Origin of the sequence: Actinotignum inguinis, from assembly GCF_051265835.1 — a bacterium.
GTDB classification, from domain to species: domain Bacteria; phylum Actinomycetota; class Actinomycetes; order Actinomycetales; family Actinomycetaceae; genus Actinotignum; species Actinotignum timonense.
The window spans coordinates 1-57,671 of record NZ_JBOZDP010000011.1 but is presented as its reverse complement, the minus strand read 5'-3'; the positions used below and the strand labels follow the sequence as shown (position 1 = coordinate 57,671).

Annotated in this window: 45 protein-coding genes and 2 tRNA genes (1 of these 47 running past the window's edge); 32 read left to right on the top strand and 15 right to left on the bottom strand. The window is 62.5% G+C overall.

What is annotated here, in order from left to right:
• Positions 1–737, bottom strand: the 5' portion of a protein-coding gene (locus ACRQFC_RS06560) for an amino acid permease (RefSeq protein ID WP_284896869.1). It extends 718 nt beyond the left edge of the window; 737 of the gene's 1,455 nt are visible here — the first part of the coding sequence; its start codon is at positions 735–737; its stop codon lies beyond the left edge, outside the window.
• A gap of 669 nt (positions 738–1,406) precedes the next feature.
• On the opposite strand from ACRQFC_RS06560, the gene ACRQFC_RS06555 reads away from it, so the two are divergent.
• The 3 genes from ACRQFC_RS06555 to ACRQFC_RS06545 all read left to right on the top strand — a co-directional run bounded on the left by ACRQFC_RS06555 (position 1,407) and on the right by ACRQFC_RS06545 (position 5,106).
• On the top strand, positions 1,407–2,189 hold the full coding sequence (locus ACRQFC_RS06555; protein ID WP_284896868.1) for a hypothetical protein: 783 nt from the start codon (positions 1,407–1,409) through the stop codon (positions 2,187–2,189).
• Positions 2,190–2,573: 384 nt separating this feature from the next.
• Entirely contained in the window at positions 2,574–3,365 is a 792-nt protein-coding gene (locus tag ACRQFC_RS06550) for a hypothetical protein (RefSeq protein WP_435734655.1), read from the top strand.
• 550 nt (positions 3,366–3,915) lie between these two features.
• Positions 3,916–5,106, top strand: a complete 1,191-nt coding sequence (locus ACRQFC_RS06545; protein WP_284896866.1) for a cobalamin-independent methionine synthase II family protein — start codon at positions 3,916–3,918, stop codon at positions 5,104–5,106.
• Between the two features lie 142 nt (positions 5,107–5,248).
• On the opposite strand, the gene ACRQFC_RS06540 is transcribed toward ACRQFC_RS06545, so the two are convergent.
• On the bottom strand, positions 5,249–6,892 hold the full coding sequence (locus tag ACRQFC_RS06540; RefSeq protein ID WP_284896865.1) for a S1C family serine protease: 1,644 nt from the start codon (positions 6,890–6,892) through the stop codon (positions 5,249–5,251).
• A 135-nt stretch (positions 6,893–7,027) separates the two neighbouring features.
• The gene (locus ACRQFC_RS06535; RefSeq protein WP_284896864.1) at positions 7,028–8,797 is read right to left on the bottom strand and encodes a dolichyl-phosphate-mannose--protein mannosyltransferase; all 1,770 of its coding nucleotides are present in this window, start codon (positions 8,795–8,797) and stop codon (positions 7,028–7,030) included.
• 136 nt (positions 8,798–8,933) lie between these two features.
• On the opposite strand from ACRQFC_RS06535, the gene rsmI reads away from it, so the two are divergent.
• The 5 genes from rsmI (at position 8,934) to ACRQFC_RS06510 (ending at position 14,988) form a co-directional block, all read left to right on the top strand.
• Positions 8,934–9,866, top strand: coding sequence for a 16S rRNA (cytidine(1402)-2'-O)-methyltransferase (gene rsmI, locus ACRQFC_RS06530; RefSeq protein WP_284896863.1), 933 nt, complete (start codon positions 8,934–8,936; stop codon positions 9,864–9,866).
• Between the two features lie 245 nt (positions 9,867–10,111).
• Entirely contained in the window at positions 10,112–11,107 is a 996-nt protein-coding gene (argF, locus tag ACRQFC_RS06525; protein WP_284896862.1) for an ornithine carbamoyltransferase, read from the top strand.
• A gap of 122 nt (positions 11,108–11,229) precedes the next feature.
• A complete protein-coding gene (gene arcC / locus ACRQFC_RS06520; RefSeq protein ID WP_284896861.1) occupies positions 11,230–12,186 on the top strand; it encodes a carbamate kinase in 957 nt (318 codons plus the stop codon).
• 17 nt (positions 12,187–12,203) lie between these two features.
• Complete coding sequence (locus ACRQFC_RS06515) at positions 12,204–13,808, top strand: YfcC family protein (RefSeq protein ID WP_284889423.1); 1,605 nt, start codon at positions 12,204–12,206, stop codon at positions 13,806–13,808.
• A gap of 214 nt (positions 13,809–14,022) precedes the next feature.
• Complete coding sequence (locus ACRQFC_RS06510; protein ID WP_284896860.1) at positions 14,023–14,988, top strand: helix-turn-helix transcriptional regulator; 966 nt, start codon at positions 14,023–14,025, stop codon at positions 14,986–14,988.
• 42 nt (positions 14,989–15,030) lie between these two features.
• On the opposite strand, the gene ACRQFC_RS06505 is transcribed toward ACRQFC_RS06510, so the two are convergent.
• Positions 15,031–15,843 carry an isochorismatase family protein gene (locus ACRQFC_RS06505; RefSeq protein WP_284896859.1) on the bottom strand — a complete coding sequence of 271 codons (813 nt, stop codon included), beginning with the start codon at positions 15,841–15,843 and terminating at the stop codon, positions 15,031–15,033.
• A 195-nt stretch (positions 15,844–16,038) separates the two neighbouring features.
• Between ACRQFC_RS06505 and metG the strand changes: the two genes are divergently transcribed.
• Together metG and ACRQFC_RS06495 are read left to right on the top strand one after the other, a co-directional pair.
• Positions 16,039–17,865: a methionine--tRNA ligase gene (metG, locus tag ACRQFC_RS06500; RefSeq protein WP_284896858.1), complete on the top strand. Its 1,827-nt coding sequence runs from the start codon at positions 16,039–16,041 to the stop codon at positions 17,863–17,865.
• 76 nt (positions 17,866–17,941) lie between these two features.
• The gene (locus tag ACRQFC_RS06495) at positions 17,942–18,988 is read left to right on the top strand and encodes a TatD family hydrolase (protein WP_284896857.1); all 1,047 of its coding nucleotides are present in this window, start codon (positions 17,942–17,944) and stop codon (positions 18,986–18,988) included.
• Positions 18,989–19,005: 17 nt separating this feature from the next.
• Here ACRQFC_RS06495 and ACRQFC_RS06490 read toward each other — a convergent pair whose 3' ends face one another.
• The gene (locus tag ACRQFC_RS06490) at positions 19,006–19,860 is read right to left on the bottom strand and encodes a polyadenylate binding domain-containing protein (protein ID WP_087070430.1); all 855 of its coding nucleotides are present in this window, start codon (positions 19,858–19,860) and stop codon (positions 19,006–19,008) included.
• A 329-nt stretch (positions 19,861–20,189) separates the two neighbouring features.
• Between ACRQFC_RS06490 and ACRQFC_RS06485 the strand changes: the two genes are divergently transcribed.
• The 7 genes from ACRQFC_RS06485 to ACRQFC_RS06455 all read left to right on the top strand — a co-directional run bounded on the left by ACRQFC_RS06485 (position 20,190) and on the right by ACRQFC_RS06455 (position 28,782).
• On the top strand, positions 20,190–21,332 hold the full coding sequence (locus tag ACRQFC_RS06485) for a resuscitation-promoting factor (RefSeq protein ID WP_284896856.1): 1,143 nt from the start codon (positions 20,190–20,192) through the stop codon (positions 21,330–21,332).
• 109 nt (positions 21,333–21,441) lie between these two features.
• A complete protein-coding gene (locus ACRQFC_RS06480) occupies positions 21,442–21,633 on the top strand; it encodes a hypothetical protein (RefSeq protein ID WP_284896855.1) in 192 nt (63 codons plus the stop codon).
• Positions 21,630–22,034: a Fic family protein gene (locus ACRQFC_RS06475; protein ID WP_284896854.1), complete on the top strand. Its 405-nt coding sequence runs from the start codon at positions 21,630–21,632 to the stop codon at positions 22,032–22,034. The genes ACRQFC_RS06480 and ACRQFC_RS06475 overlap by 4 nt, the downstream gene beginning before the upstream one ends.
• A gap of 223 nt (positions 22,035–22,257) precedes the next feature.
• Positions 22,258–22,893 (top strand): ABC transporter ATP-binding protein, encoded by a 636-nt coding sequence (locus ACRQFC_RS06470; protein ID WP_087070434.1) that lies wholly within the window; start codon positions 22,258–22,260, stop codon positions 22,891–22,893.
• An 81-nt stretch (positions 22,894–22,974) separates the two neighbouring features.
• Positions 22,975–25,674: a hypothetical protein gene (locus ACRQFC_RS06465; RefSeq protein ID WP_143231854.1), complete on the top strand. Its 2,700-nt coding sequence runs from the start codon at positions 22,975–22,977 to the stop codon at positions 25,672–25,674.
• A 90-nt stretch (positions 25,675–25,764) separates the two neighbouring features.
• On the top strand, positions 25,765–26,820 hold the full coding sequence (locus ACRQFC_RS06460; RefSeq protein WP_087070436.1) for a ribosomal RNA small subunit methyltransferase A: 1,056 nt from the start codon (positions 25,765–25,767) through the stop codon (positions 26,818–26,820).
• Positions 26,821–26,844: 24 nt separating this feature from the next.
• The gene (locus tag ACRQFC_RS06455) at positions 26,845–28,782 is read left to right on the top strand and encodes an ABC-F family ATP-binding cassette domain-containing protein (protein WP_087070437.1); all 1,938 of its coding nucleotides are present in this window, start codon (positions 26,845–26,847) and stop codon (positions 28,780–28,782) included.
• 106 nt (positions 28,783–28,888) lie between these two features.
• Here ACRQFC_RS06455 and ACRQFC_RS06450 read toward each other — a convergent pair whose 3' ends face one another.
• From ACRQFC_RS06450 to ACRQFC_RS06440, 3 genes are all read right to left on the bottom strand, one after another.
• Positions 28,889–30,079, bottom strand: coding sequence for an ABC transporter permease (locus ACRQFC_RS06450; protein WP_087070438.1), 1,191 nt, complete (start codon positions 30,077–30,079; stop codon positions 28,889–28,891).
• Entirely contained in the window at positions 30,079–31,110 is a 1,032-nt protein-coding gene (locus ACRQFC_RS06445; protein ID WP_435732438.1) for an ABC transporter ATP-binding protein, read from the bottom strand. Before ACRQFC_RS06445 ends, ACRQFC_RS06450 begins: the two co-directional genes overlap by 1 nt.
• Positions 31,111–31,394: 284 nt before the next feature.
• Positions 31,395–32,183: a TetR/AcrR family transcriptional regulator gene (locus ACRQFC_RS06440; RefSeq protein ID WP_284896519.1), complete on the bottom strand. Its 789-nt coding sequence runs from the start codon at positions 32,181–32,183 to the stop codon at positions 31,395–31,397.
• A gap of 70 nt (positions 32,184–32,253) precedes the next feature.
• Between ACRQFC_RS06440 and ACRQFC_RS06435 the strand changes: the two genes are divergently transcribed.
• The 4 genes from ACRQFC_RS06435 to ACRQFC_RS06420 all read left to right on the top strand — a co-directional run bounded on the left by ACRQFC_RS06435 (position 32,254) and on the right by ACRQFC_RS06420 (position 35,371).
• Positions 32,254–32,324 (top strand) — tRNA-Gln (locus ACRQFC_RS06435).
• Between the two features lie 68 nt (positions 32,325–32,392).
• Complete coding sequence (locus ACRQFC_RS06430) at positions 32,393–33,505, top strand: NTP transferase domain-containing protein (RefSeq protein WP_284896516.1); 1,113 nt, start codon at positions 32,393–32,395, stop codon at positions 33,503–33,505.
• A gap of 109 nt (positions 33,506–33,614) precedes the next feature.
• Entirely contained in the window at positions 33,615–34,598 is a 984-nt protein-coding gene (locus tag ACRQFC_RS06425; RefSeq protein WP_016443229.1) for a ribose-phosphate diphosphokinase, read from the top strand.
• An 11-nt stretch (positions 34,599–34,609) separates the two neighbouring features.
• Entirely contained in the window at positions 34,610–35,371 is a 762-nt protein-coding gene (locus tag ACRQFC_RS06420) for a sulfite exporter TauE/SafE family protein (protein ID WP_284896514.1), read from the top strand.
• A gap of 63 nt (positions 35,372–35,434) precedes the next feature.
• On the opposite strand, the gene ACRQFC_RS06415 is transcribed toward ACRQFC_RS06420, so the two are convergent.
• Complete coding sequence (locus ACRQFC_RS06415; RefSeq protein WP_284896513.1) at positions 35,435–36,106, bottom strand: putative endonuclease domain-containing protein; 672 nt, start codon at positions 36,104–36,106, stop codon at positions 35,435–35,437.
• Positions 36,107–37,107: 1,001 nt separating this feature from the next.
• Here ACRQFC_RS06415 and ACRQFC_RS06410 point away from each other — a divergent pair.
• From ACRQFC_RS06410 to eno, 6 genes are all read left to right on the top strand, one after another.
• The gene (locus ACRQFC_RS06410; protein WP_087070445.1) at positions 37,108–37,749 is read left to right on the top strand and encodes a 50S ribosomal protein L25/general stress protein Ctc; all 642 of its coding nucleotides are present in this window, start codon (positions 37,108–37,110) and stop codon (positions 37,747–37,749) included.
• A gap of 162 nt (positions 37,750–37,911) precedes the next feature.
• Positions 37,912–38,499, top strand: a complete 588-nt coding sequence (pth, locus tag ACRQFC_RS06405; protein WP_284896512.1) for an aminoacyl-tRNA hydrolase — start codon at positions 37,912–37,914, stop codon at positions 38,497–38,499.
• Positions 38,500–38,701: 202 nt separating this feature from the next.
• Positions 38,702–42,460 carry a transcription-repair coupling factor gene (mfd, locus tag ACRQFC_RS06400; protein WP_284896510.1) on the top strand — a complete coding sequence of 1,253 codons (3,759 nt, stop codon included), beginning with the start codon at positions 38,702–38,704 and terminating at the stop codon, positions 42,458–42,460.
• Positions 42,461–42,684: 224 nt separating this feature from the next.
• The gene (locus ACRQFC_RS06395) at positions 42,685–44,343 is read left to right on the top strand and encodes an LPXTG cell wall anchor domain-containing protein (RefSeq protein WP_284896507.1); all 1,659 of its coding nucleotides are present in this window, start codon (positions 42,685–42,687) and stop codon (positions 44,341–44,343) included.
• A gap of 142 nt (positions 44,344–44,485) precedes the next feature.
• Entirely contained in the window at positions 44,486–44,830 is a 345-nt protein-coding gene (locus ACRQFC_RS06390; protein WP_284896506.1) for a hypothetical protein, read from the top strand.
• 219 nt (positions 44,831–45,049) lie between these two features.
• Positions 45,050–46,330 carry a phosphopyruvate hydratase gene (eno, locus tag ACRQFC_RS06385; RefSeq protein WP_016443220.1) on the top strand — a complete coding sequence of 427 codons (1,281 nt, stop codon included), beginning with the start codon at positions 45,050–45,052 and terminating at the stop codon, positions 46,328–46,330.
• A 1,110-nt stretch (positions 46,331–47,440) separates the two neighbouring features.
• Here eno and ACRQFC_RS06380 read toward each other — a convergent pair.
• Positions 47,441–47,629: a hypothetical protein gene (locus tag ACRQFC_RS06380; RefSeq protein WP_284896504.1), complete on the bottom strand. Its 189-nt coding sequence runs from the start codon at positions 47,627–47,629 to the stop codon at positions 47,441–47,443.
• Positions 47,630–47,844: 215 nt separating this feature from the next.
• On the opposite strand from ACRQFC_RS06380, the gene ACRQFC_RS06375 reads away from it, so the two are divergent.
• Positions 47,845–48,405 carry an FtsB family cell division protein gene (locus ACRQFC_RS06375; protein ID WP_284896503.1) on the top strand — a complete coding sequence of 187 codons (561 nt, stop codon included), beginning with the start codon at positions 47,845–47,847 and terminating at the stop codon, positions 48,403–48,405.
• A 2-nt stretch (positions 48,406–48,407) separates the two neighbouring features.
• Positions 48,408–49,976, top strand: coding sequence for a DUF501 domain-containing protein (locus ACRQFC_RS06370; protein WP_434736392.1), 1,569 nt, complete (start codon positions 48,408–48,410; stop codon positions 49,974–49,976).
• On the opposite strand, the gene nhaA is transcribed toward ACRQFC_RS06370, so the two are convergent.
• Positions 49,973–51,337 (bottom strand): Na+/H+ antiporter NhaA, encoded by a 1,365-nt coding sequence (gene nhaA, locus ACRQFC_RS06365; RefSeq protein ID WP_284896501.1) that lies wholly within the window; start codon positions 51,335–51,337, stop codon positions 49,973–49,975. The two genes, ACRQFC_RS06370 and nhaA, sit on opposite strands and share 4 nt — an antisense overlap.
• Positions 51,338–51,518: 181 nt before the next feature.
• Here nhaA and ACRQFC_RS06360 point away from each other — a divergent pair.
• Positions 51,519–51,592 (top strand) — tRNA-Leu (locus tag ACRQFC_RS06360).
• 202 nt (positions 51,593–51,794) lie between these two features.
• Positions 51,795–52,742: a Bax inhibitor-1/YccA family protein gene (locus tag ACRQFC_RS06355; protein ID WP_284896500.1), complete on the top strand. Its 948-nt coding sequence runs from the start codon at positions 51,795–51,797 to the stop codon at positions 52,740–52,742.
• Positions 52,743–52,888: 146 nt separating this feature from the next.
• Here the strand turns inward: ACRQFC_RS06355 and msrA are convergent, their stop codons facing one another.
• Positions 52,889–53,530 (bottom strand): peptide-methionine (S)-S-oxide reductase MsrA, encoded by a 642-nt coding sequence (gene msrA / locus ACRQFC_RS06350; RefSeq protein ID WP_284896498.1) that lies wholly within the window; start codon positions 53,528–53,530, stop codon positions 52,889–52,891.
• Positions 53,531–53,583: 53 nt separating this feature from the next.
• The gene (locus ACRQFC_RS06345) at positions 53,584–54,069 is read right to left on the bottom strand and encodes a GreA/GreB family elongation factor (RefSeq protein WP_016443212.1); all 486 of its coding nucleotides are present in this window, start codon (positions 54,067–54,069) and stop codon (positions 53,584–53,586) included.
• Between the two features lie 354 nt (positions 54,070–54,423).
• Here ACRQFC_RS06345 and mca point away from each other — a divergent pair, with 354 nt between their 5' ends.
• Positions 54,424–55,329: a mycothiol conjugate amidase Mca gene (mca, locus tag ACRQFC_RS06340; RefSeq protein WP_284896497.1), complete on the top strand. Its 906-nt coding sequence runs from the start codon at positions 54,424–54,426 to the stop codon at positions 55,327–55,329.
• A gap of 38 nt (positions 55,330–55,367) precedes the next feature.
• Here the strand turns inward: mca and ACRQFC_RS06335 are convergent, their stop codons facing one another.
• Together ACRQFC_RS06335 and trhA are read right to left on the bottom strand one after the other, a co-directional pair.
• Positions 55,368–56,399, bottom strand: coding sequence for a PPK2 family polyphosphate kinase (locus ACRQFC_RS06335; RefSeq protein ID WP_101595768.1), 1,032 nt, complete (start codon positions 56,397–56,399; stop codon positions 55,368–55,370).
• Positions 56,400–56,575: 176 nt separating this feature from the next.
• Positions 56,576–57,385, bottom strand: a complete 810-nt coding sequence (gene trhA, locus ACRQFC_RS06330; protein ID WP_087071166.1) for a PAQR family membrane homeostasis protein TrhA — start codon at positions 57,383–57,385, stop codon at positions 56,576–56,578.
• Positions 57,386–57,671: the final 286 nt, after the last annotated feature.

Below are 57,671 nucleotides of genomic sequence, written 5' to 3'. Positions count from 1 at the left end.
ATAAGTTCGATGCCGCCAAAACTAAACATAACGACGACGAAAGCGAAGGTCGCCCCTTTGAGGCCATTGGGGAAAACCAGCTCGGCGAAGGAGGTTCCGGGCGGAACCTGGTGGGGTTCTTGGAGTCCGACGACGAGCACCAGGATTCCCAGCACGATCATGCCGATAATCGCCACCACTTTGACCAGCGCGAACCAGAATTCGAATTCGCCGAAGGCGCGTACCCCGAGTAGGTTCACCGCCGTGATAAACACCAGGCAGAAGGCCGCGGTGAGCCAGGTGGGGACCGCCGGGAACCAGTAGTTGATATAGAGGCCGACGACGGATAGCTCCGACATTGCCACGAAAATGTAGTTAAACCAGTAATTCCAGCCCGAGATGAAGCCGGCGCGCGGGCTCCAATACTTGTAGGCGTAGTGGGAGAAGGCGCCGGGGACCGGCTCGTGCACGCTCATCTCACCCAGGGCGCGCATAACAAGGTAGATCGTGCAGCCGCCAATGAGGTACACGAAGAGGATTGCCGGGCCGGCCAGGCTAATGGAGGAGGCCGAGCCGTAAAAGAGGCCGGTTCCGATGGCCCCGCCCAGCGCGATCATCTGGATATGGCGATTGTGGAGGTCGCGGTGCAGGTGGGCGGCGTGGGACTTGGTGTGGGTGCCCGGTGCTGGTGTGCCGGCGGTCGCGGGTGTGCCGGGTGTTGGAGTTTCGGCGGGTGCCGGCGTGGAATTCGTGGACATAGAGGTCTTTCCCGATATGTGAGGAATGTGCTTATAGCGCCTTGAGCTTATCGCCTTGAGTGCGCGGGTGGGGAATTATGGGCGCGTGATGGAAAGGGGCGCGGGTGAGAGCCGCTGCCCGCGAGTAGTTCGCCTGCCGCTGTGGCGCCTTTCTGGCGAGTAGCTGGCGGCCATCGGCGTGCATAGTGAAACATCTTGCGCTTGTGGAGTGACACAGGCCTCAATTTTCACTATAGCCACAGTATTAACACCCATGGTCACTCGGTTGGATTTTGGGGAACCGGGTATATTAATGCATGCTCATGCACTTCTACCTGGTAAATTACATCTCTTCAACAAACAGTACGTGTTAATTTGGCGCGGAATTGCAGCTTAAACTACCTACAGTGACGATGGTCACAGAGTTTCGAAAATCTCATCGTTCCCGTATATTAATAGAGCGCAATAAAGTATTGTGACTGTTGTGGCAGGTGCTCAGTGGAGTGCACGGCTGGCGAATGGGATCGGTCGGTAAAAGGCCTCTTCTGGGGTAGGCATGCCATGGACATACGTTTATAGGAGTAGACATGCAGTTGAAGAAGATTGTGGCTGGCGCTACCTTTGGTGTGATGCTCGCCGCGGGGGGGGGGTGTAGCTTACGCTGCTCCTGCCGCGCCTGATGCACCCCAGGTGACCGCTGCCGATACCACGGCGGCTCAGAAGGCCCTGGATGAGGCCAAGGCTAAGCTCGCTGAGTTCCCCTCCGCTGAGGAACTTCAGACCCAGCTCGATGATCAGAAGAAGTACGTCGAGATTCAGAAGGGCACCCTCAGCTACGCTGAAGAAAAGCTCGACGCTTCCCCGGGTGTTGTTCCCGCCGAAGAAGCCCACGCCAAGGCTGTTGCCGAGCTGAAGGAAGCTCAGAAGGCTTTCGATGCCAATCCGACCGATGAGGCCGCTACCAAGGCTTACGAAGCTGCCAAGGCTAAGGTTGATGCCGCGGCGGCTGCTATTAAGGCTGCCTCCGACGAATTCGAAAAGCTCGAGATCGCCGTCTCCAATGCCAAGGCTAAGCTGACCGAGCTTGAGGTTGGCGTTGTTACCCTCAACGACAAGATCGCTGCGCGCGCGGCAGCCGAAAAGGCTGTTGCGGATGCTCAGAAGGCTCTTGACGCTCTGAAGGGCCAGACCCCGAAGCCCGAGCAGCCCAAGGTTGATCCGAAGAAGGACGGCGACAAGGTCGATCCTAAGGCAGACCCGAAGGCTGAGCCCAAGAAGGACGGCGACAAGAAGGACGCCGACAAGAAGGCCGACCCCAAGGCTGAGAAGAAGGCTGACCCCAAGAAGGAAGCCAAGAAGGCCGAAGGTAAGAAGCTGGCCAACTCCGGTGTTGACGCCGGTGCGGCTGCCGGTGGGGCTGCTCTGCTCCTCCTGGCCGGTGGCGCCTTCGTTGCCTACCGCAAGTTTGCCTAAGCAAACCTGCCTCTGGCGCTAACAACAGTTTCGAGGTTGGTTGCCACTAGGTAATTCATCCTCAACTGTTTCATCGTTTCACGCTGAATGGGTCCGGGTTTTTACCCGGGCCCATTCTGTATTTGAGGCGAGGCTCGGGGAAATTCCGATAAATCGAAGTAATGACTCGTTAATGTGACGCGTAAATAAGCCGGGTATACATCCGGTGTGGTGATCGGCACAGAGTTTCAATAATCTCATCCTTCCCGTATATTGATAGAGCGCAATAAAGTATTGTGACTGTTGTGGCAGGTGCTCAGTGGAGTGCACAGCTGGCAAATGGGATCAGCTTGCACGGTATAACACTGGGAACGGTGCCATGACCATACGTATTTAGGAGTAGACATGCAGTTGAAGAAGATTGCGGCCGGTGTCACTTTCGGTGTCATGCTTGCCGCGGGGGGGGGTGTAGCTTACGCTGCCCCTGCTGATGATCCTGTAAAGGACGCTCAGCTCAACGTTGATTATTTCTGCACGCCGGGAACGGAATACTTCGATATGGCGAAGTGTGCCGATGCCGAAGCTGCTCTCGCGAAGGCGAAGGCAGATGCAGTGCAGCCGGCTCCGGCTGGCGATGAAGCAAAGCCGGAAGCTCCGAAGGGTGACAGTGTCAAGGTCGCCCTCGAAGATAAGCAGCTTGATGCGCAGTACAAGTGCGCAGAAGGCACCGAATACTACGACTTCGTCGCATGCAAGACCCTTGAAGCGGAAATTGCCGATCTTAAGAAGTCTGACGCGGAACTTGATGTCACTTGGTTCTGTGCTGAAGGTACCGAGTACTACGACATGTACAAGTGTGCTGCCGCGAAGGATCGCCTGAAGGAACTGACGCCGGGGGTGAAGGTCGAGGATCCCAAGACCGACAAGCCGCAGGTGGAACAGCCGAAGCCTGAGCAGCCCAAGGTTGATCCCAAGAAGGACGGCGACAAGGTCGATCCTAAGACCGACCCGAAGGCTGAGCCCAAGAAGGATGCCGATAAGAAGGCTGATCCTAAGGCTGAGAAGAAGGCCGAAGCCAAGAAGGCTGAAGGTAAGAAGCTGGCCAACTCCGGTGTTGAGGCCGGTGTTGCTGCGGGTGGGGCTGCTCTGCTCCTCCTGGCCGGCGGTGCCTTCGTTGCGTATCGCAAGTTTGCCTAAGCGAACCTGCCTCTGGCACTGACAACAGTTTCGAGGTTGGTTGCCACTAGGTAATTCATCCTCAACTGTTTCATCGTTTCACGGGGAGTGGGTCCGGGATATTCCGGGTCCACTCCCCGTATTTAGCGGGATAATGCGCGTCTGGTCGATACGGCGCCAAGACCCTCGATTTATAACCCTCATCTCATATAGTGGTCAATAGTTTGACGTGGCTTAATAATTCCCTCTAGGCTACTGGAGGTGGGTGCCCGCACGGGGCATCACCTGATAACACTGCCGGCGGCACGGCCCCGGCGCCCCGATTCGGACGGAAAGGATGCACCATGGTTCTCACTGATCCTCGCTCTGCCATGACGATGCCCGCCGCCCGAATGCGAATGCTGGGCTAGCGCGGATTCCACTTGGCCTTCGGGCGATTCCGCGCGCGAGGACATCTCGCCCCGGTCCGTTACGTCTCACTGAGCACCCGCCGCTGCGGCGTCGTATCGTTGATGGGATACGCTGAGTCGGACCGATCTCCATCACCACACCCAGCACAAAGGATATTAATATGACGAAGATCAAGACCACCCACGTTGGCTCCCTCCCGCGTACCGATTCGCTGCGCGCCACCAACGAAGCGCACCAGAACGGCCAGATCAGCGAGGGTGAATTCAAAGAAAAGCTCGACGCCGAAGTTGCCGGCGTTGTTGCGCGCCAGAAGGAGATCGGCCTCGATATTATTAACGACGGCGAATACGGTCACGTCATGACCGAAGTGACCAATTACGGTTCCTGGTGGTGGTACTCCTTCTCGCGCCTGGGCGGGCTGGAATTCACGGATAACGAATTCCACGCGGCTGCCACCGCGGGCGGGGGAGCGGTCGAGCTCGTCCCCTTCGACCAGCGCCGGGACTGGCAGCGGTTCAAGGATGCCTACACGGATCCGGAATCGGGAATCCACCAGGCCAAGCGCCAGGAAGTGGCCATGCCCACCATCACCGGCCCCGTGACCTACATCGGTGCCGAACAAACCCAGCGCGACGTCGACCTTACGCTCAAGGCACTCAAGGCCAACGGGCTTGATGCTTCTTCCGGGTTCATCGCGGCGCTGTCTCCCGGGTCCGCGGCGCGTATTTCCAATACGTATTACAAGTCGGAAGATGAAGTCCTCACCGCGATGGCCGATGCCCTCCACGAGGAATACAAGATCATCACCGATGCCGGCCTGACCGTCCAGATTGACGATCCCTCGCTGGCTGAAGGCTGGGACCAGGTCAACCCGGAACCGGCGGTTGCCGATTACCGCACCTGGGTGGCTCGCCGTATTGAAGCGATCAACTACGCGCTGGAAGGCATCGATCCGGAACTCGTGCGCCTGCACGTGTGCTGGGGTTCCTGGCACGGCCCGCACACCACCGATATTCCCTTCCGCGACATCGTGGATCTGTGTTTGAAGGTGAAGGCGCACGGCCTGACTTTCGAAGCGGGCAATGCGCGCCACGCCCACGAATGGAAGATTTGGGAAGATATTGCCCTGCCGGAGGATAAGGTCCTCATCCCGGGCGTTGTTTCCCACTCCACGAACGTGGTGGAACACCCCGAGCTGGTGGCCCAGCGCATTGAGCATTTCACCTCGCTGGTGGGCCCCGAGCGCGTGATCGCCTCGACCGATTGCGGGCTGGGTGGGCGTATCTACCCGTCCATCGCCTGGGCGAAGCTTGAGACGCTCGTGGAAGGCGCCCGCCTCGCCTCGAAGTAAAGTCTCCAGGGCAGCGGGCCTAATGATCCCCGCGCCTTGAAGTACCGGAGCGGCACGCCGCTCCCTGTGGAACACCGAAGGGGACCTGTGCAGCTGAAGCTGTTCAGGTCCCCTTCTGGTATTCCGGCCGCGCCACCTCCCGCTAGTTCACCGGTGATTCGCCCAGCGTCACCTCGATGGTTTGCGGGGCGCCTCCGCCGCGCGAAATCTCCAGGGTAATAGTGTCCCCAACCTTGTGGGTGCGCACCTGCTTAGCCACCTGCGCCGGGCTGGAAACCGATTGGCCATCCAGGCTGAGAATCGTATCTCCTTCCTTAACTCCGGCCTTGGCCGCCCCGGAATTCGGGCCGACGGCCAGCACAGTCACCCCGCCCTGCTCGCTGAGCCCCACGGTAATCCCGAGGGCGGCATTCTTACCCACGGTCACATTATCGTCACTCTTCCCGGCGCGGATCTGCTCCACAATGGACAGCGCCCGCTCGATGGGAATCGCGAAACCGTACACCTGCGCGGAGGTGGTGCCCTGCGACGCGGCACTATTCATCCCCACCACTTCACCCTGGGCATTCATCATGGGCCCGCCCGAGTATCCGGGCACTACATCGGCATCGGTGACGATCATATTCTTGAGGGTGTCAAAGCTCAGGCCGTCTTCGGTGGCCACCCGCACGTCCATACCCAGCCCGGTTACCTCACCTTTAATCTCGGTGAGATAGCCCTGCCCGCGCCCGTTACCCACCGCGCTGACCTTATCGCCCTGCTTGGCCGGGGTACTAGCAATTTTTGCCGGGGTGAGCCCGGAAGCATCCTTGAGTTGCAATAGGGCGACGTCGCGCTTCTCATCATGCCCAATAACACTGGCCGCGTAGGTTTTCCCGGCCGCCGGAATCTCCACCTGGATGGCATCCGATCCCATAACCACGTGGTAATTCGTGAGCACCTGGCCGTCGGCGGTCAGCACAATCCCACTGCCGGCACCCATGCCCGAGCCCATCCGCGCATTAATAATGGCCACGCCGGCCGGGCTTACCTTTTCGCCGCGGTCAATAGGCCCGTCCGCGCCGTGGTTACCGCCCGGCAGCTGGGTGGGGAAATCGCGCGGAATCGGCATATACGGTTCCGCCCCGCCCTGCTGGCGTCCATCATTCGGCGAGGTCAGGCCGTCGTTATATTGGAAACTAAAAGGATCCTTGACGGAAGGGGAGCTGGCCTGCGGTTCCGGAGCCAGGCCGAAATACCCCACCCCGGTGCCCACGAGCAGCGCGACCACCATTCCGATAATGACCAGAATGGCGGTGGTGCCCTTCGAACGCCGCTTGACCGGTGCCGGCGCGGTCCCGAATTGGGGGCCATAGCCGTACCCGTAGCCAGGTTGCTGGTAGGAGCCCTGGTACGAGCCCTGGTACCCACCCTGATACGCCCCGGGAAATGCGCTCTGATAGGAGCCTTGCGAAGCGCTCTGATAGGAACCTTGCGAGGCGCTCTGGTACGAGCCCGGATAGCTTCCGGAATAACCTCCCGAGTACCCGCCTGAGCCGTTCCCTGCTGAGCTGCCCGGATAGGGCGGCTGCGTGGAAGCGTACCCGTAGTGCGCGGCGCCGCTGCTCGCGCCTGGGGCGCCACTTGTGTTCGAGCCGCTAGCCCCGGCCGAGGCGCTGCCCGCGGTGGAAGCGTACCCGGCGGAGGGAGCGCTGGGGTAGTGGTACGCATTCGTGTAGCTATTCGATTGCGTGCCGCCTGCTTGCGCGCCCGGTTCGCCCGAGTCATTACGCCACTCATCTGTCATGTGAAACGTCCTTTCCTCACTCCGCACCTAGCCCCGCCACGGCTGCCGCGGTGGTCCGGTCACACCGGGTAGCATGCCCGCCGATTCTGGAAAGTTTCTGAACGTTGTCCGAAAATGCGAGCATTGCCCGCCGCGCTAAATCCACGACGGCAGCCACATATGCAGGCGCCAAAACTCATAGGAAACCGTTTGTCCGGTCCAGATCGGGTACCAGAACAGCGCCGCCAGAATAATAAGAACGACGACGGCGCCGCACGCCGCAAGCGTGCGGCGGCTAATCAGGCATCGCCACCAGCGCACGGGATAGGCACATATTCCAGGTGGCTCATCGCGGATAAAGTCCGCGTGGCCCCAAGCTGCGTCGTCGTACCTATCAGCACGCACGCTTCCGTTCCCGCGCGCGTGCGGGGCGCCCAGCGCGCCGGTGATATAGCCGAGGCCGTAGGTGAGGGCGAGGGTCACGAAGGGGAGGAAAGCAACGGCGTAGAACTGGAAAATAGTGCGGTCCATGTACAGCGACCACGGCGCGGCCATGGCGAGGTAGCCGCTGAGGATTGCCCAGGCGCGCCAGTCGAAACGGGTGAAAGCCACCCAGAGCACCACCACCAGGGCGAGGAGCGCCAGCCACCACACCACCGGGTTGCCCACCGAGGTGACCGCTTGGACGCAGCGCTCGCCGCTCGGGCATTGCCCGGCGATTTCTTCGGAGGTGGGCCACCAGAAGGAGACCGGGCGCCATTGCACGAACCACTGCCAGACCGAGGATTGGTAGGTGTGCGGGGTGGAGAGTCCGTTGTGGAAATCCCACATTTGGCTGTGGTAGTGCGCCAGGTCGTTGAAGGAATTGGGGAGCCAGGGGAAGGAGAGGGCCTCCGGGGTGCTCTCGCGTACGCTCGCCGCCCAGCCGTGCCCCCAGGAACGGCTATCGCGGAACCAGGAGAACCAGGAGGCCACATAGGTGGCGGCCGCGGTGGGAACTAGATGCACGAAAGCCGGGATGCCTTCCTGGAAAACCGCGGCTCCTACCCATAGGCGCAGGCCCACCGCGTGGCGGGCTGCCATACCCCAGGCGAAAGCCACCAGGCCGAAAACCGCCACGGCGTAAATACCGGACCATTTCACCCCGCAGGCCAGCCCCAGGAATACTCCGGTGGCCAGCATCCAGGGGCGCCACCACACCCGCGGGCCCCAGGCGGCCGGGCGGCCGTCCGCGTGCACCGGCCCGAAAGCTACCCGGTGGGCCAGGCGCTCCCGGGTCCAATCGCGGTCGCGCAGCAGGGCCCAGAATCCGGCCAATACAAAGAAAGCGAGGAGATTATCGAGGATTCCGATGCGGGAAAGAGTGATGCCCATGCCGTCCAGGGCCATCGCGATGCCGGCCACTCCGGCCAGCCACGGGTTGAGGAAGAGGCGCAGGGCGATGCGAACGAGGAGCGCCACCGCGAGGGTGCCGGCCAGCGCCACCATAAAACGCCAGCCGAAGGGGGAGGTTTCCCCGAAAATTGCCTGGCCTACCGCCATAATCCATTTCCCGAGCGGGGGATGAACCACGTAGTCCCCGGCCGGTGAAGTGTGGGAGAAGTCGCCGGCGGCGAAAGCGGCATCGAATTCCGTGCCGCCCTGCCAATCCACCTCGTAGCCCAGGCGCAGCAGTGAATTCGCGCCCTTGACGTAGTAGGTTTCGTCAAACATGAGGCGGTCGGGGAACCCCAGGCGGAAGAAACGCGTGAGGGCGGCGATAAGCGTGACCGCTCCCGTGATCCACCACCCCAGGCGTTTTTCCCCGCGGGTGAGCCACTCTAATCCGCGCGGGGCCAGCCCGAGCCGGCCGCGCAGCTCGTCTTCGTAGCGCTCCGCGCACTCGCGGGGGAGGCGCCCGATGGGTTCGCTTAGTTTTTCGCTCACGTGCGGATTCTATCGATAACTGCGCGCCCGCGTGGTGGCGAGGCCGCGGCGGCCCGTGCCGCGCGTGTGCGTGACGTTCCGGCCCGGCGCCGCGGGCGGGCGGCCGCGGCACCGGAGCGCGTGGCAGAATAGCAGAATGAGCACAGGTCAGGATGCCGGACAGCACGAGGGGCACCGCCCCGGTCAGAACGAAAGCCAGCACGCGGGAATTGTTCTTGCCGCCACCCCCATTGGAAACGACGCCGATGCCTCGCCGCGCCTGCGCGCTGAAATTGCGCGGGCTGATACCGTGGCCGCGGAAGATACCCGGCGTTTTTACCAGCTCGCCGCCCGGCTCGGTATTGAGGTGAGCGCCCAGGTACTCTCCTATTACGAACATAATGAAGCCGAACGCGGAGCCCACCTCATCGACCTGGCCCGGTCCGGCGCGCGCGTGCTCATGGTCAGCGATGCGGGTATGCCCTCCGTTTCCGATCCCGGTTTCCGCCTGGTGGTGCGCGCCCGCGCAGCCGGTATCCCCGTGACCGTGGTCCCCGGCCCTTCCGCCCCGCTCACCGCGCTGGTCGCCTCCGGCCTACCCACCGACCGTTTCACCTTCGAAGGATTCCTCCCGCGCAAATCCGGGGAACAGGCCGCCGCGCTCGCGGCCCTGCGAAGCGAAGAACGCACCATGATTTTCTTCGAATCCCCGCGCCGCCTGGGGGCTACCCTCGCCAATTTCGTCACCGCCTTCGGTCCCGGGCGCGAAGCGGCGGTCTGCCGGGAGCTTACTAAGACGCACGAGGAAATCGTGCGCGGGCCCCTGGCCGAACTCGCGCAGCGGTTCAGCGAGGGGGCCCTGGGGGAGATCGTCGTCGTCGTAACAGGAAGTAGTGCGGCCGAAAGGGAAGAACAGGTGCGCGCGCGGGCCGTGGGCGACGTCGCCGAACTGTGCCAGCTCGGCCTGCGCCGCAAAGATGCCGCCGCTTTCGTGGCCGCGCGCACCGGTTTACGCACGAATGAGCTCTACCGCGCCGCCCTCGAGCAGGGCGAAGAAAGCGCGGAAATACGCGGGTTTAGTGGGGTTTAGGGCCCGAAAATCGCGGCTAAACCACGTTCCACCCGCGCTCCACCCGGATTTTCCTAGCGCGCGTGACCTGGATCATGCACAGTAAAAACAACCCCCGGGGAACCGGGGCCGGGACATGATCCTCTCGCCGCGAGGCGGGTACGGGTTGGACAGCCAACAGTGATCCCAGGGGCCAAAGAAGACCCCGTTACCGCTGGCCGGTCTGCCCGAACGGGACCACGGACCGCGCTAGGAAAGGAACGACAATGGCTGTCAATATCCGCGGACGCAACTTCCTCAAGCTGCTCGATTTTACGCCCGATGAAATCCGCTACCTGCTGCGTCTGTCCGCGCAGTTCAAGGAACTCAAGCTCAGCGGCACCCCGCACCGTTACCTCGAAGGCAAGAATATTGTGCTGCTCTTCGAAAAGACCTCCACCCGCACCCGCTGCTCCTTCGAAGTGGCCGGCATGGACCTGGGCATGGGCGTGACCTACCTGGATCCGGGCAGCTCACAGATGGGCAAGAAGGAATCCATCGAGGATACCGCCCGGGTGCTGGGCCGCATGTACGACGGCATCGAATACCGCGGCTTCTCCCAGGAACTCGTGGAAGAAATGGGTGCCAAGGCCGGGGTGCCGGTATGGAACGGCCTGACCGACCTCTTCCACCCCACCCAGATGCTCGCCGATATTCTCACCGTCCAGGAGAACTTCGAGGACGGCATCAAGGGCAAGAAGTTTGTGTTCTTCGGCGATGCGCGCAATAACGTGGCGAACTCGCTTATGGTGGTCTGCTCCAAGCTGGGCCTCAACTTTGTGGCCTGCGGCCCGAAGGATCGCATGCCCGAAGAGTGGCTGGTCGATACCTGCAAGGAACTCGCCGCGGAATCCGGCGGCAGCGTGACCCTCACCGAAGATGCCGCGGAGGCAGCCACCGGCGCCCACGTGCTCTACACCGATATTTGGGTTTCCATGGGCGAACCGGATGAAGTGTGGGCCTCGCGTATCGCGGAGCTGGAAGCCTACCGCGTCACCCAGGAACTCATGGACAAGGCCGATCCGGAAGCGATCTTCATGCACTGCCTGCCCTCCTTCCACGACACCAACACCACCATCGGCGCGGAAATCGCGAAGAAGTTCGGGGTGACGGAAATGGAAGTGGAAGACCGGGTCTTCGAAGGTCCGCGCTCGCGCGTCTTCGACGAAGCCGAGAACCGCATGCACACCATTAAGGCCGTTATGTACGCAACCCTCTCCTAGGAGGGTTCAGGCACGTGCCCGCGCGGCCGTGCCCAGGTAGCGCGGGCGACGACGCCTGGGAGCTGGCTGCAGGTAGCAGGGCCACCCCGCGGCGCGTCGCCCGCGCGTGAAAAGGACAGAAGATGACTCAGGAAAATACCCGTACCGCCGGCGAAAAAATTGTGGTTGCGCTGGGCGGCAATGCGCTCGGGAAAACCCCGGAGCAGCAGCTCGAACTTATTAAAGAAACCGCCCGCTCCATCGTGGATTTGGTGGCAACCGGCAATGACGTTGTTGTCGCCCACGGGAACGGCCCGCAGGTGGGCATGATCAAGGTCGCGACCGATAATTCCGCGGCCGCCGGGGAAACACCGTCGATTCCCTTCGCCGAATGCGGCGCCATGTCCCAGGGCTATATCGGTTACCACCTCCAGCAGGCCATCGAGGCCGAACTCGCGGCGCGGCAGATTGCCCGCCCGGTTATTTCGGTGGTCACCCAAACGGAGGTCGACGCCGCAGATCCCGCTTTCGGGCGCCCAACCAAGCCGGTGGGGGCTTTCTTCACCGAAGAACAGGCCCGGGTCCTCATGGAGGAAACCGGAAACAAGTACGTGGAGGATGCCGGGCGCGGCTGGCGCTGGGTGGTGGCCTCCCCGCTCCCCGTCTCCATCGTGGAACGCGATGTTATTAGCTCGCTCGTGGAGGCCGGCACCATCGTGATCGCGGCCGGTGGCGGCGGCATCCCGGTGGTCAAGGAAGGCTCGGGATACCGCGGAGTTGCGGCCGTCATCGATAAGGATCGCACCGCCGCGCTGCTGGCGCGGGAGGTCGACGCCGATACTCTCCTCATCCTCACCGCCGTGGACGCGGTCGCCATTGATTTCAACAAACCCACGCAGCGCGATGTGCCCGAAATGACCGTGGCTCAAGCCCGCCAGTACATCGAGGAAGAACAATTCGCCCCCGGGTCCATGCTGCCCAAGGTCGAAGCCTGCCTCGAATTCGTGGACGGCGCGGCCGGGAAACGCGCCATTATTACCTCTCTGGAAAAGGCCGAACAGGGAATTTCCGGGGAGAGCGGCACCGCGATCATCGCCTAAGTCCGAAGGACACAATCATGACAACACGCACAAACGATGCCCCCGTCGGCAATGGGGCCGACGAAGACACCGGCACAACAACACCCCGCAAGAAGCGGCGCGGTATTACCATCCCGGGCGCTTTCACGATTCTCTTCTTCCTGACCATCGTGGCGGCTATCGCCACGTGGCTGGTGCCGGCCGGCTCCTACGCCAAGCTGAGCTACAGCTCGGATACCGGCACCTTCTCCGTGCTCAGCCCGCAGGGGGAAACCAAGGAATACCCCGGCACTCAGGACACCCTGAGCGAATTGGGCATGGATATTGACCTCTCCCAATTCACCTCCGGGGCCCTCAATAAGCCGATCTCGGTACCGGGCTCCTATGAATCCCTCGAGCAGAATCCGGCCAGCGTCGCCGATATTCCGGTCGCCATGGTGCACGGCACGATCGAAGCGGTGGACATTATGGTCTTCATCTTCGTGCTCGGCGGCCTCATCGGGGTGGTGAGAAAAACAGGTGCATTCGAGTCAGGGCTCATCGCGCTGACGAAGAAAACCAAGGGCCACGAATTCCTCCTCGTCTTCGCGGTATCCGTCTTCATGGTGGTAGGCGGATCGCTGTGCGGCCTGGAAGAAGAAGCGGTGGCCTTCTACCCGATTCTGGTACCCATATTCCTGGCCATGGGATACGACTCCATTATCTGCGTGGGCGCGATCTTCCTGGCCGGATCTATGGGAACCACCTTCTCCACGATCAACCCCTTCTCCGTGGTGATCGCCTCCAATGCCGCAGGTATCCCCTTCACGGATGGCATTATCTGGCGCGTGGGTGGCTGTATCGTGGGCGCCATTGTGGTGGTGTGGTACCTGCACCGCTACGCAAAAATGATTAAGAAGGACTTCACGAAGTCCTACGTTTACGAAGATCACGAGGCTTTCGAGAAACAGTGGGCGATGACCACCCACGCTGATGATGTTCCCGCCTTCAACTGGCAGAAGAAAATCATCCTCGTTCTCTTCGTATCCGCCTTCCCGATTATGGTGTGGGGCGTTATGGCCATGGGCTGGTGGTTCCCGACCATGGCGGCCTCCTTCCTCACCATTACCATCGCGGTTATGGCGATTTCCCTCTTCGGGAAAGACCGCCTCAATGAGAAACAGCTGACGGATGCCTTCATCGAAGGCTCCTCCAGCCTGGTGGGCGTTTCGCTCATCATCGGGTTGGCGCGCGGCATCAATATCGTGATGAACGACGGCCTCATTTCCGACTCCCTGCTCCATTCGGCAACGAACCTGGTCTCGGGGATGTCCGGTCCGCTCTTCATCATTATTATGCTGCTGATCTTCTTCGTGCTCGGTTTTGTGGTGCCGTCCTCCTCCGGTCTGGCCGTGCTGGCCATGCCGATTATGGCGCCGCTGGCCGACGCCGTGGGTATCCCGCGGTGGATCATCGTTTGTGCGTATCAATGGGGTCAGTACGCGATGCTCTTCCTGGCACCCACGGGCCTGGTCATGGCAACGTTGCAGATGCTCGATATGAAGTACCAGCATTGGTTCCGCTTCGTGTGGCCGATGGTGCTCTTCGTACTCGGCTTCGGCGGGGTGGCCTGCGTGGCTCAGGTGCTTATCTACGGCGCGTAGGCGCGAAGAATACGGCTAAAAAATAGCCGAAACGCGCGGCTCCGGCGGGCGTGGTACCGCCGGGGCCGCAGCGTGCATTCCGCCGGCCCGGTATTTCGGCGCGGCGGTTAATGCTTTTATAATGTGACGGTGTGGCGCGAGACACTCGCGCTCGCGATCCCGCGTAGCGGGCAACCGTGGCGGAATCGCGTGGTGAAGGCAACGGAGCTATGCAATGACGATAGGACTGTTTTATTACACCTGGATGGTGGGACTCTTCATCCTCATGGGTTCGGCGACGGCGCTTGCGTGTTATCTCGTTTCGCGCCGTCGCATGTTTGTATGTTGCGCTGCCCTTTTCCTCGTGTATTTTTTCGACGTCGCAACCGTGGCCCGCACGGACTTCACCCACCCACGCAATATTGACAGCGTCTACCACATCACCGCGCCCCTGGAATCCATCACCCTGGGGGCCCTGCTCATGGGGCTGATCTGGTTGACCTACGCCACCTTCATGACGGAACCGGAAGCGAAAGTGGAATGGCACAGCACCCTCATCCCGGCCGGGATTTTTATTGTGGGCAGTGCCGGGGCTTTGCTAATTCCCGATCCGGCCTGGCGGGAATTCGTGTTCTTCTCCATGCGCGGCATCGTGGTGATTGGGATCCTCAGCGTGGCAACGTGGAATTATGTGCATGCCACCACCGGGGTGGAGAAAATTCGCCAGCGCCGCCACCGCTGGCTTTACGTTGCTACCTGGGTGGCGGTACTGGGAACCTTCGCCTGGAATATAACCTTTATTTTCCTTGTGGCTCCCCACGCGGATAGTGCTTCCGCGCTGGCCTTCCTTCCTGAACGCAATTTCTTGGAAAACCTCATGTATATCTGCTGGGTGATCCACGTGATGCGTTTCGGGGTGCGGGTGCTGCGCATCCACTTCGACCGGCCCCCGGAAACCGTCAATCACCTGGAGGAGGATTTCATCGAATCCTCCCTGGTGTTCTATTCCCAGGCCCGGGGGCTATCGAAGCGCGAAGAAGAAGTGCTCGGCTACCTCATGCGCGGGAAAACAAATTCCCAGATTTCCACCGAGCTCTACCTATCACCTTCCACGGTGAAGGTGCACGTGCACAATATCCTCAAGAAAAGCCAGGTGGCTAACCGTGAGGAACTGGTCAAAGACTTCTGGCGCTCGGTTTAGCGGGCCCCTCGCGAGTCTCGCGGGCCTGCTGGCACACCCGCGCTATTTCGCGGAGTCCATTCCGGGGCGGTAGTCGATATCGGAGAAATCGAAATCGGCCTCATTGACCTCATCCGAAAAATCGATATCTTCGTCTTCTTCGGCGTAGTCATCGAAATCATCGTCCTCGTAGAGCTCGTAATCCTCATCGAGGTGCTCGAGTTCCTCATCGCCAGCTGCGGCGGCGTCGTACGGATCATCAAATTCATCCGGAACCTCAGACTCTTCGTAAAAACCGAAGGCCTCCGAGGATTGCAGCTGCTCCACGCCCGCTTCGTCCATCTCCACGCGGGCCGCGGCCCCGAGTTCCGGGGAGGTGGGCACGGTGAGGTCGGAAAAAACGCGGGTGCGGAAACCGTTACGGACCGCGTCAATAGCGGTGGCGCGCACGCAATGCGATTCGGCAATACCCACCACGTCCACATCCGTGACCTCGGCGGTGCGCAGGACGTCCTCGAGGAGATTCCCCTGCGGATCGGTGCCCTCGAAACCGGAATAACCCGAGGCGTACTGGCCCTTCTTGAATTGGACGTCGATAGGAAGCGCCGCGATGGATTCGTGCAGCTCCGCCTCCGGGGTATCGGCTACGCCGTGGGGCGGCCAGCTATCCACAAAATCCGGATTCTCGGAAAAATGCGGGCCCGGATCAATATGCCAATCCTGGGTGGTGGCGATGAGAGCGTATTCCTCGGCGTTATCGGTGACAAAATCTGCAATGCGTTCGGCAACGGCGTTACCGCCATCTACCCCGAGGCTGCCGCCTTCGCAGAATGTGGGTTGCACGTCAACAATGATGAGTGCGCGGGTCTCATCCATAGTCATCCTCCTGATGAAGCGGGTCATCACGCGGTGCGCGGCGGCCGGCTGGTTTCGCAATGGTGGCGCCGCGCCCTTATAGTTTAGGCGCGGGGATGCGGGCGCGCTAGCGGGCACGCGTGGTAGCCAGCTAGTGGGCACGCGTGATAGCCAGCGAGCGGGCGCGCGCGCCGGCACGCTAGTAGAATGGTGGCCATGACTCATATTCTCTCCGCTGTTGCCTGGCCGTATGCCAACGGCCCGCGCCATATTGGTCACGTTGCTGGATTCGGTGTTCCCTCGGATGTGTTCTCGCGCTATATGCGCATGGTGGGGGAGGATGTCCTCATGGTCTCGGGTACCGATGAACACGGCACCCCTATTTTGGTTTCGGCCGACGCGGAGGGAATCACCCCGGAAGAACTCGCGGACCGCAATAATCGCATTATTGTGGAGGACCTGGTGTCGCTCGGGCTTTCCTACGATCTGTTCACCCGCACCACCACGGTTAATCACGAGCGGGTTGTGCAGCAGATGTTTGAGGTGTGCCGGGATAACGGTTATATGGTGGTGCACTCCGCCCCGGTTGCCTTCGATCCGGAAACCGGGAATACCCTCCCGGATCGCTATATTGAAGGCACCTGCCCGCTGTGCGGTAACACCTCGGCCCGCGGGGACCAGTGCGATAGTTGCGGTAACCAACTTGATCCGCAGGATCTTATCGACCCGGTCTCCAAGGTCTCCGGGAAAACGCCGCAATTCCGCGAAACCGAGCATTATTTCTTGGACTTGCCGGCGCTTGCGGAGCGCCTGGGGCAGTGGCTTGATGAGGTGGAAGAATCTGGGAAGTGGCGCCCGAATGTCATTTCATTTTCCAAGCACCTCCTGGAAGATGTACGCCCGCGCGCGATGAGCCGGGATATTACCTGGGGCATTCCGGTACCCGGGTGGGAAGATCAACCCTCCAAGCGCCTCTACGTATGGTTCGACGCCGTTATCGGCTACCTATCCGCCTCTATTGAATGGGCACGCCGGCGTGAAGCGCGCGGAGTGGGAAGCCGGGAGGATTGGCGGGCCTGGTGGAATAACGCGGATGCCCGCTCCTACTACTTCATGGGCAAGGATAATATTGTTTTCCATTCCCAGATCTGGCCGGCCGAACTCCTCGCCTATAACGGGGAGGGGAGCCGGGGCGGCCAGCCCGGGGATTTGGGTACGCTCAACCTGCCCACCCAGGTGGTGGCTTCGGAATTCCTCACCATGGAAGGTAAGAAGTTCTCCTCGTCCAAGGGCGTGGTGATTTATGTGCGCGATGTGCTCTCGCGCTACCAGCCCGATGCACTGCGCTACTTTATTTCCATTGCCGGCCCGGAAACTTCCGACGCTGATTTCACCTGGGCGGAATTTGTGCGGCGTAATAATTCCGAGCTGGTGGCCGGCTGGGGGAACCTCGTCAATCGCACCGCGGCCATGATCGCGAAGAACTTCGGGGAAATCCCGGCGGCCGGGCCGCTTGAGGATGTGGACCGGGAGCTCCTGGACGCGGTGGAAGCCGGTTTCGCTACCGTGGGTGATGCCATTGCCGCGCACCGCCAGCGCGCCGCGCTCACGGAAATTATGCGGCTGGTGGGGGAGGCCAACGGCTACGTTTCCGCCACCGAACCTTTCAAGATGAAGGATCCTTCCCAGCGTGAACGCCTGGGCACGGTGCTGCACACCCTCATCCAGGTGGTTTCTGATCTCAATACCATGATGAGCGTATTCCTTCCGCATTCCTCGAATACGGTGGACCGGGTGCTGGGCGGTGCCGGTGATATTGCCCCGATGCCGCGCCTGGAAGAAGTCACCGACCTGGATTCCGGTAAGCCCTACCCGATTATTACCGGGGATTATTCCGATCCGCACCCGTGGGCGCGGGTGGAAGTGCAGGTTGGCACCCCGATTTCGAAGCCGTCCCCGGTTTTCACCAAGCTGGATACCAGCGTGGTTGATGAGGAGTTGGAGCGCCTTGATGCGGTGTTGAGGGCTAAGCGTGCGCAATGAATCGGTACGGAACGGGGCCGTGCGTGACGCAGCGCCGAATGGAGCAGTTGCGAATGGAGCGGTTCCGAATGGTGCCGTGCGCAACGAATTAGCGCCGGAAGAATTCGCGGCCCTCTCCGCGAAGGAGAAAAAGCGGGCCCGCCGCTGGTACCTGCCCGATGCTCCGGCCCGGCTTGCCGGCCCGGTTATCGATAACCACACCCATATTTGGGTGCCGGCGGGGGAGGGGCAGGCAGGCGGCTCGGGTTCGGCCACGGCCGCGCATTCGGCTAGTGCTAGTGCTTCGCCGGGCCGTGCCGCGCTCACCCCGCCGCGCGGGCGGATGCTGCCGAGCGAGGAAGCCGCCGCCATGGACGCCGCAGGGGTATGCCACGCCATTACCTGCGCCTGTGAGGTTCCGGATCTGCTGCCCACCGTCGCGGTGGCAGAAGCGGACCGCGCGCATTTTTCCGCCGCGCTCGCGATTCACCCCAATGAGGCCGCCCGGCACCGCGGGATCACCGCGACCGGCCCGGATGGGTTAGCCCAGGAGCTCGCCGCCCACCACACCCTCAGCCTGGAGGATGCCATTGGCCGGGTGGCGGAGGCAGCCCGCTCCAGCGCCGTCGTTGCTATTGGGGAAACGGGGCTCGACTATTTCCGCACTTCCGAGGAGGGCCGCGCCGCCCAAATTGAGGCGTTCCGCGCCCACCTCGCCCTCGCGCGTGAGCTCGACCTTCCCGTTCAGATTCACGACCGCGAAGCCCACGCCGATTGCGTGGAGGTGCTGCGCCGTGACGGCGCCCCGAGTCGCGTAGTTTTCCACGCTTTTTCCGGCGACGCCGCGCTTGCCGAGCTGTGCACCCAGGAAGGCTGGTACGGAAGTTTTGGCGGGCAAATGACCTACCCGGCCAATGATCAGCTCCGCGCGGCCTTCCAAGCTTTTGATCCGGCGCTGCTCCTCGCGGAAACCGACGCCCCCTACCTCACGCCGGTGCCCTGGCGCGGCCACCCCAACGCACCCTACGTGATGGCATGGACGGTACGTTTTGGGGCCGAGCTGCGCGGCGTGAGCGAAGCAGACTGGTGCGCCCAGCTCCTGGAGAACACCCGGGCGGTGTACGGGGAACTGGGCGCGGCCTAGGTAGCTTTGCGGCTCGTTTAGTTCTGCGGGCTTTCCGACTCGGGACTCTGGGCGGACGGCCCGGATTGGGGAGCCGACTGGCTTGAAGCCGTCTGCTGAGCTTGGGCTTGCGGCTGGCCGCTACCTTGCGGGTATCCCTGCTGTGCATAAGCCTGCTGGCCGTAATTCTGGCCGTAGGGCTGGCGGTACTGCTGGGCATAGGGCTGCTGGCCCTGATACTGAGCTTGACCCGGGTAGCCCTGGCCGTAGCCCTGCGGGTACCCCTGCATCGGCGCGCCCTGGTTCGGGTACCCTTGCGCCGGGTAGCCCTGCCCGTAGGGCTGCGCTGCGGGATAGCCGGGATAGCCCGGGTACGCGGGGCGCGCGGATTTCTTCGCGGCCGTTCCCGCAGCCACCCCCTGAGTGATCCCCACCAGTGCCAGAACCAAGGCCAGCGCGCCGGTCACCCAGAAAAGCACGGTGTACTGCGCCCCGAATTCGCGGAGCGCACTCACCGAACTATCCAAGGAGAGCGCCGCGAGCCCACCCAGGGTGATCGCTCCGCCCAGCGGCGCCAGCCACGAAAAAGCCTGGGCTGCCCGGCCGGTGATGAACAAACCGAGCACTCCCGCCAGCAACGCGAGGACCAATCCAACACCGTATAGGATCACGGGCAGCCACACGCCACCCGGATGCGCCAGCCCGAAGATCGAGGCATTATCTTCGCCCAGGGCCAGGACCGGCGTGAAGCACAAGATAATAAGAGCGATGCACAGTGTGGTGGTGAGAGCCGCCAGGCCGCGCAGCGCGCCGGTGCCACGCTTCGATGCGGAGGGAACGGGGTAGCTCGGAGGGACAGGCTGCTGTGCGTATCCGGGATATTGAGTGCTCATAGCCTTAAATGTAATCGATGTAACGCCCGCGCTGGGGGCGCGTTAGCTTTGTCTCCCCGCCAGGGCCTTCCCAGCCCTCTCCGGCAATGTGAAATAACGCTCAGATTACGATGCGCCAGCGGGCGGCGTCGTCGTACCACATGCGCAAAAACCGCAAGAATCCACGGAAAGATCACGCGACCACCGCGTGAGCGTTCTTGAAAATCTCAAGAAAAGCGAGCCTTCCTCTCCGGATCATTGTCCAAATGTTACGAAATGATTACACTCGATATAGTTTCGTTATAAAAGCGGGGCCGGAGGGTACTCGCGCAAGCAACGGAGGAAGTTTAGTGGGGCGTCACAGCGCACAGGGAATGGGACTCGAGCAATTCGTTCGGGCTGAGGTTCGTACCCCGGGTCCGCGGTCGCGGGCTCTCATGATGGAACGCGGCGCGGTGAGCGAGGCGGTGCAGGCCGCGCTGGACACTCGGCCGCAGGCCACCGGCACCGCATTCCAGGCACCCGCCGCGGTGGAGGATACCGCCGCGAACGCCCAGCTCAGTGCTTTCCCGCTCAGCCGGCGCGGGGTTGCCGCGCTCGGGGCCGTGCTGCTGGCCGGCAGCGGTATCGGCTTGATGTCGCATATGTCCATGCCCGCCAATGCGTACGCGGATGGTTTCCCGGTGGCGCGCGCTGCCGGCGCCACGGTTTCCGAATACTCTTTCACCGTTAATTTTGAAGGCGAAGAACGCACCCTCACCACCACGGCGGGCACCCTCGGGGAAGCCCTGCGGGAAGCCGGCATCACGGTTTCCGGGGACGACGTTGTTTCGCAGAGCCTCGCCGAAGCGGTCACCCCCGGCGCGAAGGTCACCATCACCCGGGTGGAAAAGCGCGTGGTCACCGAAGAGGTGGTGGACGCGCACGGTTCCACCAAGGTCGACGACGCCGCGCTTGCCAAAGGCACCACCAAGGTGGAAACGGAAGGCAAGGATGGCATTTCTGCCAATACCTATGAAATCCGGGTGGAAAACGGCAAGGAAGTTGCTCGTACCCTGACTTTCTCCGCGGTCAAGCAGGCCCGCGTGGATGAAGTGGTCAAGGTGGGGACCTCGGAAAGCGCCGCCGCGGTGGCGGGCGCGAGCGGTGACGGTGGCAGTGCGGCGCTCGGGAGCGCCAGCGTGGTTCCGGCCGGCACCGCCCAGGAAATCGCCTCGGGTATGCTCTCCGCTTACGGCTGGGGTCAGGACCAGTTCTCCTGCCTGGTGACGCTGTGGAATCGGGAATCGAATTGGAATCACCTGGCGGAAAACAGCTCCTCGGGGGCCTACGGTATTCCGCAGGCGCTGCCCGGCTCGAAGATGGCTTCCGCCGGTGCCGATTGGCAGACCAATCCCGCCACCCAGATCCGCTGGGGCCTGGGCTACATCGAAGGCCGCTACGGCAGCCCCTGCGCCGCGCTCGGGCATTCCAATTCCCGCGGGTGGTACTAAGCCTGTAGCTTTGAGCTCGCAGCTCTCAGCTGCTACGCAACCGGTACGCAACCGCCGCTACTCAAGAGCGGTATTGCGCTGGTGCCGGGTCGCTTATACGCTCATGATTATGAGCGCCACGATAACGATTAGTGACAAACTAGCGCGCGATATTGCGGATATCGCGGCTCGCTACGGCATGAGCGAAGAACAGGTTGTACGCGAAAGCCTGGCCGCTCTTCGCAGCGAGCTTGAGGTCGCTGACCAGCTTGATGCACTGTATTCCAAGCGCGCTACCGCGATGGAGCGTTTGGGAAATTGAGGCGGCTCAACGAATTCGCGGTGGAACGCTGGCTGGCGCAGCGTGGATTTTATGTGCGCTCCCGGGCCGGGCTGCGCTCCTGCTTCCAGGGTGCTTTCGGGAAAATGTACGGGGTGGAACTGTACCCGAGTCCGCACGAAAAAGCCGCGAAAATCCTGCTGGAAGTCGAAACCCAGCATCCGCTTTTTGACGGAAATAAGCGGCTCGGGGCGCTGCTATGCGAAGCGCTCCTCAACGAGTTCGGCTTCGAATTAATGATGAACGACGACGCGCTAGCTGACATGTGTTTCGCTGTCGCCGGAGGGCAATTACGGGATCTGGCACAGATAACGGAGCTACTCAAAGAGAATTCGCGGCCGGAGTTCGTCAATAATGTGCATCCAGCGCTCGAAGCTGAATAAACGTGACTATTGGGGTATACAGTTACACCATGAATGTGGTGAGAAGCATGGTACTGGCCGGCAGCTGCGCCGCGCACTCGCCTTGCTGATCGCGGCGGTGGCGGCCGTGGTCCTTATTCTGGTGTATCTCTTCTTGGTTGTGTGGGCGTAACAGAGCCGGGCATCCGGGTCCGTATAAGATCACATGCTCCGTAAGTAGAAGCGCGAAGGGAGGCGGTTAAAAATGGATTGTAAGACCCTCATAGGTTTTGAAGCTGTGAGCTTAGAGTATTCGGTAGCCGGAAAACCGAATAAGGTTATTTTTGATGATCTTACTTTCTCGGTGGAGCCCGGGAGCATTACAGCGGTAGTTGGTCGTTCGGGCTCGGGGAAAAGCACCGTCCTCGATGTGGCATATGGAAAGCTGCCTCCCAGTTCGGGAAGAGTCTCCTGGTGCGATAGGGATCTCAGCTCTTTGCGTGAAAGCGAAGCGCAACATATCCGGCGCGCAAATATTGGGTACGTGGACCAGAAAGCGCTTTTACTAGGCGACCTCACTGTCCTCAAGAACGTTATGTGCGGGGGCGTTGATAAGACCACTGCACACTCTTGGCTGGAAAAGCTTGGCGTTGCAGATATTTCGGATAGTCGGGGAGCGAAGATTTCGGGTGGTGAAGCTCAGCGGGTAGCGCTGGCACGGGCGCTTGCAAAGCAACCTGATCTACTGATCTTGGATGAACCCACCTCGTCGCTCGACCTTGGAAACGCGCACGTGGTTGCCGAGATTTTACAGTTGGAGGCACGGCGGGGAGCCGGTATTCTTGTCGCCACTCACGATGACGTGATTGGGGCCATTGCCAACATGAAAGTGACCCTGTAAATGTTCCGGCCCAGTTGGAAGCGCAGTTCTGTTTACGTGCTCATAGCGCTGTTTTGCTTCGCGTGGGTCTTTGCCTCGCACATGGCATACTCCCTTGCCGGTGCCAAAATGGATGACGAATGGCGCGGACGTTACGACATTCTGGTCACCGATAACAAGGCAGGCGAAGCCCTCTATTCCTCACGTGATAAAGCAGGAATGACGCTGCTGGAACAAAACTATGCAGCGCAGACCTTGCCGGAGCTGGAATCGCGAATACTAGAAGAAGTGAGAAAAATTGACGCTGTGTCAGTGGCGGCACCGGTCGGTTTCCTCGGCAGTTACAAAGGATTTTGGGTACTTCCGCAAATTGCCTCAGATGGAATAGATTTCCAAAAGTCGCCTGTGAAGAGTTATCGCGTCACATGGCAAGTGCTTGAGGCAGAAACTAAGGTTCTGGATAAAGGGACCGCGCAATATGACCTCGACGCCACAGGAATAATTGCTCGGCCCACACCCACCGGCGGTGAACCCACCGGAATCCAGTCACATATAGGCATGCGGCCAGAGCTCTACCGGTATCACTATCCAAGTGTCACCATCCCGGATGAAAACTCACTTCTTCTCACGGCTTTCGCGCTGCCAGATGTGGCAACCAGCGTCGCAGTAGTAGATCCCGTATCGGAACGTGAACTTTTAGGGTCGGCAGGAGAATGGCTCAATCCTCTCATTGAATTCGACAAGGTAGTTGAACGTAAATTGGGCCTTGGGGATCCTCTTAGTGCAGATGATCTCGCGGCTCTTCCGAACGGTGTTGTCGTTACTCAGCAAGACCTTGCTCTGGCACAGGACGCAAGATCGGGAGAAGGAAGCGAGGCGATTGCGCCGCTCGCTGCAATGCCAGGAATGGCAGAACGTGGTCGCCCGGTGCCATGGCGGGCATATGGGATGAATTCTCAGATATTTGGATACGTTGCCAACCAGGATTTCTCACCGAATATCTCTATTTCTGTTGCCATAGAGAGCGTCGACGAGCATGGAAAAACGGTGGATGCAGTCGAGCAACGCATTGATCTGGCGCATGACAATGGCCCCTTTGGCTCGCGTGCGTTTTTGCTGCCTCTTCCAGAACAAGGAGGGGAAACCTACGGGAGAATAACTGAGACCTATACCAATGGCGCTTACGTTACTGCCGATAATGTTTTCGCTCCGAAACTTACTCCGGTTCCCGCGGGTGAAACGGTGGTGGAAGATGAAGCTCCGCCGCGCGTTCAGGCTGACGAGGAATATCGGGCTAGCTTTGTGGCGAATCCCGTAGGCATTGCTCCCCTCTATATTTCTTATAACGAGTCTGACTCTCTAGCCACGCAAGTAACTCCGCAGGAGCGTGGCGCAGAGATTACGTATCGTGCGACCGCTCCCTTAGATAACTCTCTTGGCTCGGTTGTTCGTGACGGTGGCGCACCCTTTGAAGTTGGCGAGTTTACTCCGCAGCAAATAAAAACGGATGACGTACCTGGCACGGATCCCCTCGGGGCGCTCGGACTTTATTCTTCAAATCGCCTGATGCAGGGAAGCGAACGGATTGACCACCTCCGCTCAGGACTCGGTGTTGCGCTGAATCCACCATCGGCAGTGGTTTCTTACGGAAGCGCTGAGCCTCTTTCGGAGGAACTCCCGATCAACGCTATTAGAGTACGAGTCGCGAATCTTGAGGGCCTAACTCGGGAGGATGCGCTAGTAGCTATCGGGAAAGTGGCTGATCGTATCCGGTCCTTAGGTGTAGATGCCAGGGTAGTGGCAGGCTCATCACTCGGAACTGCGAAGATTTGGATACCGCAAACTGCGGGCCAAACCGATAGCGAGACCGGTCGTCAAGAAGTGGAAGCGCTTGGCTGGGTCGATCATCGCTATGTTGTGCTAGGCGCGGCGGATTTCATGGCGAGCCTCCTCACCACTCTGGTGCACTCAATTGCGCAGGCTGGCGGTATCCTCATCATCGGCGTGATTGCGGTGGTGGGAGCGGTGGAATTTGCCGCGAGACGAACAAGATTCAATGTTCTCAAAAATCAAGGATGGTCCTCATCCTCATGTCTTGCAACCGTTCTTCGGGAAGAAGCTTGGGGGCTGATTCTTCTCGCATGTGCCCTTGTAACGACGGCATTGTTTTCAGTGGCGGAACAACCTCGATTACTAGCAGGCATTCCGCTTGTTTGCGGGGCTGTTATCTATGCGCTCCTTCTTATCCTTCCGCTTCGTTACGCCAGTCGAAGGAGCGGCTCGAATCTTCCGCGAATCTCTCTTCTAGGCTGGTTAACCGTTGCTGAGGGACTGTTTATCGGAGTGTTCTGCGCGCTACTTGGTGAAGTAGTAACAATGATCGTGTGGTTCCGGAAAGGCGCCCGCGGACTAGATATTGGTGAAGCCCTTGTTGAAGTATTACTACCTGTGCTTGTAGTCCTGGCGGCAGCGGCGGGCCTGGCAGTGAGCGTATTGCTTCTCCTGGCGCGCAGGAAACAAACCGCTGTGCGGGACCTCAAAGATTTTATGTACTGGAACTTGGGCTGGAGTACAAGGAAGATCCGTACCGCGCAGGTAGGTGTCTCATTCATCGTCGCTATGTGCTGTGCCTTAGTTGGTTGGATCGTCTCCGTGACATTGATCGGAGCCGGAATGGACCGCGGCCTGTATTGGGTTGTTTTTTCTTCAGCGGCTGTCGTCCTGGTTCTCATCAACGGTCTCGGTGTGAACCCATCTACTCTCCCGCGCCGTTTTCGCGCGAGTCTACGTTTGCAGCGTTGAGAGGCGGGAAGGGACTTTCGTAACTTTGGGAATCGCGCCTCCCTCCGGGCCGTGCTTCGAGAGCGCTAGTCATCCGGGTACACTGCATCTGTGGTCGCCAATCATATTGCTCAACAGGATTCGCCCGGTAACAGCTCGCCCGGGAACACGCAGCCCGGCAGCACACCGCTCGGTAGTGAACCGGCCGGTGATACCCCGGCTGGAACTGCCCTCCTCACCCCGGTGGACGTGCGCGCGCTGTGCACGGCCCTGAATATCCGCCCCACCAAAACCCTGGGGCAAAACTTCGTGCATGACGGCGGCACCGTGCGCAAAATCGTGCGGGAAGCCGGGGTGGGCCCGGGGGATAAGGTCCTCGAAATCGGCCCGGGCCTGGGCTCCCTCACCCTGGCGCTCCTGGAAAGCGGTGCCTACGTATCCGCGGTGGAGATCGACGCCGCCCTGGCTGCCGCGCTCCCTGATACCGTGGCACGCCGCCACAGCACTCCGGAGAATTTCGCGCTGCTGCACGCGGATGCCCTGAGTATCACCGGGCCCGAACAGCTCGCTTGCCCGCCCGCGCTCCGTACCGGCCACACCGAGGTCGCGGCCACCTCCACCGTAACTGCGAGCACCGGCGATCTCGGCAGCACGCAGAGCTTCGCGCCCACCGCCCTGGTGGCCAACCTTCCCTATAACGTGGCGGTGCCGGTGCTCCTCACCCTCATGGAAGCCCTGCCCAGCCTGGAAACCATCACCGTGATGGTGCAGCTCGAAGTCGCCGACCGCCTGGCCGCCGCCCCCGGTTCGCGCACCTACGGCGTGCCCTCCGTGAAAGCCGCCTGGTACGGCAGTGCCACCCGCGGCGCGAAAATCTCCCGCCACGTTTTCTACCCGGAGCCGAATGTGGATTCCGCCCTCGTCCACCTGCGCTTGCGGCCCGCGCCCGGTACCGATGACCTGCGCGAACGCGTTTTCGCGGTGGTCGACGCCGCTTTCGCTCAGCGGCGTAAAACTCTGCGCAGTGCCCTGGGTTCCTGGGCCGGCAGCCCGGTCGCCGCCGAAACGATCCTCCAGCGGGCCGGGGTATCACCCCAGGCCCGCGGGGAAACCCTCACCATTGACGATTATGTGCGGATCGCGCAGGCCCGCGAACTCCCCAACTAAAACCCATTCCAAGGACCACCAGCTATGGCACATTTACTTTCGGTACATGACGTGGGCGTCAGTCTGGGAAGCCGCGATATTCTCAGCAACGTTTCCCTGAGTCTAGAGGACGGTAGCCGCATAGGCGTCGTCGGCCCGAACGGGGGAGGGAAAACCACGCTGCTGCGCCTCATCACCGGGGCGCTCGCGCCCACCAGCGGTGAGGTGATTCCCACCAATACCGCAAAATTTGCCACGCTCACCCAGGCCGATGAGCTGCCCGATACCACGGTGCTCGAGGCGATTCACGCCGGAACCGCTCGCCACGAATGGGCCAGCGACGCACGGGTGCGGGACCTGCATGCCGGGCTGCTGCCCGATATTCCCCTTGAGGCGCGGGTGCGTGAGCTATCCGGCGGGCAGCGCCGGCGGGTGGCCCTGGCCCATACCCTCACGCGGGACGCGAATATTATTATTCTCGACGAGCCGACCAACCATTTAGACGTGGAGGGTATTACTTTCCTGGCGCATTATATTAAGGAGCGTTTCGGCGGGCCGCGCCCGCGCGGGGCGCTGGTGGCCGTCACCCACGACCGCTGGTTCCTGGATGCGGTGGCAACTCGCCTGTGGGAAGTGGTGCCCGGGGTGGAGGGCCCGCGCGGGCAGATTCCCGGCCGGGTGGAAACCTACGAGGGCGGGTATTCGGATTATATTTTCCAGCGCGCCGAGCGGGAACGCCAGGCCGCGCTCGCCGAAGAAAAACGCAATAACTTATTGCGGAAGGAGCTGGCGTGGCTGCGGCGCGGTGCCCCGGCCCGCACCTCCAAGCCGCGTTTCCGTATCGAAGCGGCAGAAAATCTTATTGCGGATGTCCCGGCCCCGCGCGATACCGTGGAAATGACGCGCATGGCCGCCGCTCGCTTAGGTAAAGAAGTAGTCAATCTTGAGGACGTCAGCCTGCGCTACGGCGGCGGCCCGGAAATTTTACGCGGGGTGACCTGGCGGATTGCCCCGGGCGAACGCGTGGGGATCCTGGGCGCGAACGGCGCCGGGAAATCCTCGCTGCTCGCGCTCATCGCCGGGCGGCTCCAGCCCACAACCGGGCACGTCAAACGCGGCGCCACCGTGAAACTCGCGGAGCTTTCCCAGCACACTCGCGAACTCGATGAGGTTGCGGATTTACGGGTGGTGGAGGCCGTGAACGACGTCGCAGCTCGCGTGCAGGTGGGGAAGAAAGAACTCACCGCGAGCCAGGTGACCGAGCGGATGGGATTCACCCGCGAACGTGCCTGGACGCGAGTCAGTGAACTTTCGGGCGGGGAGCGGCGCCGCTTGCAATTCATGCGCCTGCTCATGGCCGAACCTAATGTGCTGCTCCTGGACGAGCCGACGAATGACCTGGATACCGATACCCTCGCCGCGATGGAAGATGTGCTGGACGGGTGGCCCGGCACTCTCATTGTGGTCTCCCACGACCGCTACCTGCTCGAACGCATGACCGACCGCCAGATCGCGGTGCTCGATGGCCACGTACGGGATCTACCGGGCGGCGTGGATCAATATTTGCGGCTGCGTGAAGAGGAGCGGGACGAGCGCGAAGGCGCCAAGGGCGCGGCTGGAGCGCGCGGAGGTGCTGGAGCTCGTGCTGGGACTGGAGCTGGGGCTCGTGCTGGCACCGGCGGTGCAGGCGGCTCGGGCAACTCCGGGGCTGCGGCAGCCATGTCTGGCGCATCGGGTGAGCGGGCTGAGAAAAGTGCGAGTGCCCTCCAGCGCGAAGCCCGCAAAGAAGTGCAACGCATTGAGAAACGCATGAACCGGCTGCGCGAACAGATCACCAAGCTGGAGGAGCGCAGCACCGCCTGCGCGGTCAGCGGGGACTATGAGGAACTCGCGCGGATTGGCAAAGAGCTGAGTGAAGCAACTGGCCAGCTTGACGAGCTGGAAGAACAGTGGCTAGAGGCAGCTGAAGTAGCCGAGGGCTAAGGCCGGCGCACTCACCCAGCCAGAATGGCCATTCCGCCAGGCGGACACACACGCGGGGCCCGGGAGAAACCCGGGCCCCGCGTGCGTCGTCGTACTACATCAGAATTTAGGCGGCCTTACGGAAAATCTGCGTGAGCTTGACGCGCTCACCCATCCGCAAAATCGAGCGTTCGTAAATCTTGCCGGCCAGGACCGCCAGCAGGAAGACCCCGAGGGCGTTGATGCCGACCGCCGCCAGTTCTTCCACGAGCGGGACCTCGCCGATGGCCGCGCGCATGGGCATCATGAACGGGCCGAAGAAGGGCAGCACGGAGAGAATCTTCGTGACCGCGGCCTCGGGCAGCGCCGGAATGAGGTAGAGCGCGGTGTAGAACGGGATGAACTGGAGGAACATGACCGGGGTGTTGATGCCGGCCAGGTCTTCCTGGCGGGAGACCGTGGCCGCCAGCCCACCCACCAGCGCGGTGGCGGTGAAGTAGCCGAGCACCATCCATACGACCGTGCGCGCCACCATCCCGGCCAGCCCGAATTCCTGGAGGAAACTGAGGTCGGGAACCAGCCCGGAAATGGCCACGCCCGTAATAATCGCGCCGATATAACCGAAGAGGATCACCACCCAGCCGGCACCCAGGCCCAGTACTTTGCCGAGCAGGAGCGTGCGCGGGCGGACCGTGGTCAAAATAATTTCCACCACGCGGGAGGATTTTTCTTCGACGACGCCGGCGCCTACCGCGCCGATGCCGCCCATCACCATGAAGAAAATCAGCATGGCACTCACCGAACCGATAAGGAAACCAATGGGATTCGCTTCGAAACCGGAGGGAGTGTAATTCACCGTCTGAACCCGGAGATTATTAATAGTATCCAGGTGGGCGAGGACCGTGGCATCCACCCCGGATTCCTCCAGCACATAGGTGCTGAGGACCTTCTTGAGAGCGGGCAGCTCCTTCGGATCCGGGGAAGTGGCCACGATCTGCGGATCGAGGGCCGTGCCGGAAATGCCGATCTCCGCTTCCGGTTCTTCGGTGGCCAGCTCGGCGGCGATATTGGAAGTGGGGAGCGCGGCGAAACCGGCACTCTCCAGGTAGGGCTGGAGCTGCGCGGCGCTGGCCTCCAGGTAAATACCCTGGGCTTGCGGGGCCGGGGCGGCGCCGTTAGCTTCATCGTCCCCGCCCAGGAAGACGCGGCCCGCGAAGCCGGCCACAATAGCGATCACCCACATAACCGCGAGGGAAATCATGGTGGCGCGGGAAGCGAAAACGTTCTTGAACTCGCGTGCGAAAACAATGCGTACCATTACTTAGCCTTCTTTCCGAACAGCGAGCCGAGCAGGCCGCGCTTTTTCTTGGGGGCGGCCGCGTCATCTTCGTTTGTGGAGGGCACCTGAACAACATCGCGGAACAATTCCGTGAGGTGGGGGCGGCGCTGGGCGAATTCCACCACGGTGCCGGCCTGCTGAGCCGCCGCGAGAAGCGCGGCGGTGGGGTCGGTTGTGATGTTATCGGGAGCCGCGGGCGAAGTTTCCACGAGCACCCGCGCAATCCCCGCGCTTAGCGGCGCTTCCGAGGTGCCGGCCAGCGGATCGGGGTGGACGGTGAATCCGGCCTGGCTGAGGGCCGTGCGCAGCGCGGTTTCCTCCGCGCGCACCGCCAGCGCGTAGGGCGGGTTACCGGAATTGCGCAGTTCATCGACGGTACCGCGGGCCACGATATTTCCACCCGCGAGGATCCCCACGCTATCGCAGAGGCGTTCAACCAGGTCAAGCTGGTGGGAGGAGAAAATAACCGGAACGCCCTCATCGGCCTTCTGGCGCAGTGTATCGCTCATGGTGCGCACCGCCACCGGGTCCAAACCGGAGAAAGGTTCGTCAAGGATGAGGAGTTCGGGATCGTGAATGAGGGCGGCGGCCAGCTGCACGCGCTGCTGGTTACCGAGGGAAAGCTTCTGGACGGCATCCTCTCGGCGCGAGCCCACCCCGAGGCGATCCGTCCAGCGTTCCATGGCGGCCTGCGCCGCATCCGGGCTCATCCCGTGCAGGCGCGCGAAATACATCAGCTGCTTATCGACCTGCATCTTCGGGTAGAGGCCGCGTTCTTCTGGCATATAGCCGATGCGCTGGCGTGCCGCGAAATCAATGGGCTGGCCATTCCAGGTCACCTGCCCGGAATCTTTACTCAGGAGGCCGAGCATAATGCGCATCGCAGTGGTTTTCCCGGCCCCGTTCGAGCCGACGAAACCGAAGATTTCACCGGGGCGAACCGCGAAGCTAAGATCCTGCAACACTTTGCGCGACCCGAAACTCTTGGAGATGTTCTCAACGGAGAGCATAAAGGGTACGTCCTTGCTATTGTGCGATTGATGAATATTCTAGGGTAGCGCGCCACCCGCCCAGACACGGGCAACCGCCGCGCGCAAGACCGGTGACGTCACCTAGAGCGCCATCGTTCTATTGCGTGTCGCCGTCTATCCTATGCCAGAGTCCCGGTGAAACCTAGAACTGAATTTCCGCACGCTTGCTCGTTCAGCGTGTTTCCGCGCGCCGGCTCAGTGCCGGCTCAGCTTGTTCCCGCGTGCTCGCTTAGCGTGTTTCCACGCTCCGGCTCAGTGCGCGCTCAGTGCCCGCCGCGGGTGAGGAGACGCGGCTGCGATTCCAACCCGCGCAAACCGTTCCACATAAAATTGACCACGTGCTCGGCCACGGTTTCTTTATCGGGTTGGCGCACATCCACCCACCACTGGCCCACCTGGCCGAGCGCCCCGGCTAGCGTCTGCCCGTAAATGCGGGCATATTGCGGAGAAATACCATTGCGGCCGAGCATGGGCGCCAGCAAATCCGAGGCGTAATCAGCCACATCAGCGATGACGGTGGAGAAGGAATCCCCGCCCAGCGTGGCCGGCGAACGCTGCACGAGGAGGCGAAAACCGTCGTCGTTATGCTCAATATAATCCAGCACGGCGACGACGATGGACTCGAGCACCTCGCGCTCGGGAAGGCCAATGTTCATGCGCGCGGAAAGTAATTCCGTCAGCGTGACGAGCTCGCGATCCACTACCACGTTGTAAATGCCCTCTTTGGAGCCGAAATGTTCGTACACAACCGGCTTGGAGACCTGGGCGGCCGCGGCGATTTCTTCGATGGAGACCCCGTCGAAACCCTGGGCCGCGAAAAGTTCGCGGGCCACGCCCACCAATTGTTTACGCCGGTCCGCTCGCGACATGCGCACCCGCTTCTTTTCCGGGGTGGGGGCAGGTGCGGGGGTCTGTGTTGTGGTCGGAGTGGAAGCATCCGCGGTGGTGGCAGCGGTGTTCTGTTCGATGTTCTGATCGGTGTGAGCGAGCGTATTATCGGCGGCGCGGGCGGCATCAATGCCGTTCGTGCCCTCAGGCGAGGTCTGTTTCATACTTAGTATTATGCCAGGAGCGCTTCGGTCGGTTAGACTATATCGGTGCCGGCCCGCGCGTCGGCAGTTTTCCGCCATGGTGTAACGGCAACACAGCGGTCTTTGGAACCGTTATTCTAGGTTCGAATCCTAGTGGCGGAACGTTTTCGGGCGCAGCGTCAGCGCCCGTGGCGAAATATAGGGCGCATTGCCGCCAGAAAAGGGAAGGCATGGATCTCTCCGCTGTCGTCATCCTGGCTGCTGGCCAGGGAACTCGCATGAAATCAGCCACCCCGAAACTTTTGCATGAGGTGTGCGGCCGCACGCTGCTCGGGCACGCCATCACCGCCGCGCGCAGTCTCAATCCCCGCCATATTGTTGTGGTGGTGCGCCACGAACGGGATCGGGTGGCTGCCCACGCGCTTGAGCTGGACGATTCGGTCATGATCGCCGACCAAGACGACATCAAGGGCACCGGCCGCGCGGTGTGGTGCGGGATGGAAGCCCTGGGTGCGGGAGTCAGTGGCCCGGTTCTCGTCATGGCCGGGGATACCCCGCTTTTGGGCGGGGAGATTCTCGGGGAGCTCGCGCGCGCCCACGGGAACAGTGTTCACGGCAGCAGTCCGTGCGGGAACACTGTTTACATGAACGACGACGCCGCTACCGCTCCGGCTGCCCCCGCCAACCCCGCTGTCACCGTGCTGAGTGCCCGGGTGCCTGATCCGGCTGGCTACGGGCGAATTGTGCGTGATAGCCAGGGCACCATCTGCGCCGTCGTAGAAGATAAAGACGCAAGTGCGCAGCAGCGTGCCATCAACGAAATCAATACCTCCACCTATATTTTCGATGCCGCGTTTTTGCGCGAGGCGCTGGCGACCCTGGGCACCGATAACGCACAGGGGGAAATGTACCTGACCGATGTAGTGGCGCGGGCGTACCAGCTCGGCGCCGGGGTCGGTTCCTATGTAAGCAGTGATTACCTGGCTGTGGAGGGTGCGAATGACCTGGTCCAGCTGGCGGCGCTGCGCCGCGAAATGAATCGGCGCATCGGGGAGAAGTGGATGCGCAGCGGGGTGAGCATTATTGATCCGGCCACGGCGTGGATTGATGTTCAGGTGGAGCTGGAGCCGGATTGCGTCGTCGAACCTAATACAATTTTGCGCGGAACCACGCGGGTAGCGCGGTTTGGGCACGTGGGGCCCGGGGAACTGAGCAATGTCATCGCGGAGGAAGGCGCGCGGGCGCGGCATGTGCACCTGCACGATTGCCTCATTCCGGCCGGTAAATGCGCCCGGCACGCGATTGCGCTCGGGGAAGCCGCCCAGCACCGCTGCGGCGGGTAAACACTGTTCCGGCGGTAAACACCGTTTACCGGGTAGCGGGTAGCGCCGCGATCACATAAGCTGACAACGTCGAAAAACCCAAGCAGGCGAAACACATCGGGGGAGCACAATGAGCACGGGAATGCGGGTATCGAACGATAAGCGGCTGGTCCTAGCCACGGGCCGCGCCTATCCGGAGTTGGCGGAGGAGGTTGCGCGCTGCCTGCATATCAGCATGCTGCCCACCACCATCTACGATTTCGCAAATTCAGAAATTTACATCCGCTATGAGGAGTCGATCCGTGGGGCGGATGTTTTTATTATGCAGGCTTTCAGCAGCCCCATTAATAAATGGCTGATGGAGACGCTCCTCATGGTGGATGCCGCCAAGCGTGCCTCCGCCAAGCGCATCACCGTGGTGGCGCCGTACTACCCCTACGCTCGCCAGGATAAGAAGCACAAGGGCCGCGAACCGATTTCGGCGCGGCTGGTGGCCGATCTGCTCAAGACGGCCGGCGCAAACCGCATTATGAGCGTGGATCTGCACGCCGCGCAGAGCCAGGGTTTCTTCGACGGGCCGGTGGACCACCTGTGGGCGATGCCTACGCTGGTCGAATACGTCCGCTCCATTATTACCGGCGACGACGCCGTTATGGTCTCACCCGATGCCGGCCGTATTAAGGTGGCCGAGCAGTGGTCCTCGCGCCTGGGCGGAATTCCGCTGGCTTTCGTGCACAAGACTCGCAATATTGAGAAGGCCAATACCGCGAAGGCCAACCGGGTGGTTGGCGATGTGGCCGGTAAGACCGCCATTATTGTTGATGACATGATCGATACCGCCGGCACGCTGGTCGGGGCGATTCGCGTGGTCAAGGATGCCGGTGCGAAGGACGTTATTGTGGCGGCCACCCACGCGCTGCTTTCCGGGGAAGCGGTCGAGCGGCTCTCCAATGCGCCGATTCGTGAACTCGTGGTGACCGACACCGTTCCGATTCCCGATGAGAAGCGTTTCAAGGGCTTGACGGTGCTTTCCATTGCCCCCACCCTGGCGCGCGCCATCGACGAAGTCTTCGAGGATGGCTCGGTGACCTCGCTATTTGACGGCGCGTACTAAAAACGCACGTGGTGGTCACATCGAGCTGGGCGCTGTCCGTACTTGTCTTCGCTACCGGGTTGGTGGGCGGCATTGTGGGGTACCTGACCGGGGTGGCTTCGCTGGTTACCTACCCGGCGCTGCTGGCCCTCGGATTCCCGCCGATTACCGCCAATGTGACGAATGCGATCAATAATTTCGGGAGCAGCCTGGGCTCGGTGCTGACCGGCTGGCGCTCCATGCGGGCGGTGCAGGCCTATCCGTTGTGGCCGCAGATGTTTATCAGCGCGGTGGGCGGAGCTATCGGCGCGGTGCTGCTGCTGGCTTTCGACCCGAAAGTGTTCGAGTTCGTGGTGCCCTGGCTGGTCCTCATCGCCACCCTCTCCACCCTGGTCGGCCCCTACCTGGAGCGACGCGGCATCCACGCGAATGTCCCGGTTCCTACCTTCCTGGTGCTAGTGGGTGTGCTGGGCGTGTACGGAGGTTATTTTGGGGCGGCCTCGGCGGTTGTTTATCTTGGCATCGCCGCGATCCTCACCCCGATGACCACCCACGAGGCACTGCTGCTCAAATCCCCGGTGCTGGGCTGCGCCAATCTCACCGCGCTACTGTTCTTCATCTGGTCCGGGGAAGTGGATTACGCGGCGGCGCTGACCATGATGCTCGGCGGGCTGCTGGGCGGTATGGTCGGCCCGCACCTCCAGCGCTTCCTCCCCGGTGGCGTGGTGCGCTGGCTGGTCGGCATCTTCGGGACGGCGCTCGCGATCTGGCTGTTGCTGCGGGCGTTGGGGTAGGGCGGCACGGCTGGCCCTTAGTTCTTCAGCCGCCACCGGTTCAGTCCTTTATCCGCCACCGGCTCAGTTCTTTATCCGCCACCCGCGCTGGCGGAATGCCTCGGCCAGGCGAGCGGTTGCGGGAACTTCGCGGCTCGAAATACGCGGAAGCGCGGGTCTGCCCGGGTTGAACATCATGCGGGCGAGCCGCCGAGGGAGGTGGAGATCCGGGTGGAAAACCTGAAGTTCGATCCAGCCGTAGCTGGTGCGGAGCTCGCGCCGCTGGCGATCCTTGACCTGCTGGGAGGCGTCTCGGTGAGGTGCGCCGTCGTACTCCACAATGATGCGCTGCTCCTCGAAAAGCATATCGGGTTGGCCGAGCGGGCAGCCGTCCGGGGCGAGAAGCATCTGGTTGAGGCGCGGTTCCGGGAATCCCGCCATGACGATAAGGAGTCGCAGCAGGGTTTCCATTGGCGAATCCGCGCCCACCCGCGCCCAGGCCAGCGCCGCGCGGAAGTGCGCCACAAAATTCCAGCTCGGGTGTTCGGCCAGGAAAGCCTCCAGTCCCTCGCGGGTGGCATAGGGTGCCGACCTCCCCTCGAAGCGCCGGCGAGGAATGCGCAGGAGCGCGTCAATTGCCGCGATGAGCTGGTAAAAAGATAGGTCCGGCACGCTCGCCAGCACAGCGCGGGGCCGGGAGGCGATGCGCAGGTTCCCGCCGGGCGTGCGGATCGTTTCGATGTCGCTGTCCAGCAACTGCGTGCGATCCCAGCGGATGAGGGGGTGTGCATGTGGGTAGTTTTTTGAAGGGGATGAGAGGGCTACGGGTTTAGAGCTGTCCCATGTCACTAGACGAGGTGGCAGTGGCAATCCCCAAAGGCGCATTGCGGAGATCCCTGTTACCACGCTTGTAGGAAATTTATGAAGGAGAGCAAGAAGCACGTCGACTTCCGTTATGTCACGTTTGGAATCCCGATAAATTCCGGGTGCTAGCCGCTCAAAACACCGATGTCGGGTGAAGGACCGAGGTAGCCCAAGCTTATCGAGCTGCGGGAGGCTAAAGATGGGAGGATGCGGTGGAAGATCTCGTAGTCGTTTGCTCATGGGGCGAGTATCGAGCCTCGCGGCCATTTGGGCAAGCCTCTATCCACAGGAACAAGCGGTTATCCACAAGTGAAAGTTGACTGGGAATCGCTGGAAGGTGCCGCTAGCGTGCCTCCGCAGGTGCGCCAAAACAAAATGTACGTAGGTGACAGTTTTTCGGCGTTTTAATTTCCAGGATGTACATTCTGTGGGCCTTAAGGTTCAAAATGCACGTTTTGCGTGTGGGCGAGGGGTGGTACGACGACGGCGCCAGCTGGCGGGGCGGATTCTGGCGGTGAGGCGTTGGTGGGGCAGGAAGGGTGCGGGTGTGTGAGGAGCGGCAAAAAACTTTGTTTTTTGCCGCCGTCGCCCTAAAATTGACGGCGTTGCTTCGGCGAGGGAGGGAGCTCGAAGCGCGGAATCACCCGGTCGTTGAATTGGGGAATCGCCCGGTCTACGGGATGGCGATTCTGGTAAGCCTGCGGGGCAGGGGAGCTGGGAATCGGGATTCGCGCTCGCGGACTCTTCCGTTATCGACGCGGCAGGCGCTCCTTCGGGTGGCCTGCTTTAACGAGGCCACCACCCGGCGCGGCGTACGCGGCGCGGGTGTTTATATGGACAATATCGAGGTCAGCCCGCGATGTGGGTGACCGCTAATCTAACGAAGGAGAATCATGGCTATTGATGCTGCGAAGCTGACTGCCGAAACCCGTGATGAATTTGGCAAGGGCGCGGCTCGCCGCCTGCGCCGCGATGGGCGCGTTCCCGCCGTGCTTTACGGGCACGGAATCGAGCCGGTGCACGTGCACCTGGATGCTCACGATCTGTTCCTCGCGGTCAAGGGCAATCCGAATGCCCTGGTCAGCCTCACCATCGACGGTGAACTTACCCTCGCGCTGGTCAAGGACATTCAGCGTAACCCGCTCTCCCGCTCCATCGAGCATGTGGACTTCCTGCGCGTCAAGCGCGACGAAAAGGTCGAGGTTGAAATTCCGGTGGTCGTTGTGGGCGAACCGGCTCCCGGCCTTATCAACACCCTGGAACTCCTCAATATCCTGGTCTCCGCCCCGGCGATCGATATTCCGGAATCCATCGAGGTCAATGTGGAAGGCCTCGAAGATGGCGCCCGCGTGACCGTGGCCGACCTCAAGCTTCCCGAGGATGTGGAAGCCCTGGTCGATGGCGAAGAAATCGTGTCCCTGGTCATGGAGCCCCAGGTGGATAAGGCTCTGGAAGAAGCCGACGCTGCCATGGCCGAAGCTCAGGCAGAAGAAGCAGCCGAAGAAGCGGCAGCTTCCGAAGGTGCCGGCGAGTAATTCGGCGATGTACCTCACTCGCCACGAGTGACTCTCACGCGGCCGCGGACGCAATGTCCGCGGCCGCGTGCCGTGTCGGCGTCGTCGTAAAAAATACGAAGTACGCAGGGGCGGAACAATCCCGGGCAAGCGGGTACGGTTGAATATGCACAGGAGGAACGCATGTACGCTGTTGTTGGATTAGGCAATCCCGGTGCTACCTATGCCGGAACTCGCCACAATTGTGGGCATATGGTGGTGGCGGAGCTCGCCGCGCGTTGCGGGGGGCAGTTGCGCTCGCACGGCGCCACCCAGACGAATCAACTTTCCGCGCGGGTCGGGGTGGCGCCCGGGCAGGCCGGTGAGCAGGTCATTCTTGCCACGTGCCAGTGCTATATGAATACGTCGGGCGGGCCGGTCAGCGCGCTGCTGCGCTATTACGACTGCCCGGTGGAGAATCTTATTGTGGTTCACGATGAGCTTGATCTCCCCTTCGGGACCCTGCGCCTCAAGCGCGGCGGGGGCGAAGGCGGGCATAACGGGCTCAAGTCGATTTCGCAGTCCACGGGCTCGAAGGATTATATTCGGCTGCGCTTCGGTATCGGCCGGCCGCCCGGGCGCCAGGACCCTTCCGATTTTGTGCTGCGGCCCTTTAGCTCGACGGAGCGCAAGGAGCTTGATGTGCTTATCGCGCAGGCCGCGGACGCCGTGGAGGATGTGCTGCGCAACGGGCTGGTGAGCGCCACGATGCGCTTGCATACGAAGCATTAGCCGGCCGCGGTGTGGAGCTGCGGTGCCGCGGCATACGGCGCGGAGCTGCGGTGCTGCGTCACCGCTGTGCCGAACCGCCCGCGCTGCGCTGTGCCGAACCGCCCGCGCTGCGCTAAATCGCCGGCACCGCGCCCGCCCTGTGCTGCGCCGCACCGAGCGAGAACCGAAACCCCAGAAGGACGAGGAAGGAAACGAGCGTCCCGTGCAATTAGAATCCTTGCTGCCGCTCATCGGCGCCGATCCCGCCCTGAGCAGCGCTGCCGCCTCGACCGCCACCCGCCTGGATATTCCGATGCCGCGCGGGGTGGTGCCGCCGGCCCTGGCGTACCTCGCGCGCGCGAATGCCTCGGAAAGCGCGGCTCGGCAAACCGGCACGGCCGCCGCACCAGAAACCACGAACAGGCCAGAAACCACCACCCCCCTCCACGTGGCCATCACCGCCTCTGGGCGGGAGGCTGAAATCCTTGAGGGCGCGATGCGCGCCTACCTTCCGGCGGAGCAGATCGCGGTGTTCCCCTCCTGGGAAACGCTCCCGCACGAGCGCCTGTCCCCGCGTTCGGATACGGTGGCTCGCCGCCTCCTCACTCTGCGCCGCCTGGCCCATCCGGAGGAATTCGCGCCGCTGCGTCTGCTTATTATGCCGGTGCGCGCCCTGCTCCAGCCCATTACCCGCGGTCTGGGCGATCTGGCGCCGGTGCGCATCCGCCTCAACGAGGACGCCCCCATGGAGGAGGTGGAAAATGCGCTGGTGAACGCTGCTTACACCCGGGTTGATATGGTGGAACGCCGCGGCCAATTCGCGGTGCGCGGCGGCATTCTGGACGTTTTCCCGCCCACGGAACGCCACCCGATCCGCGTGGAATTCTTCGGCGATACCGTGGACGAAATCCGCACCTTCTCCGTGGGCGACCAGCGTTCCATGGAGGAACGCGAAGAACTCTACGCCCCGCCCTGCCGCGAAATTCTCCTCACCGAATCGGTGCGCACCCGCGCCCGCTCGCTCATCAGCGAACTGCCCGGCGCCACCGATATGCTCGACAAAATCGCCGCCGGCATCGCCCCGGAAGGCATGGAATCCCTCACGCCGGTGCTCGTGGACGGCATGGACGCCGTCGTGGACGTGCTTCCCGCCACCGCCCGCCTCCTCATTATCGAGCCGGAGCGCGTGGACCAGCGCGCCGAATCGCTCATCGCCACCACGGAGGAATTCCTGGCGGCGGCCTGGAGCGCGGCGGCGGCCGGCGGCACGCCTCCGGTGCAGGCCAATGCGGCGAGTTTCGCGACCGTCGCGGCCACCCGGGCGGAAGCGCTGAAACGCGGCCAGGCCTGGTGGACGCTCGGCGGCTTTTCCGGCAACGCATTGTCCGGGAACGCTCCGTCCGGCAGCGCCGTCGCCGAAAACGTCGCGTCCGCCGGGGGCACCACCAAGAACGACGACGCCGGCGCCGCTGTCGCTGCGCGCGAACCGCGCAAATTCCTCGGGAAAGTTGATGAGGCTCTCGCCGCTATCGGGGAGCAGGCACGGCGCAGGGTGCGCCAGGCGCTGGTGGTGGACGGGCCGGGCTTGGCGCGCCGCTACGCCGAACAGCTCGGTGAGCTGGGTGTTCCGGCCAGCGCGGTAGCGGAGCTCCCCGCGCATTTCGAACCCGGGGTGGTTTACGTGGTGGCCGCGCCCATCGCCGAGGGGTTCGTTATGGAAGGCCAGCAGCTCGGGGTGTACGCGGGTGCGGACCTGACCGGGCGGGGCGGTTCTTCCACTCGGGATATGCGCGCGCTGCCCAAGCGGCGCCGCAAGAATGCCGTTGATCCGCTTTCGCTGACTCCCGGAGATTTTGTGGTGCATGACCGCCACGGGGTGGGCCGTTTCGTGCGGATGGAAAAGCGCGCGATTGGCGGTAAAGGCGGGCAGCGCGAATATATTGTGCTCGAGTATGCGCCGTCGCGGCGCGGCGGGCCACCCGATCAGCTCTGGGTGCCCACCGATCAGCTTGACCAGGTCTCGAAGTATTCGGGTGGGGAATCCCCGAGCCTCAATAAAATGGGCGGGGCCGATTGGGAGAAAACCAAGTCGAAGGCCCGGGCTGCCACCCGCAAAATTGCTTCCGAGCTTATTCGCCTCTATGCGCAGCGCATGGCCACCCCGGGTATCGCATTTTCGCCGGATACTCCCTGGCAGCGCGAGCTCGAGGACGCTTTCGCCTACGTGGAAACCCCCGATCAGCTGCATACTATCGACGAAGTGAAAGCCGATATGGAAAAGCCGGTTCCCATGGATCGCCTTATTTCTGGGGATGTGGGCTACGGCAAAACGGAGATCGCGGTGCGGGCGGCTTTCAAGGCGGTGCAGGATGGCCGCCAGGTGGCGGTTCTGGTGCCGACTACCCTGCTGGTGGAGCAGCATCGCGAGACTTTCGAGGAACGCTATGCCGGCTTCCCGGTGCGGGTGGCGGCACTCTCTCGTTTCCAGAGCGCGCGCGAATCGGAGGAGGTCATCGCCGGGCTGGCCGACGGCAGTATCGATGTGGTGATCGGTACCCACCGCCTGCTCACGGGAAATGTGCGTTTCAAAGCCCTCGGCCTGGTGGTGATTGACGAGGAGCAGCGTTTCGGCGTCGAACATAAAGAGACCCTCAAGCAGATGTACCCGAATATCGACGTGCTCTCGATGTCGGCCACCCCGATTCCGCGCACGCTGGAAATGGCGGTGACGGGGGTGCGGGAAATGTCCACGCTGGCCACTCCGCCCGAGGAGCGCCACCCGATTCTCACCTACGTGGGTGCGCGGGAAAATCGCCAGATCAGCGCCGCGATTCGCCGCGAGTTGCTGCGCGACGGCCAGGTTTTTTACGTGCATAACCGGGTGGGGGATATGGGCCGGGTGGCCGCGCAGCTCGGCGAGCTGGTGCCCGAGGCGCGCATCGCCGTCGCCCACGGAAAAATGAGCGAACGCGATCTGGAAAATGTTATTCAGAATTTCTGGAACCACGAGATCGACGTCCTCATCTGCACCACCATCGTGGAAACGGGCCTCGATATTTCCAATGCGAATACGCTCATTGTGGATAATGCCGATAAGCTCGGGCTTTCCCAGCTCCACCAGCTGCGCGGGCGCGTGGGCCGCGGGCGCGAACGCGCCTACGCGTATTTCCTTTACGACCCGGACCACGCGCTCACGGAAACGTCCCTGGAACGCCTGCGCACCATCGCCGCGAATACCGACCTCGGGGCCGGCACCCAGGTCGCCATGAAGGACCTCGAAATCCGCGGGGCCGGCAATATGCTCGGCGGCGAACAATCCGGCCACATCGAGGGCGTCGGTTTCGATTTGTACGTGCGCATGGTCTCCGAAGCGGTCGCGAAAATGCGCGGGGAGATTTCGGGCGACGACGACGCCAGCAGCGATGTGCGCATCGAGCTGCCGGTGGAAGCCTACCTACCCGAGGATTACGTGCCTTCCGAACGGTTGCGGCTGGAAATTTACACCAAGTTGGCGGCATCGCGCGGGGAGGCCCAGCGCGAGGAAATTCGCGCGGAATTGCGCGACCGCTACGGGGATATTCCCGAGGTGGCCGCGCGGCTCTTCCGGATCGCGCAGCTGCGTGACCTGGCGCGCAGTGCTGGGCTGGAGGAAATTACCCAGATGGGGCGCAATGTGCGTTTCGCGCCGGTGGCGCTGCCCGATTCGCGGCAGGCGCGCCTCAAGCGCCTGTATCCGGGGGCGATGCTCAAGCCCGCGGTTCGAGTCCTCATGGTGCCTGTCCCGCCCGCGCTCGCCGCGGGGAGCGGCGGGGGCGTCGCCGGGGGAAGCGCGCGCGCCGGGGCGGGTAGTGTGCGCCCGGTATCGCTCGGGGTGGCGCAGACCTCCGCGCGCCTCGGGAGCGGTGCGCCCATGGAAGGTGATGACCTGCTTGAGTGGGTGTCCCATCTCATTACTGCGGTATTTATTTCCTCGGTGGGCTAGATTCTAGTTTGAAGTACCTTTATCAATCCTGTCGTGATTTGATAAATTAAATCGTACGTTGTGGCGGTGGAATAGATGGGCTGAGCTGCGGGTACCCGCGTGGAAAGCTGGCGTGCTCGTGTGTTTATGTTCGTTAAGGGCGCCTAAATCCAAGATATGGGATGACGCAACGGCACCGATGGTGGTGGCCCTGTGGAGTGGCTGCTCTTAGCGTAAGGAAGAATATGAAGAAAGTACTCAGAGGTGTCGTGGCTGCCGCGACCGCCTGCACGGTGATGCTGGGCGGCGTGGGCGCGGCTTTCGCGGATTCGACGAGCCCGAACGGAGCCACCGCGCCGGTTGCTTCAGATGCCTCTTCGGGTGCCGGAGCTGCGGGTGCTGCCGATGCGGGCACGCCGGCAGATGCCGCCGCTGCTGATACCAGCACCGCCGACTACGCCGCGGGCAAGATTAACGAAGCCCTGGGGGCTACCCCGGCCGAGCAGGCCGATGCCTGGATGGTCAGTGCGCTGCAGAATCAGGCCTCTCACTATTCCAAGGCCTATGTGGATCAGCGCTTCGTTGCGGCTGCGCAAGCCTATGTGAATGCCTACTCCAACGGGGTATCCGACCTGGACAAGGCCATTGTTGAAGTAACCAAGACGGCCAAGACCGTTGCGGAAATGGATCGCCGGGTCAACGAAGAATTCCAGAAGTCCGCGGCCGGAAACAAGAGCGAAGTCGTCCAGAAGATTCGTTCCTGCATCGACCTCGCCAAGCAGGGCAAGAGCAAGGAATTCAACCAGTGCCTCAACGGCATTATTGTGCTGCAGAACCTCGAAGCCTACGAAAAGATGATTATCGCCGGTGACGCGGTGCTCAACGGGGATGTTTCCTATATTGATGCGGAGACCCTCGCCCAGCTCAAGAAGGACGTTGCTTACCTGCGTGAAGCTACTGCGTACCGCCCCGAAGCTGAGAAACTGACCGGTAAGACGTGGTGGAAGGATATTGATCCCGCCACCATTACCCCGCTTGGGGATGCCGATTATGCTCGCCTGGAACAGCTGCGCTGGATTATCTCCGGTGAAAAAGAATTCAACGGCGTGAAAACCACCTACGGGCAGAGCTCGGATCGGGTGCGTGACCTGGTCCGCAAGGCCGGCTCCCTCAAGGCCAAGGCTGATACCGCTGCTCTCATCGCGGGCTTGCAGAACCCGGTGGTACGCAATGCGGCCCAGCAGCTTTTCGATGCTGCCCCGGATAATTACGCTGCCGATACCTTCTCCCATGTGCTTCCGCTCCTTGATGCTTGGGCTACCAAGCTGAGTGAAGCAAAAGCAGCTATTGAAGCCGAACAGGCCGCTCAGCTCAAGGCGCTGGCCGCGCTGGATTGCGCTCCGCAAGCCGCGCGTACCCAGGCCGAAGCCGATATCAAGGCAGCTACCGCTGCGGCACTCGAGAAGCTCAAGCCGGTTGTGGACGAAGGCGTGCTGACCTCGATTCGTGCCGAGCACGAGGCAACCGTGCGCGGCATCGTGCAGAAGGTTTCCGCCCTTAAGGAATGCACGCCGGCCGACCCGGCCCCGACCCAACCGGCCGAACCGACGCAGCCTGCGCAGCCGACCGCTCCGGCTCAGCCCGCGGATCCGACTGCGCCCGCGCAACCTACTGCGCCCGCGCAGCCCACTGCGCCCGCGCAGCCCACTGCGCCGGCTCCCGCGGACCCGGCCCCGGCAGGATCCGCCAAACCGTCCACTCCTGCTAAGCCCGGCAAGGCCGTGGTGAAGAAGTCGGCGAAGAAGCTCCCGAATACCGGTGCGGACGCCGCTTCCTTGGCGCTCCTTTCCGGTGCCTTGCTCGCCGGTGGGGCGCTCGCGGTGCGGCGTCGTCGTGCTGCCTAAACGCGGCCATTAACTGAGCTGATGCTCGGGCGGGCCCGGCACGTGCGATATACCAGCGCGTGCCGGGCCCGCTTTTTTGAAAAACTAGTGACGTTTCATTTTTTTGCTCTAGGATGATAGAAAGCACAACAAAGGAGTTGTTATGACGATGAACGTGAGTCCGAATCTTCTCAAGAATTTCGCGCGGCGCACGTACGGCGTTGCGGGGGCGCTGCTGGTCATCGCGATTTTCCTCCAGATTGCGGGACCATCCGCCATGGAACCGCTCACTGATCTTCTCGATGGCACCGCAGATCCGGTCAAGGTTGGCCTGGCCTTCGTAGTCAAGGTGCTCATGGATATCTTTACCCTGCAGTTGGCCGGGGTTGCCGCGCTCATCGCTTTCCTGGCTCACCCCGTGCTGACCGCGGTGGTGAAAGAGGAAGAAAGCGGGGCGGGCGGCGTCGTCGTACCTAACGGCGCAGCGGAAGAAACCGCGGCGCACTAAACTCTCCCCACGTGTTCGTGAGCTAGTTAGCACCCGGGCGGTTCGCGCGCGGTGCCAAAGTCCCGAGTGGGCGAAAATCTTCGCGGCTCAGGGCGAAAACGCCGAGTTAATCACGGCCTGAGCATGACGCGCGCGGGTGTTTTGAGAGACAATAGAAACAGCGGATATTCCGCGCAGGTAGCCACAACTATGTGGCACGGTCTATATGAAGGAGTACCTGTGGCATTCATTGAGGCAGTTAACGCCCGCGAAATTCTCGACTCCCGTGGCAACCCCACCGTTGAGGTTGAAGTTGTCCTGGATGATGGCACCTACAAGCGCGCATCGGTTCCCTCCGGCGCGTCCACCGGCGCCTTTGAAGCCGTGGAAAAGCGTGACGGTGATAAGGGTCGTTACCTCGGTAAGGGTGTCGAGCAGGCAGTGGAAGCGGTGAACGAAATCATCGCTCCGGAAATCATTGGCATGGACGCCAACGATCAGCGCGCTCTTGACGCGCTGCTCATTGACCTGGACGGCACGGATAACAAGGGCAAGCTCGGCGCGAACGCCATCCTGGGTGTGTCCCTCGCCGTGGCGCACGCCGCCGCCGAATCGGCCGGCCTGCCGCTCTACCACTACATTGGCGGCCCGAACGCCCACATCCTGCCCGTTCCCATGATGAACATCCTCAACGGTGGCTCGCACGCCGATTCCAACGTTGATATTCAGGAATTCATGATCGCCCCGATCGGCGCCGAAACCTTCAAGGAAGCGCTGCGCTGGGGTGCTGAGGTGTACCACACCCTCAAGAGCGTTCTCAAGGAACGCGGCCTGGCCACCGGCCTGGGCGATGAGGGCGGCTTCGCCCCCAACCTGGATTCCAACGCCGAAGCTCTGGACCTCATCGTCGAAGCTATCGAGCGCGCCGGCTACACCCCGGGCAAGGACTTCGGCCTCGCCCTGGACGTTGCCGCCACCGAATTCTTCGAGAACGGTGTTTACAAGTTTGAGGGCGGCACCAAGTCCTCGGACGAAATGATCGCCTACTACGAAGAGCTCGTGGAGAAGTACCCGCTCGTGTCCATCGAGGATCCGCTCTCGGAAGACGAATGGGATGCCTGGAAGAAGCTCACCTCCGAAATCGGTGACCGCGTCCAGATCGTTGGCGACGACCTCTTCGTCACCAACCCCACCCGCCTCCAGAAGGGCATCGAAACCAAGGCCGCGAACGCGCTCCTGGTGAAGGTGAACCAGATCGGTTCGCTGACCGAAACCCTCGAAGCCGTGGAGCTCGCGCACCGCAACGGCTTCCGCACGATGACCTCGCACCGCTCCGGCGAAACCGAGGACACCACGATTGCGGATCTCGCTGTGGCCACCAACTCCGGCCAGCTCAAGACCGGTGCTCCGGCCCGTGGCGAGCGCATCAACAAGTACAACCAGCTGCTGCGCATCGAAGACGAACTCGGTGAAGACGCAGTCTACGCCGGTCGCGCTGCTTTCCCGCGCTTCAAGGCCTAAGGTTCTGGAAGCTCCGGGCTGGCTAGCTGGGTAATCAGGTAGCCGGTGGCGAGTAGCCGGGAGGCCGGTTTTCCGGTTCGCTTATAGCGCGCTGCTTGCTGATAGGGCTGCTGGTCTGCCCGTAGCGCTGCTGGCTTGCATATATAGCACTGAGCGCCGCTCCTTCTCTTCGGGGAAGGGGCGGCGCTTTGTTATGGGGCGGGTGTGCGGCCAGTTGCTTTTTGTGAGCCGCGATGTCAAGGGGTTGCTTTTTGTGAGCCCTCGGCAGGACTAACCGCCTCTCATCGGGCCGGCTCACAAAGTGGTACTGGAGCTACAGCCAACACCCGATTTTCTGTCGTGCAGTACCACTCTGTTCGTTCCGCTGTCGTGGAGTACCACTTTGTTGGGTAGCAGCGGGTGTCAGCGGGTGTCAGCGGGTTAGCCCCGGCGGTCCCGAAATGAAGTGCGCTTAAGAGCACCGTTTTGGGGCGATTTCCTGTCTCTAACGCGCACTTGACGGGGGTCACGGTTCGAAATGCGCACTTTGGCTCCCGCCGGTTCACCGCCCCGGCGGGAGGCGGGGTGCTTTTCCGAGGTGTACTTCGCATGTACGACATCTGCACTACAGCGCGGACAACACATGTCCCCTCCCCAGGTGCTGGTGTGACTATTGAGGTTTGTGAGGCTCGTGAGATTCTCGCGGGCTGGTCGCTGAGGCTTGTCGAAATCAAAGTGCAACGGCAGCTACGTTAAGAAATTGTTTTGATGTCGTGAGGTTGCATCCTGTGAGGGACTTGATCACCCGGATGCATTGTGTGAGCTTGGCGGGGGCGCGCCCTATTCGCGGGCGGTAATGCTAGGCGCCTAGACTGGTAGCCATGAGTGTTCGCCGTCCCCCCTCGCGCCCCGAGCGCAACCGCCGCATCTCCGCGCGCGGAGTTCAGGGGAATCAAGGATTTGAAGCGAACCAAGGAAATCAGGCGAGCCGTCGTGATGCTGCGCTGAATCCCCGGGACGCGGCGCTGAACCGCAGGGATGCGGCGCTGAACCGCAGGGATGCGGCGCTGAATCCCCGGGACGCCGGGGCAAACCCCCGCTCAAGTGGTACCCCGCGAAAAGCATCCGACCTTATGCCGCACGGTAAAACAGGTAGTCGGAAACCGAAGCGACCCGGTAGGGGAGCGGGCGGCGATGTGCAGGCGCCTTCAGCCCGCACAGCTCGATCACCTCACTCAGCTCGATCACCTCACTCAGCTCCTCGTTCAGCCAGCTCTCCGGCTCGCGCCGGGGCTGCTTACCGCAGTGAAACGTCATCACGCCCGGGGGCTGCCCCGCGGCCCGGAGCCAAGCCCCGCACCGGAGGGAAGCCGTGGCAGGGCGGCAATCAGCGCCAAGCCACCATTAACCGCTCGGATAAAACCAGCTATTCCGGGCAGGGCGGTTCGCGGGGGAACAAAGCCGGGCGAAAAGGCCAGCGCCGCGCCATAAAAGTGGAATCCGGTCAGCGCCAGCACACCGTGAGCCTGCGTGCGGTGGCTATCGCGCTTTTCGCGATCCTCGCCATTATTATTGTGACGCCCACGGTTTCGCGTTTCTCAGAACAGCAGCACGAATTGCGGGCGGTGCGCGCGGAGCTGGAAAGCGTGCAGCAGCACACCCGTGAACTCGAAGTGGAAAAAGCCCTGTGGAACGACCCGGATTACGTGCGGGCCCAGGCTCGGGTGCGGCTCGGTTACGTTGTTCCCGGCCAGCGGCTCTTCGTGGGCGCGGATCCGAATGAGGGCACCGCCCAGGAGCAGCTGGAAGAACGCGTGGCCACCGTCAATCGGGAACGCCGCGCGAATACCCCGTGGTACATTACCGGCTGGGATTCCATCACCATCGCGGGTAATTCCGTGGACGGGCAGATCGATAACCCGGACGAAGCCCCGATGTACACGCCGCCCACGCCGCAACCGGAAGGTGCCACGCAGCCGGAAGGTGAAACACCGGCGGACGGCTCGGCTCCCGCCCCGACAGAACAACCCGCCGAACCGCCCGCAGAAGAACCCGCGCCTGCCCAAGATACCGCGCCCGCCCCCGAAGGAGAATAAGCATGACCGATGTCCTCACCGAGCGCGACGTCACCCCCGAGCTTCTCACCCGCATCGCCGCGAACGCCACCCCGCTGCGCCCCACCGACCGCGCCGAGGTAGCCGCCCAGCTCGGGCGCGTCCCGCGCGGCCTCGTCGGCATCGGGGCACGCTGCGCCTGCGGCCGCCCCGCGGTCACCATCACCCTGCCGCGCCTCGGCCACGGCGAACCCTTCCCGACCCTCTTCTACCTGTGCCTGCCCTACCTGGTCAAAGAGATTTCTCGCCTGGAAGCGCGCGGGGAAATGGCCACCATGACCGCTGCTTTATCCGACGACGCCGCACTGCGGGCCGCCCACCAGGCCGCCCATGAATCCTATATAGCGCGCCGTTCCCTGCTCGGCGAGGTCCCGGAAATTGCCGGGGTATCCGCCGGGGGCATGCCCGAGCGGGTCAAATGCCTGCACGCGCTGGCCGGCTACGCGCTGAGCGCGGGGCGGGGAGTATGCCCGCTGGGGGATCGTGCCCTTGACCTCGTCGGTTGGGATGGCACCACCTGCCACTGCGAGGATGCACCCGCCACGCCTACCGCGCCTACCACGCCTGCGCAGCGGGTTGCCGGCATCGATTGCGGCACCAATTCCATCCGCCTCCTCATCGCCGACGTTCCCGGAAAAGACGGCAGTTCCCTGAGCGATATCACCCGCCAGATGGAAATTGTGTACCTGGGCCAGGGCGTGGATGCCACCGGGCACTTCGCCCCCGAAGCTCTTGAGCGTACCCTCAACCAGGTTGATATATACGCGCGCCTGTGCCGGGAAGCGGGAGTGACCTCCATTCGTTTCGCTGCCACCTCCGCCACCCGCGATGCCTCCAACCGGGCGGACTTCCTCGATGGGGTCGTGGCCCGGATCGGGGTGCGCCCCCAGGTGCTCACCGGCACCCAAGAAGCCCAGACCTCTTTCTCCGGCGCAATTTCGGCGCTGAGTTCGCCGGCCTCCCCGGTGCTCCTCATTGACCTGGGCGGTGGCTCCACCGAACTCGTGCTCGGGCGTGCGGACGGCAGCGTGATCGCCAGCCACTCCATGGATATTGGCTCGGTGCGGATGCGCGAACGCCACCTGCGCCACGATCCGCCCACCCCGGCCGAACTAGAAAGCGCCCGCGCCGATATCCGCGCGGCCTTGGACGAAGCAGAAAAGCACGTTCCCCTCGGGCAGGCCGAAGAGGTGGTCGGGGTGGCCGGTACCGTCACCTCGGTAACCGCCACCTGGCTCGGGCTCGATACCTACGATTCGGCGGCCGTGCACGGCACCGCGATGCCGCTGGCCGATATCGAGAAAGTCACCGACTGGTTTATCCACGCCACCCTGGAAGAACGCGCCGCGCTCGGCTTTATGCACCCGGGGCGTGCCCCCGTGATCGGAGCCGGGGCGCTGGTCTGGCAAGAAGTGGTACGCCGCATCGCCCAGCGCCGCGCCGCCGCGGGCCGCCCGCTCGCCACCATCACCACCTCGGAACACGATATCCTTGACGGCCTGGCCCTCTGGGCCGCTCGGGAACCCCAGCCTCCCGCCCGGCCGGCCGTTTAGGCGGCCGGGTCCGCGCTGCCGCGGGCGTCGTCGTCGTGCAAGGTACCGGAAGCGCGGTGATGCCGCACCCGTATCCGGGTAGCGAGCGCCCCGAGAATCACAGAAAGTAACGTGCCGAGGAGTACGCCCACGCGCGCGTGGGCTTCGTGCGGGTCGGTGGGCGCGAAGGAGAGCTGCGCGATAAGCAGCGAGACCGTGAAGCCGATGCCGGCCAGGATCGACATGGGGAAAATATCGCCCAGGTGCAGGCCCTCGCCCAATTTGAGGCGGAAGACTTTCACGAAAAGCCAGGTGCCGCAGAAAATTCCGATGCATTTGCCTAGCGGGAGGCCCAGGTAGATGCCGATAGCGACCGGGTCGGCGAGCAGCGCGGTGATCCCGCCGGCCTCGGTAATATTCACGCCCGCGGCGAAGAACGCGAAAATCGGCAGCGCAATCCCGGCCGACCAGAAAATCAGCCGTTCGCTATAGCGTTCCGTGAGCGGGGTATCGTCCGCGTCGGTGGTGGAGGTGGGGATCATGAAACCGAGGACCACCGCGGAAATCGTGGCGTGCACGCCGGCGCGGAAGAAGCAGTACCAGCACACCAACGCCAGCGGCCACAGCAGCCACCAGCGGTTCCAACCCTTCCAGCACAGTAGGCCGAAAAGCGCCGCCACCAGCAGGCCGCCGCCTAGGAAGAGGAAATTCACGCCGTCGGAGAAGAAAATCGCGATGACGATAATTCCGCCCAGGTCGTCGGCCACCGCGAGCGTCATGAGGAAAATACCGGCGGCTTTCGGCAGCCCTTTACCCACCAGCGCCAGCACGCCGAGCGCGAAAGCAATATCGGTGGCCACCGGAATGGCCCAGCCGTCATAAATATGCGCGCCGGAAATCGCCTGGGTGGCGCAATACACCCCGATGGGGCCGAGCATGCCGGTGAGCGCGGCCAGCACCGGCAGGGCCGCTTTGCGCGGGTCGTTGAGGGAGCCGATGGTGAATTCCTGCTTGAGTTCCATGCCGACCACGAAGAAGAAAAGCGCGAGCACGAAATCCGCGGCCCAGTGCGCCAAATCGAGGTGGAGCCCCAAGCTTTCCGGGCCGATTTTTGTGGCGGCCAGCGCGAAATAGGTATCGCGGCCCGGGGAATTTGCCCAGATGAGCGCCACGAGCGCGGAAATAACCAGGACCAGCCCCGCGAAAGATTCATTGCGCAGCGCCTGGCTGTAACGCGTGACCGGCGCGGCGAGTTTCCCCACCCGCCGCAGCCCCGTGCGGAGCTTGCGCTGCCCGGTTTGCGCGGTGGTTTCCGGAGTTTCGGCGCTTTCGGCGGTGGTGGATTCGTGCGCGGTGGTGTCGCGGTTCTCGCGCTGTGTCATTCCCTCTCGATTCTATCTGCCCAGGTTTTGGTGGTACGACGGCGCAGCTACCGGCGGGCGGCCCTCGACGCAGGTAAAGCCGGTGAAGCGACGCGCTTAGGATCCCTCCTACTCTACAGGGTGGCGCGACAAGGTAGTATTCTGGGGATGTTCATACGCGCCCGTTGGGCTCGCATGTTCAGCCCCCGTAGCCCAATTGGCAGAGGCACCCGACTTAAAATCGGTTCAGTGTCGGTTCGAGTCCGTCCGGGGGTACTGATGGAGGAAAACCGAGAAGTCTTTCAGGAAAAATTCAGGCAGGGGCTTGAGAATAACCCTGGAGACGATATTGGACGAGTTATAACCAAGTTTGTACATGACCTGGATGCTAACCGGACGATGGTCGCGTCTGACAGTAGGCGGGCCGCCTATCCGGCGGTCCACCACAATACAGGAGGGTATTTTGTCGAATCCCGTGATGAGTAACAACCCGTATTTCCGCAAGGGTGCTGCCACACCGAACCAGCAGTTCCGCGGTGGCAATATTGCAACGGAACCGCGCCAGGGTTACCAGGCCGGCCCGGGTGTTTATGAACAGCCGAGCGGTTACGGTACGGAGCAGCCCGGCTGGTACAGCCAGTACGGCTTCGATCAGCAGGGCTCTGGCCAGGCGTATCCGCAGCAGGGCTATGACCAGTACGCGGGCGGCTCCGGCCAGCCCGGTGCTTTCGGGGCTCCGGCAACCGCCACCATGACCTATGACGATGCCATGGTGAAAACCGCGATTCTGCTGGCGGTCTCCATTGTTGCCGGCGCGGCCACCATGCTCTTCGTGCCGCTGGATTCGGCGATGATGCTCGCGATCCCGGCTTCCCTCATCGCTTTCGCGGTGGGTATGTTCGGGGCCTGGCGCCCGATGGTCGGCCCGGGTATCTCCATTGCCTACTCCCTCTTCCAGGGTGTGGCCCTCGGGGCGATCACCAATGCTTTTGACACTCTCTACCCGGGGGTGGCCTTCCAGGCGATTCTGGGTACCGCGATTGTGGTGGGTGTGGCGGTATTCCTCCACATGTCCGGGAAGGTCCGCACCACGGCCAAGGGCCGGCGGGTGGTCCTCACCATTATGATCGCCTACATTATCTTCGGCTTCGTCAATCTCATTCTGATGCTGACCGGCGTGACCAATTCGCTGCGCAATATTACGGTGGGTGGCTTCCACCTGGGGATCATCCTCGGGCTGGTCATGATCGCGGTGGCCGGTTACGTGCTCATCTCCGATCTGGAAACCGCCAAGCTCGCGGTGGAACGCCACGCCCCGAAGGAATTCGCGTGGACGGCAGCTTTCGGCATCGTCATGACGGTGCTGTGGATCTACCTCGAAGTGCTGCGCATCGTGGCCTACCTGGCCGCGTCCTCTCGGAACTAAAAGAATCGCGGAACTAGCCAGTACCGCGGGCAGGATTCGCGCCGGGGAACTGGCAGTGCTGCGTAACCAAGGCTGATGGCTATAACGAAGGCCGGGACGGATTTTTTCCGTCCCGGCCTTCGTGGTCTCCGGCGATGGCGGGGCTGCTAGCCGAGCGGGCCCGCGCCCGGGAGCGGGCAGGCGATCCCGGTGCGCGCATGGCACTGGTAGCCGTTGGGCACCTTATGGAGATACCCCTGGTGTTCTTCTTCGGCCAGGTAGAAAGGCCCGGCGGCCAGCGCCGGCACCACCTCCGTCACAATGGCGCCGCGCCCGGCCTGGCGAAGCACATCTTCATAGCCGGCAATCATGGCCCGGGCGGTGCGCTCCTGGGTGTCCGTCGTCGTAAAAATAGCGCTGCGATACTGGGTGCCCACGTCGTTTCCCTGCCGGTTCAGCGAGGTGGGGTCATGGGACTCGAAGAAAAGCTGAAGCAACTTTTCCAGCGGAAGCTCGCGCGGGTCAAATACCACCCGCACCGTTTCCGCGTGCCCGGTGCGGCCCGTGCACACCTCCGCGTAGGTGGGATTCGGTGTGGTGCCGCCCATATAGCCGACTGCGGTGCTCAGCGCGCCCGCCTCCCAGGCCAGCTTTTCCGCGCCCCAAAAACATCCCGAGGCCAGGTAGATAAGCTCCTCGCCCGGGCCGGGTTCGGCAAGGACGGGCGTGCCCAGAACAACATGCGGCGCCGGATTCGGATTAATCGGATCGGGCCGGCCCGGCAGTACGGGGGTAGCAGACAGATTCACGATCAGCTCCTTAGCTCTCTGGTCGCGCCCTAGCGCTCTGGCGCGCTAGCTTCCTAGCCTTCGTAGGGCTTGATATCGAGGATTTCCACCTTGACGGGGCGGCCCAGGCGGTTCTTGAAGGTGGTTTTCTCCCCCTTCTTCAGGCCCAGGATGGCCTGCCCGAGCGGCGCGCTTTCCGGATACACTTCCATTCCCACAATATCCGCGGCTTCGCGCGAACCGAGGAGGAAGGTTTCTTCCATGCCGCCAATCGTGGCCGTCACAACCGTGCCGGAAGCCACCTCATCACCCGAGGGCGGCTCGGATACGTGGGCGTTTTCCAGCAGCGCGGTCAGCTCCACGATCCGCCCCTCCAGCTTCGACTGCTCTTCGCGAGCCGCTTGGTAGCCGCCGTTCTCCCGCAGGTCGCCCTCCGAGCGTGCCGCTTCGATCTTCTTGGCGATCTCCGCGCGCTGCACGGTAATCATGTCGTTGAGTTCGGCCTTGAGGTGCTCGTACGTTTCGGGGGAGAGCCAGGCCCCCTTGGTGTTTTCAGACATCTCTTCTCTTTCTCGTCACGGCGGGCGGGTGCTCCGCGCACCTGCCCGGTTGGTCATTCTGTCATGAGCCCGCGCTCGCGCGGCGCAGCTCGGCACGCCTTCGTGCGGCGATGCGGTTGCGGGGGCCCGAGCGCTGGGCGCGGGTGGGACGCCCCACTCGGATAAAAAAATTCATGCCCTGACAGGCATGTTTCTCCGGCTAAGCATACCAGCCTTCCGGGCGATGTAACATTCCCCTGGATTTTCTGCTGGCGGGAGGCTCGCGTTCCACTCCGCTACCACCGCGGGGCAGCGCGCGGGCTGCCTTGGTAGAGTAGCGCGATAAGCGCCAGCGCCAGCTGCGGAAGGAGAAGGATGATGGACGAACGCCGCCTCCTCTGCGTCCACGCCCACCCGGATGACGAATCGTCGAAAGGCGCGGCAACCATGGCGAAATACGCGCGCCTCGGCCGGGTACGGGTGGTCACCTGCACGGGCGGCGAACGCGGGGATATCCTCAATCCTTTATTCGACGACGCAGCTCTGGCCGGGCGCACCATGGCACAGCTACGCCGGGAAGAAATGGCCGCCGCTGCCCGCATCCTCGGCGTTGAGCACGTTTTCCTCGGCTTCGTGGATTCCGGGCTGCCCGAGGGCTACCCGGATGCGGAGCTCCCCGCCGATAGTTTCGCCCGGGCCGCGGACGCGGATGTACACCGCGCCCTCGTGGCTCAGATCCGCGAGTTCCGCCCCCAGGTGGTGACCACCTATGACGAAAACGGTGGCTACCCGCATCCCGATCACCTGCGCACCCATACCGCCACCCTCGCGGCGGTGCGGCTGGCGGGGGAGCCGTGCTGGCCGGAGCTGGGCGAGCCCTGGCAGGTTTCCAAGCTGTATTACGACGCCAATCTTTCTTTCACCCGGCTCACCACCTTGCACGAAGCGATTCTTGCCGCCGGCCGCACCAGCCCTTTTACCGAGTGGCTGAAAGAGGCCGCGCAATTCCCGCGCCCGCAGCATGCCGCAAGCACGCGGGTCGGCGTCGTCGCATATTTCCCGCAGCGCGACGCGGCCATGCGCGCGCACGCCTCCCAAATTGACCCGAACGGGCTGTTCTTCGCGGCGCCGCGGGACCTGGAGGCGCAGGTGTGGCCGCATGAGGACTTCTACCTAGCGGCTTCCACCGTGGGCCCGGCGCCCGCGGAGGGGGAGACGGATCTATTCGCGCGGGTGCCCGGGCTGGAAAGCGAAGAGCAGGCGGCGGCGCGGTACCGTTAACCACCCCGCGCAACCAGGCCTGAGCCCGCAACCGCTATTTACTGCCCGTTCCCGACCCGCTCCCCGGCATCCTTGCGGGAATCCCGGGTGATGAGCATTTCCACGCCGTTTCGGTAGTCCTCAGATTCGGCGGCAACTTCCTCCGCTTCCTGGCGCAGTTCGTCCGCGGAGAGTTGCGCGGTGTGCCGCGGCATGGTGGCCAGCACCTGCTCGGCCTGGGCGCGCGGATCCCAACGGACCTCCGGCCAGCGCGGGGCCAGCCGGGCGAGCGCCTGGGCAAGGAGCTCGGTCACCGCGAGCCGCGCGAACCATTTGCGATCCGCCGGTACCGCATACCACGGCGCGTACTCCGTGGAGGTGCGCTCGAACATGGCCTGGTAGGCATCCATATAGGCAGGCCACTGGGCACGCGCCTCCACATCGGAGGGCGAATACTTCCAGTGCTTATCTCGGCGCGCCAGCCGGCGCAGCAGCCGCAGCCCCTGCTCCTCGTAGCCGATAAGCAGGGCGACCTTGACGAGCGTATAGCCCGCGTCCACCAGCTCCCGCTCGAACTCATTGATTTTTTCGTAGCGCGCTTCAATTTCCGCGGGCGTGGCGAGCTCATCGACCTTTCCAACCAGCACATCTTCGTAATGCGAGCGGTCAAAAACCCCGATCATGCCGGCCGGCGGCAGCGCGCGCCGGATCCGCCACAGAAAATCGTGGGAGAGTTCCTCCGCGGTGGGCACCCCGAAAGAGCGCAGATGTACGCCCTGCGGATCAACCATCCCGAGCACATGCCGGCAAATCCCGCCCTTCCCGGCCGTGTCCATACCCTGCACCACGAGCAGCACCCGCCGCTCGCCTCCCTGGCGCGCTTCGGCATAGAGACGTTCTTGCAGCTCAGCCAGGAGCTTCCCACGCTCTTTCATGGCGGCTTTCCCAGCCTTTTTATCCCCGTGCCAGCCCGGCGTGGAACCGGTAGCAACGGGCGCTATCTGAAAACCGTCCCGAACGTGCAGCGCAATCCCGGGCGCTGTGGTCCAGGTTCCTGCGTGCTCGCGCGCCTCCGTGTTCTTTTTGCTCATCTTCGCTCCTGTGCATTGCCGTTTTCGTGTGGTGCTGGGTATCAGTCTAAAGGAGGGGTACGACGCCGCCGCGGCCCTCCGGGCCGCGGGATCGGCCAACCGGGCTCGCTAGGCACGCAGGTTGAGGAGCGCTCAGCGCGTTGAGCTCTGAGCTGACCGTGTGCGGCGCGCGCTCACTAGGCGACGGCGAAGAGAGTGAGCCAGACCGCCACCGCATGGCAGGCGTAGCCGGCGACTGTTCCCGAATGGAAGAATTCGTGGAATCCCCAGGTACGCGGCCACGGATTGGGCCAGCGGAAAGCGTAGGCGAGCGCGCCTACCGTGTAGCAGATTCCGCCGGCAATAATGAGCCAAACGATGCCCGGGCCGCCGGCCTCCCACATATCCGGGAGGAACCAGATCGCCACCCAGCCGAGAGCAATATAGAGGGGAACATACAGCCAGCGCGGGGCGGCCGGCCAGAAATTGGAAAGCGCGATCCCGCCGAGCGCCCCGCCCCACACAATGGCGAGCACTAGGGCGGCGGTGCTGCCCGGCAGCAGGGCGAGGGAGAGCGGGGTGTAGGTTCCGGCAATGAGCAAGAAAATATTCGAGTGATCCAGGCGGCGCAGAATCGCGTGGACTTTCGGCCCCCAGGATCCCAGGTGATACACCGCGGAATGCCCGAAGAGCACCACGGCGCTCAGCCCGAACACAATGACTCCGATGGTGAGTGCTGCGTTGGGGGCAAAAACAATCTGGACGATCATATTCGCCAGTGCGAGCGGGGCAATAATGGCGTGCTGCCAGCCGCGCAATACCGGCTTCGGTAGCGCCGATGCGGGCAGGCGCCGCCGGGCGCTGCGTGCGCTGGACCGCGCTACCGCGGGCTGTGCCGCCCCGGCCTTCGATGCGCCGTTTTTCTTCTCACCGCGAGTCGCACCGCGAGGCGCAGGGGAATCACTACCGCGGTGGCGTTCGCTAGTGGCGTGACAAAGACGGGTCATGGTGCTCCCCACGTAATCGGTGATGCCTCCGGGGTCTCCGCAGGCCAGCAAGACGCGGCGGTGGGCGAAGCGGGACGTGTGGCTCCGGTTCCCCGCACCGGTCTGAGCCGCTGGCGTAAGTGTACGCTGCTTGCCTGAGTATTTTCCGGGTATCTTTTCCTGTTTGCTCAGGATGGGCGGGCTACAGTTAAACGGTTAGGCATCTAGCCGCGGCGCGTGACCGGCGCGGCCCTGGCACTGCGTGGCTCGGGTGGCCGCGGCCCTGGCAAGGCATGTTTCGGGTGGC

Bases quoted from the DNA above. Each gene is read 5' to 3' on its own strand.
- ACRQFC_RS06550 (WP_435734655.1), top strand. From the start codon at position 2,574: ATGCAGTTGAAGAAGATTGCGGCCGGTGTCACTTTCGGTGTCATGCTT.
- ACRQFC_RS06545 (WP_284896866.1), top strand. From the start codon at position 3,916: ATGACGAAGATCAAGACCACCCACGTTGGCTCCCTCCCGCGTACCGAT.
- ACRQFC_RS06540 (WP_284896865.1), bottom strand. From the start codon at position 6,892: ATGACAGATGAGTGGCGTAATGACTCGGGCGAACCGGGCGCGCAAGCA.
- rsmI (WP_284896863.1), top strand. From the start codon at position 8,934: ATGAGCACAGGTCAGGATGCCGGACAGCACGAGGGGCACCGCCCCGGT.
- argF (WP_284896862.1), top strand. From the start codon at position 10,112: ATGGCTGTCAATATCCGCGGACGCAACTTCCTCAAGCTGCTCGATTTT.
- arcC (WP_284896861.1), top strand. From the start codon at position 11,230: ATGACTCAGGAAAATACCCGTACCGCCGGCGAAAAAATTGTGGTTGCG.
- ACRQFC_RS06515 (WP_284889423.1), top strand. From the start codon at position 12,204: ATGACAACACGCACAAACGATGCCCCCGTCGGCAATGGGGCCGACGAA.
- ACRQFC_RS06510 (WP_284896860.1), top strand. From the start codon at position 14,023: ATGACGATAGGACTGTTTTATTACACCTGGATGGTGGGACTCTTCATC.
- ACRQFC_RS06505 (WP_284896859.1), bottom strand. From the start codon at position 15,843: ATGGATGAGACCCGCGCACTCATCATTGTTGACGTGCAACCCACATTC.
- metG (WP_284896858.1), top strand. From the start codon at position 16,039: ATGACTCATATTCTCTCCGCTGTTGCCTGGCCGTATGCCAACGGCCCG.
- ACRQFC_RS06490 (WP_087070430.1), bottom strand. From the start codon at position 19,860: ATGAGCACTCAATATCCCGGATACGCACAGCAGCCTGTCCCTCCGAGC.
- ACRQFC_RS06480 (WP_284896855.1), top strand. From the start codon at position 21,442: ATGAGCGCCACGATAACGATTAGTGACAAACTAGCGCGCGATATTGCG.
- ACRQFC_RS06470 (WP_087070434.1), top strand. From the start codon at position 22,258: ATGGATTGTAAGACCCTCATAGGTTTTGAAGCTGTGAGCTTAGAGTAT.
- ACRQFC_RS06465 (WP_143231854.1), top strand. From the start codon at position 22,975: ATGGCATACTCCCTTGCCGGTGCCAAAATGGATGACGAATGGCGCGGA.
- ACRQFC_RS06455 (WP_087070437.1), top strand. From the start codon at position 26,845: ATGGCACATTTACTTTCGGTACATGACGTGGGCGTCAGTCTGGGAAGC.
- ACRQFC_RS06450 (WP_087070438.1), bottom strand. From the start codon at position 30,079: ATGGTACGCATTGTTTTCGCACGCGAGTTCAAGAACGTTTTCGCTTCC.
- ACRQFC_RS06445 (WP_435732438.1), bottom strand. From the start codon at position 31,110: ATGCTCTCCGTTGAGAACATCTCCAAGAGTTTCGGGTCGCGCAAAGTG.
- ACRQFC_RS06440 (WP_284896519.1), bottom strand. From the start codon at position 32,183: ATGAAACAGACCTCGCCTGAGGGCACGAACGGCATTGATGCCGCCCGC.
- ACRQFC_RS06430 (WP_284896516.1), top strand. From the start codon at position 32,393: ATGGATCTCTCCGCTGTCGTCATCCTGGCTGCTGGCCAGGGAACTCGC.
- ACRQFC_RS06425 (WP_016443229.1), top strand. From the start codon at position 33,615: ATGAGCACGGGAATGCGGGTATCGAACGATAAGCGGCTGGTCCTAGCC.
- ACRQFC_RS06410 (WP_087070445.1), top strand. From the start codon at position 37,108: ATGGCTATTGATGCTGCGAAGCTGACTGCCGAAACCCGTGATGAATTT.
- pth (WP_284896512.1), top strand. From the start codon at position 37,912: ATGTACGCTGTTGTTGGATTAGGCAATCCCGGTGCTACCTATGCCGGA.
- ACRQFC_RS06395 (WP_284896507.1), top strand. From the start codon at position 42,685: ATGAAGAAAGTACTCAGAGGTGTCGTGGCTGCCGCGACCGCCTGCACG.
- ACRQFC_RS06390 (WP_284896506.1), top strand. From the start codon at position 44,486: ATGACGATGAACGTGAGTCCGAATCTTCTCAAGAATTTCGCGCGGCGC.
- ACRQFC_RS06370 (WP_434736392.1), top strand. From the start codon at position 48,408: ATGACCGATGTCCTCACCGAGCGCGACGTCACCCCCGAGCTTCTCACC.
- nhaA (WP_284896501.1), bottom strand. From the start codon at position 51,337: ATGACACAGCGCGAGAACCGCGACACCACCGCGCACGAATCCACCACC.
- ACRQFC_RS06355 (WP_284896500.1), top strand. From the start codon at position 51,795: ATGAGTAACAACCCGTATTTCCGCAAGGGTGCTGCCACACCGAACCAG.
- ACRQFC_RS06345 (WP_016443212.1), bottom strand. From the start codon at position 54,069: ATGTCTGAAAACACCAAGGGGGCCTGGCTCTCCCCCGAAACGTACGAG.
- mca (WP_284896497.1), top strand. From the start codon at position 54,424: ATGATGGACGAACGCCGCCTCCTCTGCGTCCACGCCCACCCGGATGAC.
- ACRQFC_RS06335 (WP_101595768.1), bottom strand. From the start codon at position 56,399: ATGAGCAAAAAGAACACGGAGGCGCGCGAGCACGCAGGAACCTGGACC.
- trhA (WP_087071166.1), bottom strand. From the start codon at position 57,385: ATGACCCGTCTTTGTCACGCCACTAGCGAACGCCACCGCGGTAGTGAT.